Genomic DNA, 57,117 nt, shown 5'->3' with positions numbered 1-57,117 from the left:
ACTGGGGATGCGGGTCGTCAAAGAGTTCTACCCAGGGTTAGGATACAAGGACGAGGGAGACCTGACGTACGGGCACGGCGAGGACAGTGTGGAAGAAGCAGTACGACTCGTCATGAGAGTTGTCACCGAGGGGAAGGTCACGACCACGGGTGGCAAAGAGCTCGCGCTTGATGCAGAAAGCATTGCCATATCGGGCGAGTTGATGCAGGCTCCGAAGATACTGCAGGCACTTCGAGAGGCCCTGACCCGTGAGGGGGTGATGATCCGCAGTGCGCTTCATGCTGCGAACGGCCGGTAATAGGGCTGAGCTATGACGCCCCCCACCGCTGGGCGGGGCGATGACTGGAAGACCTTGTTTATCACCACGTTTGGTGAGATGGGCAGGACGCGGGCGAAGATTCCGGGCATCCCGGTGCATCGGGGAGAGGTGTAAGGGCGGTGGGCGGATGGGCGCGGCGTAATCCGATACTCATGAATACTATACAGATCGTCGAACGAGTATACGCGGAACTATCTGCGAAGATAGTACAAGGAGTTATCCCGATTTCCCTACGGCCCCCTGCATTGGTCGGCACGGTTCAGGACGGCCCATTCGACTCTTGGGTAGGGGAGGCAATCAAGCATACTCTACCAGATATCGAAGTATGTCATGCTGGGAAATTGACAACACCCGATATCGTATTGCGACATAGACCGAGTAGCTCAATTCTGGGACTTGAGGTGAAGAAGCTTATTCAGCAGGTCAATGGGAAGGACCCCAGGGGACTAACAATCGATTACAATAGCTGTCTTCCCTGTGGGAAAGCTCTTGTCAAGGTTGGACGAGATACCGTAGAAGTCCCCTGCTTCTACCTCTTTGCCTTACTGAGCAATGATAGCTCCTCGATAGTCACCTCCATCCTTATGGATGGTGATTTCCTCAATTACGATTTCGATCTGCACAAGGACGCAAAGTACGCAAATCAAAGCGAGTACGACCACGGTCCATACGGAGAAGGTTCCGTCCGGCACCGACGAATGTACACCTATCCGAATCCACTCAATTACAAACTGAACTTCTTTCACCTCCGCCATATACTCGTCGTCAAGCAGTACGATTTGGCTGCTCTCGCTGCACGGGGTGCCCTGTGTACGGACCTCATTGTCAGAGATGATAGATATCAGAATTCTTTCCACTACATCGTGATTGACAACTCTACGAGACGCTCCCTCCCTCTCGATCAACTGCCAGTTCGACGGGATATCTTTCAAGCCTGTAAGTCCCGACGGCCACGAGAGCGCACAGCATCCATGCCCCAACTCCCAGAATAATTTCATGCCAAAACTTATAGAGAACGAATTTCCGTTTGCAGAGCTCTCGCTCGTAGCCGAGCGGGAATCCTGGCGTAAAGAGGTCTATCGCCCTGTCTATTATCTCCATAAGTGGTGGGCTCGAAGGCTAGGCTCAGTCTTTCGTGGAATACTGCTCGGCGCGTGTTTAGAAGATGGTGAGGATTTCTGGGAGTGCTTTTACAAGAAGAATACCTTTGAGAATACCGTCGTCTTCGACCCCTTCATGGGGAGTGGGGTTACCGTCGGCGAAGCCGTCAAACTTGGCTGCAAAGCCGTAGGGCGCGACGTCAACCCGGTGGCATATCTCGCCTGCCGCGCAGCACTTTCCCGATACACCGATGCTGAGGTTCTCTCTACATATCGATGTTTGGAACGGACTCTTGCTCCGAGACTGCTCAGTTACTTCCAAACCAAAACAAAGGCCGGACGAAATGCAACCGTTTTGTACTATTTTCTCGTTAAAGTTGTCCCTTGTCCGAAATGTGAGAAAGAAATCGATCTGTTCAAAACACGAGTTTTCTCCAAAAACGCGACTCCTCAGAAGGATTCTTCGGCGCGTGCGCTCTGTCCAGGCTGTAGCGCTGTGAACTTTACCGTCTACGATGCTGAGCGCGTCAGTTGTGCAGGATGTTCGCTGACGTATAACCCTCAGCAGGGGAATATCAGCGGAGCGGAAGTCCGTTGTGACGACTGTCAACACACTTTCCGCCTGATCAATAGGATGAAGTCCCTTGAGGGGCCTTTACCCTTTCGGCGCTATGCGAAGCTACTTCTGACAGATGACGGAGAGAAGCTGTATGAGCCGATGAACGAATTCGACGGGGAGATTGAGCGCCAAATAGCAGAAGAGTTTGCCCTGATCTCAAGCAATTTTCCTGTTGTGGACATCAAGCCCGGCTATAACACCGACCAAATGCTGAACCACAATTATCGGTATTGGCATGAGCTATTCTCCGATAGACAACTCGTCTGTATCAGGCATCTTATTGAGGCAATTAAAGGTATCGAAGACCCGGACTTGAAGCTCCTTTTTTCCTGTCTCTTTTCCGGAACATTAGAATTCAACAACCTGTTCACATCTTTTAAGGGAGAAGGAACAGGGGCCGTACGGCACATGTTTTCTCACCATATCTTAAAGCCGGAGATGATGCCGCTTGAGGCGAATATCTGGGGAACGACCAAATCTTCCGGCGCATTTTCAGGCTTGTTCCGGTCTCGCGTTGAAAAGGCCCTTGCCTATAAGGCCGACCCGTCTGAACTCAGGCTTCATTCATCAAAGAGTATGAAGGTGGGCAATATCAATCAGCCTATCTCTGTAGAGATAACGGATAGCTTTGCGCGGTTTGCCTCACAGCCGAAAACAGCCTATCTCACCCTGGGAGATTCCAGTTGTATCGATATCCCTGATAAGAGCATTGATATAGTCGTTACGGACCCGCCTTTTTTTGACAATGTTCATTATTCTCAACTTGCCGATTTCTTTTATTATTGGCTCAATCAAGCCCTAGAATTTTCCGCCACGCTGACGACGAGATGCGCGGAGGAAGTCCAAGACACCGACCCTGAACTCTTCACCGGAAAACTCACCTCAGTTTTCGCCGAGTGCCGCCGTGTCCTCAATGATAAGGGCTTGCTTGTTTTTACCTATCATCACGCCCGCCACGAAGGCTGGACCGCCGTCCACCGAGCAATCAGACATGCCGGCCTTGTCTGTACGCGAGGGTATCCGATAAAGGCCGAAATGTCCGTTTCAATGCCACTGCAACAGGCTGCATCGCCAATCCACTTAGACCTCATTCTTGTCTGTCGTAAGGACAAGCAAGCAAGAAGAAACGGCCGAGTTAGTCACCCGCTACGTCCGGCGATCAATGTGGCAAAGGAACAGGTATCCAGACTGAAGTCGGCTGGCATAAAAGTATCGCTCGGCGATGCAAAAGTCATATTGATGGGCTGCATGCTGTGCGAAGCCCACAAGATGAAGAATCTTGACCGAGAAGAGAGATTTCTGGAGGAGCTGGAGCAGAACCTCGACACTTACGTTGCTCAGGTCATCTCTGCAAAAGGGGAAGTACTCTACAAAGCTAAGGAAACCGAACAACTACGGCTGTTCGAGGAAATGGAGAAATACTTGGCGAATAAAGAGAAAAGCGGCATCTTAACCCCGGTTGCTCGTCCCAGTCAGTGTAGGCCGGATTAGCCCAACGTAATCCGACACCTCCTAATGGAAAAAACATGCTTCGTATTCCAACCCATCGCTCTCCAACCCATCCGGGAGAAATGCTCCTAGAGGAATTCCTGCGCCCTATGGGCTTAACCCAGCGTGAGCTTGCAGCAAAGCTCCATGTGCCATACCAGCGGATTAACGAGCTGGTGCGAGGACGACGCGGCGTAAGCCCGGGAACGGCCCTACGCTTAGCGAAGTTCTTCGGCACTTCTGCCGCTTTCTGGCTTAACCTTCAACTCCGCTGGGACCTGTATCATGCCCAGCGCTCAGAGGCCAAGGAACTGAAGAGAATTCGGCAGCACCGTAGTAATCTGACATCTCTGCTATCGGGATCCCCTCACCCTGGCCCTCTCCCCCAAGGGGCGAGGGAAGCAGACGTAGGGCGGATGAGCGCAGCGTAATCCGACGGTGTGCCTTCACCGGCGCACGCCTGGTGTTTCTACCGGCAAGCCACGGCCGCGCCAGGCCATATACAGTTCCAGATTCACGTAGTCGTCAGCCCCGTGAGCCAGAGGTTGGGCACGGATTGCGGTGTTGCACCAGGCAAACATGCGGTGCGTCGATCCCAGCGTTTGCCAGCTCAGCCGATAGACAGGGAAGCCGTTGGTCTGGCCTTGGCTCACGACTTCCCCGCGTAGGCGTTGCCCGGCATACTCGTCGTGACAATGGCTGCACGCCATGTCGAGTTGGCCGCGGCGGCGCATGAAGAACGCTTTGCCCGCCTCGAAAAACGGTGCGGCCGGTCCCTTGATATCTACGCTAAGCGGCATCCCGCGTGACTGAAAACTCACAAAGGTGCTGAGTGCCAACAGGGCTTCGGATTCATACGGGTAGGCTTCGACCCGGAGCTGCTCGGTGCGACAGCGGTTAATCCGTTGCTCCAGATTGATGAGTTTTTTTGTGCGTGGATCAAATTGCGGATAGCGGGTGCGCACCCCGCGCATGCTGGTTGACGCGTCTCCATGACAACTGGCGCACGCCTGTTGGCCGTCGCCCTGGGGCTGGTCCCATAACTCGCGGCCACGTTCGACCCATAACATCCCCGGATTGCCAAACACGTCGTCCTGTAACTGTCTGTGTTCCTCCGACAGATAGGTATAGCCGGAGCGACGGCCTTCGACGCTGTATGGGGAAGTCTCGTGCTGCGGACCGCTCGGAGTTTGGGAAGCCTGTGGAGCGTCCTGACGAAGGGTCAAGAGATAAGCCACAACATCTTCGATTTCCTGCGCGGTGAGGATTGGCTTGCCCCGGTAGGCTTCGAGTACGGAATGCCGACCTTCCACCGTATGATACGCCGGCATGATGGAGTGGGGGTTTAGCGCTTTGGGGTCTACCAGCCGCAGGCGCAACTCCGCGGCGGTATAGCGACTCCCAACGTTGTCCAAGGGCAGCCCCACCGTGCCGTGGAAGCGGCGTTCGGGCAGCGGCAGGGCATGACATACCACACAATCGCCGCGCTGCCGGTTGAGCACGATATGCCGCCCCCGCTCCGTATCACCGGGCTGGTCGGTCAACGGGGTGGGAATCCCTTCATGCCGGGTCTGCAAATCGTCGAGTTGCTGATTCCCCTGGGCGTAGAGATCGCTCAGCACAAGAAGTCCGATCCACACCTGAATGACAAAAGCTTTCCAATAGCTTCCGTGCATCGTAGCGTCGCCTTTACCCAAACGTATCGGCGGTAATATTGTCGTACCACGAGCGCGCATAGGCCGCTTCGAGCGCACGGGTTGCCTCCGGTGCGTCAAACGGACTGGTTCCGCTCGATCCTGGGACGACCTGGATCGTGTCGTTTTCAACGGTATACACAGCACTAATAGAGATGCCGTAGTCGGGCGCAACGAGGCTGTAACAGGTATTCATCAACGCTGGCTGTGCAACCGGCTCGCCCCGGAGCAGTGCCACAATGGCCGCGGCGCAGACCTTGGCCTGAGTATTGGCGCTAAAGGCGGATTTGGGCATGGGGCTGGCGATAGCCGCGTCGCCAATAATGTGAATGTTGGGGTGTAGGTGGGATTCGAATGTGCTGCCGTATACGGGGCACCAGCCCGTGCCGGCGTCGAGGCCGCCCGCCCGTGCAATCGCCGCCGCGCGCTGCGGGGCAATGATATTGGCCACTGCCGGTTTATACTCGTCAAACTCCGTGCGAACGATGCCGGTCCGTGTATCGACCTGGGTGACCCGCCCGCCCTGCGCGCCCGACACCCATTCGAGCAGGCCGGGATACAGCCGCTCCCACGCGGCTAGAAACAGCCTGTCCTTGGTAAAGCTGTCCTTGGCATCGAGCAGCAAGACTTTTGATTTTGGCTTATGGGTTTTGAGATGGTGGGCGATCAAACTGGCCCGCTCATACGGCCCCGGCGGACAGCGGTACGGCGTCTCCGGCGCGCTGATCACCACCAGCCCGCCATCCTGCATGGCTTCCAGTTGGCGACGCAGCAGCAGCGTTTGCGAACCAGCCTGCCAGGCGTGCGGGAACACTGCACTGGCTTCAGCATCGTAGCCCACTATTGCGTCCCAGCGCAGTTCAACACCAGGGGATAAAACAAGTTTGTCATAGGCCAAAGTACGCCCATCACTGAGTGTGATCCTCTGCGTGGTCGGATCGAGTTGGTCTGCCTGCGCCTGGATAATCTGCACGCCATAGCCTTCCCGGAGCCGTTGGTAGGTATAGGTCAACGAGGTGAGCGGACGAAGCCCGACCAGGGCCGCGTTGCTGAATGGACAAGTGACAAACTGACGCTGCGGGGTCACCAGCGTGACCGCAAGGCTCGGGTCAGCCAGGCGTAAATATTTTGCGCAGGTCGCCCCGCCAAAACCACCACCAACGACGATGACCCTGGCGTGAGTGTTCGCTCGCACCCGGCGCGTCAGTACACTGGCAAAAGGGAGACTGCCGGCCAGGCTGAAGAATTGACGGCGGGTTACATACCGAGGCATATATTTTTGCTCCCTCTCCCTGGCTAGGGAGAGGGGCGGGGTGAGGGGCGTTGTTCGATACGAAGATTCCCCCTCACCCTAGCCCTCTCCCCCAAGGGGGCGAGGAGAAAAGGATATGAACACAAGTCCTCATTTCAACGTGCCTGCACCCTTGCAAAATATGCCACCACCGCCTCAATACTCGCCTCACTGAGACCCTTGGCAATGCGATTCATCACAGTCCCCCGACGTTCTTCGGTCCGAAACGCCTGCATGGCTGCCCTGAAATCCTCAGGTGGCAGCCTATCGAGTGACGGAATTGCTCCCTGACTACGCCCGCCGGGACCATGACAGGCCGCACACGCCTGGGCCAATGCCGGGCCGCCTGCCGTAATGGGGGCCGCGCTCGCGAGGGCCGGGACCGCCAGTAGGCTGGCAAGCAGAACAACAAAACGTTTCATTCGCTGACCGTGAGCCCTACGCGCTCGGATGTGGTGACTCCGGTGTCATCCGTCCACACACACACCAACTCGCCCGACGCTTCCGCTGTGGTAAAAAACGAGAAATACGGATTGGCGGCAATACCGGGAAATAACTCCGCATGGAAAACCTCCGCCCCGTTATACACACATCGGACGGTATGCACGATGTTTTTGGGAATCTTCTGTCCCACGTTGTTATACCGGAAGCCGGTTTCCATGGGATGACGGATGAGCAAACGTACCTCAAAGACCGCTCCGCGTTTGACAAGCTCAGGGACTTTGATTCTCGCTTTGGCCATCCCGATTCCAGTCGCGTCAGCTTCCCTCAACACAGGCCGCGGCCGTGACAACGACCTCCGCGCTTGCCATCCAGGTCGTGCCGTCGTTCATGATAGCAACCGCCACAACCTGCTGGGTGCCGGCCAGTCGAATCCGGGTGTGTATTTCGGCCCGTCCGGCGCGCGGCCCCAGCGAGAAGCGGGCAATAACTGGTCTGGGGTTCTTTTCTGAAAAAATATGAATCTGCTTTACATGGGCTTCCGGCGTCATCGGGCTCTCGACCCGGACCTGAAGCCGCACGGAATTGCCGCTCTCGGCCAGGGTTGGCAGCGTGAGCGTGACACGGCCGACCTGGGGCATGACCCCGCCGGTTGCCTGGCGAATGAGCGGCGCGAGTTTCTCGGGAAGTGCGTCTGCCGGGCGCGCCTTCCTGAGCGGCGCAACCATAGAGCCCAGGCCGCCCAGGCAGCCGAGCAGGCCGACGAGCAGGCGCCGCCGTGACAGGCGATTAGGCCGGGCGTAAATCATGGTTCTTTAACGGCAACGAACGAATACGTTTGCCGGTTGCCGCAAAGATGGCATTACACAGCGCCGGCGCAAGCGGGGCCATGCCGGGCTCACCCGCGCCGCCCCAAAAACCGCCAGTCGGCTTGAGGATCACCTCAACCGTGGGCATCTCGGCCAGCCGCATCATCTGGTAGTCATGAAAATTCGACTGTTCAACCCGGCCCGCCTTAATGGTGATCTCCCCGTACAACGCGGCGGTCAGGCCGTAGACGACGCTGCCTTCGAGCTGAGCCCGGACCGAGTCGGGATTGGCCACATAGCCGCAATCAATACCAACAACCACGCGCTGGATGGTTAATTCGCCTTTGCCATTGACCGAGGCCTCAATCACCGCCGCAGTATAGCTCCCGTAGGCGTCCTGCACGGCAATCCCCCGGTGGACGCCTTCCGGCAGCGGGCTGTCCCATCCGGCAGCCTCGGCGACCGCGTCCAGAATGGCCAGGTCCTTCGACGCCTGGGGAGTCTGGAGGAGGGTGCGTCGAAATTGGTACGGGTCCTGCCCGGCCGCATGAGCTAACTCATCAATGAAACTCTCCCGAAAGAACGGATTATGAGTATGCGCCACCGCCCGCCACGGTCCTGGCGGCACGTGGGTGTTGCGCATGGCGTATTCCATATGCATGTTTGGAAAGGCGTACGGCGCGTCGACAAAGGTCCGCACCCCGACGATATCAACCCCGTCCCGAATCAGATGGGGGCGGACTGCACTGAAAATCGACTGCTCGGCTTGGCGCACGGACCAGGCGCTTGGCTCCCCGGAGGCGTTGAGCGCGGCTCTCATGCGGACCAGAGCCACCGGTCGATAGCGGCCGTGCTGAATATCCTCTTCCCTGGACCAGATCAATTGCACCGGCGTGCCGGGCATGGTCTTGGCAATCCTGACGGCCTGGCGCACAAACTCAATGTACAGCCCGCGCCGCCCAAAGCCCCCCCCGAGATGGACCTTGTGGACCTCGACCCGACTCACCGGCACGTCCGCGGTCTCAGCGGTCACGGCCACGGTCGCCTCGCTGTTCTGGGCCGGTGCCCAGACGTCAACCCGTTTCTCCGTATACAGCGCCGTGCAGTTCTGGGGTTCCATGGTGGCGTGCTCAAGATAAGGAGCATAATAGTCGGCTTCGATTGTTGTGGCCGCGCTGGCAAATGCGCTGTCGATATCGCCCTCATGGCGTGAGACCGGTGCCTTTTCGAGTTGTATGCCCTCACGCAGAAACTCCAGGATGCTGTCGCTGCTGACGTTCGCGTGCTCCCCAAAATCCCACTCAATCGGTAATGCGCGGAGCGCCTGCTGCGCGTTCCACCAGCTCTCTTTGGCAACGACGACGACTGCGTCTTCCAGGCGAACAACCTTGACCACCCCACGCATGTCGGAAATTTTTTTGGCGTCTACGCTTTTCAGGCTGCCGCCGAACACCGGGCACTGGGCAATCGCGGCATAGACCATGCCGGGCAGCCGGGTATCAATCGCAAACGCGGTCTTGCCCGTGACCTTATCCGGGATGTCGAACCGCTGGGCCGGTTGACCCAAAATGGTCCAGTCCGCGGGGTCTTTGAGCGGTGGATTTTCGGGGATGTCGAGCGCGGCCGCCTCAGCCGCTACCGCTCCAAAGCCGACTTGTCGTTGGGTCGGGGTATGGGTGATGAGGCTGTTTGCAGCGACACATTCCGCGACCGGCACGCCCCAGCGCCGTGCGGCCGCGCTGGTCAGCATCAGGCGGGCCGCGGCCCCTGCCGTGCGTAAATACTCCTGGCTGTCGCGAATCGACCGGCTGCCACCGGTCAGCATGGTGCGAAAAATTCGGTTACGTTTGAGATGTTCGCTCGTTGACGCATACTCGGCCTGCACCTTGCTCCAGTCACAGCCTAGTTCTTCGGCAACCAGCATGGGCAGACCGGTAAAACTGCCTTGGCCCATTTCCACCCTCGCCACGCGGATGGTGATAGTGTCATCAGGCCGAATCAGTATCCAAGCCGTGACTTCAGGGGTTCTTTCAGCCTCAGCGCGGGTCTGCTCCGCTTCAGCCAAGCCGGACTTCGGGAGCGTCACCTCCAACATCAGTCCGCCCCCAACCGCAGCCGAGCGTAACAAAAACGAACGACGGGACATGTTCGATATCTGTTTCATCGGCGTGTCCTTATCCCTTCGTCCCGTTTTGCGAGCCGGATTTTTGAGCGGCAGTATGAATGGCGGCCCGAATACGCGTATACGTCCCACACCGGCAAATATTCGTCACGGCTTCGTTGATATCCGTGTCACTCGGCTGGGGCTTTTTCTTGAGCAGCGCCGCAGCCGACATAATCATACCTGTCTGACAATACCCGCACTGCGGCACTTGATGTGCAACCCAGGCCTGCTGTAAAGGGTGGCTGCCGTCCGGGGAGAGCCCTTCTATAGTCGTAATGTTCTTGCCCGCGGCAACGGCGACCGGCATAACGCACGAGCGCACCGGTTCGCCATCCAGATGGACGGTGCAGGCCCCACACAGGGACATGCCACAGCCGAATTTTGTCCCGGTCAGCCCCAGGATGTCACGTAACACCCACAGCAGCCGCATGTCCGAGCTGACATCAACGCTGTGTTCCGTTCCGTTCACGGTCAGTGAAATCATGCCGTCTCCTTGTCACCTCAACATTCGTCTCACTTACACGCGTGCGGACTCGGTGGCACGTCCAGGGCGGGGTTGCGTTCAAAAAAGCCGACCGGCATCAGGCTGAAGCCGGCATATTCGACCGGCATCACTGGCCAGTCTTCGGGCCGCGGAATATGGGTGAGGCCAAAGGTATGCCAGACAACGATGTCGGTGTTCTCGATATCGCGTCCGCGTGAATAGCGTAGCAGGCCCTCTCCGCCGGGACTCTGGAGCGTGATGTCGCCAGCCGCGCTGAGTTCGTCCGGCGCAAACGCGGTGACCCATAGATTATGCTGGCCAAACCCGGCCCGTTGCCCCACATAGGAGTCCGCCTGGGCAAACAGGGTCGGCGTTGCGCCGGCAAGCAGCTTATAGCCGACCGGCACCCCCAGCCGGTTTGTCCGCCCTGGGTTGACGATCTTCCAGCTCCGGCCGGCCCGCGGGTTAATGTTCCGCCGGGCGACATCCTCGGATGCTAAGAGCGTGGTCTTGGCCCGGAACTGCGTCCCGTGCGGATTGTCCGGCCCGTGCGGCACGGGTTCGACCTCGACCTCGTAGACCGAGTTGTTCTCACCGTCCACATCAAAGTCGAGCCGGAAACAGAACAGATGCTGGTGAATCGGGGAGGCCAGGTTGGGCGCAATAAGCGGGGCGAACTCGGGCTGCTCGGCCCCGGTTTCAACCGCGCTGACGCCGACGATACCGGTCAGCTTGACCTCCATCTGAATCGTGCCGTCCAGGTATAAATACCAGAAGAAGCCATACTCATAATTCCCGACCGTAAAGAACGAGCTAACCACCAAACGCCGCGAGCGCCGGACCTCCGTGGTCGCGGACAGCAGGTCGTGGTGCTTCCACAGCACGCCGTAATCTTCTTCATGCATGCAGATGGCGTTCTCAATCGTATAGACGGACCCGTCGGCCAGCAGCGTGGGCATATCAAAATAATGGATTTCGCCCAGACAGTCGCAGCCCAGGCTGAGCGAATTGGCCAGATTGCCCACACTCGCCTCGCTGGCATCCAGCACGTGTTTCCAGGTGTGCATGGGGTCGCGGTCGCCGTAGGGCACCACCATGTCCGCCAGCGACGCCCGATACAGGATCGACCGCCGCTGCCCGGCATCGTCATAGCTCAGGGTATGCAGGACCAGGCCGTGCTGGGGGTGCATGCCGACCCGGAACGACCACTTCTGCCATTCCACCGCGTGCCCGTCGACGCGGAAACTCGGCCCCTCGGGCTGGGTAATGGCAATCGGTTTCAGATCGGTCCGCAGCGCAGGCTGATGAGTGGCCTCGTAGCGTCCGCTCTCCGGCGGTATGGCTGTCACGCCATGATCTTCCAGATGAGCCACCCGTCCTTCGGTCAAATCCACATGGGCAATCAGACCCTGGAGCGGGCGGGCATAGCCGTTGTCGGTCTTGTCTTCGCGCACAAAAGCAATCGTCCGGGCCAGACGATGGGTGGCGTCCACGCCGTCGGGCAGGGGACCGCTGCCCGGCCACATATCGATTTGCACCCGGCCCATATCCTCGACGCCGCGCCGTCTCACCGCGGCCTGCCAGGCCGGGTCGGCTTTGGTGAGCTTGATCGATTGCACCAAGTCTCGCCCCCCAAACGGCACCTGTCCGCCGCTGAGGCGCTGCACCTCAAGCAGCTCTCCGGTCGTGATATTGACCCGTGCGTCAAAACTGCCCGCCTGCCTCCCGTTGGCAGATTCGTCCACCCCCAGAAAGCGTAGCACCCGAGTAAACGGCGCGCCGGGGATAAAGGTCTTGACCGTCTCTTTGGGCGGCTCGGCCAGACTGACGCTGGAGAAGGCGAGCTGGCCGCTCAGCTCGCCCGAGCCGCTGAGGATGGCCACGCCGCGCTCAATCTCGCTCCGGCTCAGCGGCTCCAGGGGATGCGTCGGGAGGGTCTGGGCGTGGTCTGCCTGTATGTCCTGTATGGCGCTGGTCATGCTGGTTTCTCCTTTTATTAACGTGACCTGTTCAGCGTCCGCCCGAAATATCGTAGATCGTCGTGGTGACGTACGAGGCCTCATCCGTGCAGATCCAGACCACCAGATTGGCCACCTCTTCGGGTTCGCAGATGCGTCCCAGGACCGTCTGTGCCTTGGCGATGGCTTCGGCGCGTTCAATGCCGATACTCGCCTCAAAAATTTCCGTCCGGGTAATCCCAGGCCGCACGCAACAGACCCGAATCCCCTCAGGCCCGACTTCTCTGGACAGGCCCAGGGTAAAGGAATCGAGCGCGCCCTTGCTTGAGGCGTAGACCACGTCGCCGGGCAGCCCGCCGTACCGCGAGGAAACGGAGCCGACGTTGACGATCACGCCGCCGGTGCCACCGCGTTTGGTGGACATGCGCTTGATGGCCTCGCGGGCGCTCACGAACACGCCAAAGATATTGAGATCAAAAACGCCCCGGACGCGCTCCAACTCGGCGTCGACGACCGCGGTCTCATAATCGATGGCGGCATTATTCACCAGGGCGGTGACCGGGCCGAGCTCGGCATCGGTCCGGTGAAACAGCTCGACGACACCGGCTTCCGTTCCCGCGTCGGCCTGCACGGCAATCGCCCGCTGTCCGGCCTGTATCACGGCGTGGACCACCTCTTCGGCCCGGTCTTTGGCGCGCGCATAATTGACGCACACGTCAAACCCGGCCAGCGCCGCTCGCCTTGAAATAGCGGCTCCAATGCCGCGACTGCCTCCCGTCACGATCATGACACCCGACATGCAGGCTCTCCTTTTGTTAGAGAAAAATTGTTAGAGGGCAATCGTCAGCAGAGAACTGCCGTCGGCCTGGACGGTCAGTCGGTCATCCGGATTGACGACCACCGTGGTTGTGGCGAACTCAACGATAGCCGGGCCGGTCAGCCGGTCACCCGCCGCCAGCGCGTCGCCCTGATAAATCTCGGTTTCCACCTCGGCATTGACCCCGGCCATATAGGCCCTGCGCCGGCTGGTGGGTTTTGACCCACCCCCGGACTGCGTGGCCAGCCGTCCTTCGGGAGCAGGTCGGTTGCCCGTGGCGGCGATGCGCCAGTGCAGGCACTCGATCGGCTGATCGCGCATCGAATAGGTAAAGCGCCGCTCGTGCTCGTCGTGAAAGTCGGCTTCGAGTCGCCGCAAGAGATCGGCGTCAATCGGTCCGTCGGGCAGCGGCACCGTCAGGTTGTGCACCTGACCCGGATAGCGTCCTTCAAGATGCCGGGCGAAACGAATCTCCTCGGGCTTGAAGCCCTCCTCCTTAAGATGGGAGCCACCCTGGGCGATCAACTCGTCAAACACCTGAGCGATGCTCGTGGCCGCGTCCGGCCGATCTGTATAGCAGTGGTGCAGGCGCACGTAGTCGTGCCGCACCGGGGTGACCGCCATACCGAACGCGCACAGCCCGCCCGCGGAACGCGGAATCAGCACCTCGCCGATCTCAAGCATACGGGCCAGCTCGGCCGCGTGCAGGCCACCCGCCCCGCCGCCCGCGACCATGACATAGTCGCGGGGATCGATGCCGCGCTCAATCGAGACCGCCCGGATGGCCGAGGCCATATTCGAGTTTACAATGGTCAGGATACCGGCCGCGGCCTCGCGGACCGACAGCCCCAGCGGCGTGGCAATATGCTCGGCAATGGCTCGCTTCGCCAGGTGCTCGCTGAGGGAGCGCCGTCCGCCCAGAAACGCCCCGGACGACATTCGCCCGACGGCCAGGTTGGCGTCGGTGACTGCGGGCGCACGACCACCCCGGCCGTAACAGGCCGGCCCCGGCTGGGAACCCGCGCTCTGCGGCCCGACCCGCAGCGCCTTGCCGCTGTCGAGCCAGGCAATGGAGCCGCCGCCGGCGCCGATCGACAGCACCTCGACCCCGTTCACCCCGATGGGCTGATGTGCGACCCGAATATCGGTTGACATGACCGGTTCGCTGTCGCGCAGCATGCAAACGTCGAAGCTGGTTCCGCCCATGTCGATAATGATCAGCCGGTCGGGGGCTTTGGTATCCGAGGCGTAGTGCGCCCCCGCCGCCGGGCCAGCCGCGGGGCCCGAGGCCACCGCGTTGACAGGCCGCGCCAAAAGGTCCTCAACCGAGGCACAGCCGCCGTTGACCTGCATGATCTGCGGCGGGTGGGGCAGGCCGCCGGCTGCCATCTCTTTTTCAAAGGCGCGCAGATAGTCGCCGATAATGGGCGCGATATAGGCCGACAGCAGGGTTGACGAGGTGCGCTCCCATTCGCGAATTTCCGGTAACACGTCGGAGGAGCACAGCACATCGACGCCGGGCAGCTCCTCGCGCACGATCTCGGCGGTGCGCTTTTCATGGCTGGCATCGACGATAGACCACAGATAGGCCACCGCTACCGCTTTGACGCCGTGGGCGCCGAAGCGCCGGGCCGCGTTGCGAATGGCCTCTTCGTCGAGCGGCAGGATTTCGGAGCCGTCCGCGCCAATGCGCTCGGGAATGCCCAGGCGCAGATAGCGGGGAACGAAGTCCTCGGGCTTCTGGAGGTGGATATTGAAGCGCTCGGGCTTGCCGCCACGGCCCAGATACATGATGTCGCGAAAGCCCTGGGTGCACAGCAATCCGATGACCGGACCGTTGCGCTGGATCAGGGCATTGGTCGCCATGGTCTGACCATGGACCAGAAATTCCGTCTCACGCAAAAGCTCTGCGACCGTAGTCCCGGCTTCCTCGGCCAGCCCGCCGAGGCCCCGCGTAATCGCCAGCAGCGGCTGGTCGGGAGTCGAGTCTTCTTTATAGACATGGAATGTCCCGTCGTCGCGCAGCAGGACTACATCTGTGAAGGTGCCGCCGATATCGATGCCGACTCGATGCCCCATGTTTACGCCCCCTTCGGCATGTCGCTGAAGTTCCGGGCGATAGTCGGGGCTTCGAGATAGCGGTCGCCGGGGCGCATGTTCTCTTTGGTCCAGGTCCCCGCGGCGGGGATGGTCGGTTCGATCATCGGGCGCTCGGTCTTGCGCAGCTCGGCGCGGAGTTGCTCGGTTGCGGCAACGTCGAGGCTGCGCTCAAGATCGTCCTTGACGACTATGCCGAACACGTTGCGGGCGGCGTCAGCGCTAATCCACTCGTCCCGCAGGTCGCGGCGCACCTGTTCCGGGTCGCGGTCGAGCGGGTTGCCCCAGCCCCCGCCGCCCGCGGACACGCCATTCCAGGTCTCGCCTTCGCGAATCAGCAGTTGTCCCGCGGAAGAGGTAAAGGTCCGCCGGCCGTCCGCGTGCTCGATATAAATGCCGCCGCCTGGGCTCATGGTGCCGCCGTTCACCCCGTGCGGCGGGTTCTTCAAGCCCTCGCCAAAGCCGACGCATTCCATATCTCCGGCGATCGGGCGATAGCAGGTGCGCAGTCCGGGGCCGCCGATCCATTTCCCCATGCCCAGGGCGTCGGTCTCGATTTCATTCTGATCGACGCGGAGCGGATACAGCAGCTCCAACTGCTCGACCGAAGCCGAGGTGAGCCCGCCCATGCCGGCAATGGTACACAGGACCGGCCAGCCGTCGGCGTCCTTTGCCGCGCCCTGGCCGCCGCCGCTGTTGAACAGCATGCAGCCCCACTCCTTGCCGGTTCTCGAATCGACGCCGTTGAAGTTCGGGATGTGGGCGGTATGCGCCCCGCCGGCGGGAACACGGTCTGGAATGGCCTCGGCCATGGCGATGTTGATGACATCGTGCATGGGGTCGGCCGGATTCTGGGTTGCGCCTGCAACCGCGGCCGGCCACTTGGCCAGGCAGATGGTGTTGTCGTCGGCGTCGGCGCTGATGTGTTGCAGCACGCCGTGATTATGCGGAATGTCCGAGTCGATATAGTACAGGAAGGGGATAGTCGAGGTCGCCATCATGACCGCATAGGTGCCGTTGAACGAGCCGGTGGACGGCGGCCCGCCGCTGTAGTGCACGTGGATATCCGCGCCCTTCTTGGTGATCGTGGCTCGAATCGGAATGTCCGTGGCACCGTTGCCGTCGGTGTCCGTCCAGGTTTCGCCGTGGTAGACGCCGTCGGGAATTTTCAGAAACTCCTCTGTCGCGCGCTGGTCGGCGTAGTCCATGAGACCGTCGCTATAGCGCACCACCTCGTCGCGGCCATACTGCCGGCATAGCTCGATCAGGCCCTTGCGGGCCACGCCGCAGGCGCCGAGCTGGGCGCGCAGGTCGCCGTGCAGGGCGTCACGATAACGCACGTTGGAGAGGTAGAGTTCGACGATATCGTGGCGTTCGACGCCGCGGTCGATCAGCTTGGTCGGCGGAATGACGATGCCTTCCTGGAAGATGGTCTTTGCCGCAGGAACGATGCTCGACGCTTCGATGGCGCCGGTATCGAGCTGATGGCCGCGTGCCACCGTCCAGAACACCTGCTCGCCGTCAACGAAGACCGGCTGGGCCGTTACCAGGTCCGGGATGTGGGTGTTGCCCCGGTAGGGGTCGTTCGACATATACACGTCGCCGTCGTGGATGTCGTCTTTGAATACGGCGACGATTTCCATCAGCAGGGTCCGAATGCTGTTGCAGTGGATGGGCAGGCAATCGGCCATGGTGACCTGCCGCGGCCCGCTCGAATGGGCGTCGTAGATCATGCACGAGTAGTCGCGCGCCAGGGCGATGACCGAGGTCCAGGCCGTCTGCTCCATGGCGAGGGTCATCTCCTGACCGATGGCTTCAAAGCGATTGCGGATCACACTGAAAGTGATGGGATCGAAAGATGCCTCCAGCGGTGGCAGTGGGATGGAATCAATGCGGCTGGCGGTCGCCATGAGTTCACTCCTTTGCGAAATGGTTATGCAGGGCTACAGCGGAAAAAATGTGTCCGAATCGTAAACGCTGAGGCGGGAAGAATCAATACGTTGCGTCGGATGAGCGGGGCCTGCCTGGTAGCGCGGTGACACGCGGAGCGTCTCCCCGCGCACGTGCCCGCCGCGCCACGGGACTCCCCTCCCGCGGAACCTGCCGCCTATATGCAAATTTCCTCCCATTTTGGAGGTATATGACGCGACGCAATGGTGTATGGTCCCAGGCGGCGAGGGAAGTAATGTATAGGATTGATGACACTCTGGGAGCCCACTGGGCCGCTGCCCCCTGGTGGCGCCCCACCGTCACGCTGCGTCTGAGCCTGCCGGCGAACATCGTTATACCACCACGACCGCCGCCGTCACCACCGCCACCGCCGCCGGGCGACGTGGTGGGGTATCTGGAGAATCCGGAGGCCCACTCGTTCCAGAGTGGCATTGGGGTGATCTCGGGCTGGGTGTGCGAAGCCGAGGAGATTGTAATTGAGCTCACGTCCGAGGCGGGGGAGGTCGGTCGGTTCGAGGCGGGCTATGGCACCGAGCGGCTGGACACCCAAGGAGAGTGTGGGGACACCGACAACGGCTTTGGGTTGTTATTCAACTGGAACCTGCTGGGCGACGGGACGCATAGCGTCGTGGCGCGGGTGGACGGGATGGAGTGGAGCCGGACCACGGTGACGGTAACGACGCTGGGGGAAGAGTTTGTACGGGGAGCCGAGGGCGAGTGTCTGGCGCCGGACTTTCCGCTGGCCGGGGAGACGGCCCTGCTCACCTGGCAGCAGAATAGTCAGAACTTTGTGATCGCCGAGGGCGCGGCCCCTGCTGGCACCACCAACCGGGCGGGGTTGATAGACATTGGGTATCTGGAGAATCCGGGGCCCAATTCGTTTCAGAGTGGGATTGGGGTGTTGTCGGGCTGGGTGTGCGAAGCCGAGACGGTGGAGATTGAGATCACGACCGAGGGGGGGGAGGTCGGACGGCATGTGACCGGGTATGGCACGGAGCGGTTGGACACGCTGGAGGCGTGTGGGGACACGGCCAACGGGTTTGGGTTGTTGTTCAACTGGAACCTGTTGGGCGAGGGCGAGCATGAGGTGGTGGCGTTCGTCGATGGCGAAGAGTTAGGCCGGGCCACGGTGCGGGTGACGACCGTGGGGGAAGGGATCGAGGCGGAGTTTCTGCGGGGGGCGGAGGGGGAATGTGTAGTCGAGGACTTCCCCATGCTGGGCGAGACGGTCACACTGGAGTGGCAGCAGAACAGCCAGAATTTTGTCATCACGGACGTGGAGTAGGGACCGCTTCCCAAATCGATCTCGGACGGGCATACTCGACCTGGTCGGGCAAAAGGCGGCTCTGGACTCAACCAGGAAGGGCCGCGCATTCTTCAGGAGGGCAATCCCATGCACACCCTCACCCTGTCTCCATTGCACCCCGTGTTCGCTGCTGAAGTCCAAGGGATTGATCTGCGGCAACCAACTGATGCAGATTTAGCAGCCGAGATAGAGGCTGCCATGGATGAGTTCGCTGTTCTGGTCTTCCGCGATCAAGTCCTGGATGAATCCCAGCAGATGGCGTTTACCCGCGCGCTCGGTCCCGTTGATATGGGGCTGCTCAAGGTGTTGCAGCGGCGGAGTCGATTCAAAGAGGCCGGAATGATCGACATCTCCAACGTTGATCTCGAAAGCCAAATCCTCGCGCGGGACGATCCTCGCCTGATTACTATGCTTGCCAATCAGCTCTGGCACAGCGACAGCTCGTTCAAGCAACCATCCGCTAAGTATTCGCTCTTGTTGGCTTGTATCCTCCCCGAACAAGGAGGCGAAACCGAGTTCGCTGATATGCGCGCGGCCTACGCTGCGCTGCCGGACGATGTCACGGCTGAGATCGAGGGGCTTATAGCCGAACACTCCGCCTTTCATTCGCGTGTCCGGCTCGGTGATCAGCAATACACGCCGGAAGATCTGGCCAAGTATCCGAGCGTGGAATGGCCTGTCGTCCGGCTCCATCCGGGCTCCCGGCGGAAGACGCTCTTTATCGGGGCGCATGCCGCTCGCATTCTGGAACGGCCCGTCCCGGAAGGGCGGCTCTTACTCGCCGATCTTTTAGAGCATGCGACGCAACGTCAATTTGTGTATCGCCATACCTGGCGTCCGGGCGATTTGGTGATCTGGGACAACCGGGCTGTGCTGCATCGCGGCCGCCGTTACGATCTTTCCCAGCGGCGTGAGTTGCGCCGCAGCACGGTCGAAGACGTACGGGTGTGAACGCTATAGTCCGAACCCACAGTAGGTAGTGCGATGCGACTCGGATTAGTCACCGGATACTCAGGCCCGAAGATGCAACACACCATGGAGGTGATCCTTGAAGCCGAACGCCTCGGGTTCGACTCGGTCTGGACCGGTGAGGCCTGGGGATCGGATGTCGTTTCTTTTCTGGCCTTTGTTGGCGCGCAGCAAGAATTTCTATAACAGCTATATACGGAACTTTGGGTATGCGGATCTGGCGACATCACTACAAGATTTGTATCTCTCGGGCCGGAAGGCAGAAGCGCAAGAGGCCGTGCCCGATGAGCTGGTTGATGCCGTCGCCCTGGTCGGTCCCAAAGAACGCATTGCCGAGCAACTCACGCGCTGGAAGGCGTCGCCCGTTACGACCATGATTATTGGCACGAATCAGGTTGAAGCCCTGCGCGTCCTGGCGGAGTTGTGTCTATAAGTGTTGAATGCGTAGGAGAGAAGCTATGCGGATTGGGATTTCACTGCCGGTAAGAGAACTTCAGGGAGATTTAGGAGCGATCAAGGCATTTGCCCAGACTGCCGACGAGTTGGGCTACACCCATTTGCGCGTCCCGGATCAGGTTCTCCGGCCCGATAGCGGCTATGTGCATGAGCCGCTGACGCTGCTGGTCTATGTTGCGGCCATCACGCAGAAGATCGAGTTGGTGCCTTCGGTTATAGTTCTGCCTTCGCGCCAGACCGTGCTGGTCGCCAAGCAGGCCGCGGAGCTGGACGTGCTGTCCGGCGGCCGCTTGCGTCTCGGGATAGGCGTCGGTCCCAGCGCTGAGGAATACCGCGCATTAGGTGCGGACTTTCATACGCGGGGGGCTCGCTGCGAAGAGCAGATGGCCCTCCTCAAGCAGCTTTGGACGCAGCCCACGGTGGACTTTGACGGACGTTGGGACACGGTGTCCGGGGCCGGTCTGAATCCGCTGCCGGTCCAAAGGCCGATCCCGCTCTGGATAGGCGCGCAGAGTGTGCCCATCCCGCGCATTCGGCGTCGGGTCGGACGCCTGGCCGATGGTTGGTTTGTGCTGTGTACACCGGAAGAGTTCCCGGCCATACAGGCCGATATTCTGCGCGCCGCCGAAACGGTCGGACGCCGTCCGCAGGATATCGGTACCGAAGCCGGCGTGGCTGTGGTCGGCCCCCGAGAAGCGGAATGGCGCGACCGCGTGTCCGGGTGGCGACGGGCCGGCCTGAGCCACCTGTGCTTACGCACACTCGGGGGCGGTCTGGATGCGCAGGGTCATCTGGACACCATGCAGCGCGTGTACGCTGAGGTGCCCAGAGACTGAGCTGTCGATTCCGCTAGGCTGCGTCCTTGGGTCCAAAGGAATCGGTCGTGATCCGGCGCGACTTGAACTTCCACTCGCCGTCAACCTTGGCGTACTCGTCGTTATACCAGCCCTTCATTTCCCACTTTTTGCCCTCTCGGTTCATGTGGACTTCCACATAACACGTCCCCGTGGCCTGATCCGGTCCACCCAGTTCGATGACGTGGTTATGGATGAAGGGCCGAGGCTGCATCGCCAGGCCACCCTGGATCATGGTGCGCAGGCCGGCGCGGCCCTGTGCGCCCGGCAGGCTGGGGTCGTCGGTCGAGAACGAGCCGTCTGCGGTAAAGAGATTGACGTATCCGTCCAAGTCCTGTTGCCACACACAGTGACAATACTGCAAAGGCAGGTTGCGAATCGCCTCGCGGTCTATCATGTCCTGCATCTGCGCCTCAATACTCTTGTCTGCCATGTTGTCCTCCTTTTTTATTCCTTCCTTTTTTGGGAGAGGGGCAGGGCTTTTTCATCCCTCCGGCAGAAACGATGGACTGCCCGTCTTTGCCGTCTGCCCTCCATCGGCCACAAACGCCGCGCCCGTCACAAACGAGGCCAAGTCGGAGGCCAGGAACAAAATAACGTTGGCCATTTCTTCCGGCGTACCAAGTCGGCCCAGCGGAATAGCCGCCTTGAATCGCGCCGCAAATCCCGGCTGTTCCAACATAGACGCATTCAGCGGAGTATCGATGACGCCTGGGCAAATGCAATTCGCCCGAATGCCGTGGCGGGCATACTCAACGGCAACCACCCGGGTGAGATTGATCACGCCGGCCTTGGCGGCATTATACGCGGCAATGCCGTAATCGGCCCGCAGACCCGAAATGGAGGCGGTGTTGACGATGGCCCCACCGCCGTTCTGGCGCATGACCGGAATCGCCTTCTTCATGGCGTGAAAGACCGACGACAGACCCAGGTCTATCGTATTGTCCCAGACGCGATCTTCCAGGTCGGCTGTGCGGGCCATGACCGTACTGTCAGGCCGGGCCGCGGGCAGTCCAAAGGCATTATTATGCAGAAAATCGAGTCGGCCAAAGGCATCCGTCGTGGTCGCAATCATCCGGTCGAGGTCGGCCTGTTGGGTCACATCGGCGATAACCGCAGTGGCCCTTCCGCCCGCTGCCGTGATCTCGGCAACCACCGCGTTGGCGTTCTCGGCGTTGATGTCCGCGACCGCAACCGCACCGCCACGCTGGGCAAATCCCAGTGCGGTGGCGCGGCCAATGCCCGAGGCCGCACCCGTCACCAAGCCGACTTTACCGCTAAAATCCATGTGTGTTTCTCCTCAGCAGCCGCTACGCTAAATTAAAAATGCGCGCCCCATTATCCCAGAACATCTTGCGCTTTGACTCTTCGGGAATGGGCTGGTCGAGCATGGCTTGCACGCCCCAGGGATAGGTGCCGTCCGGGTGTGGATAGTCAGAGTCCCAGGTGAAATTATCGTCGCCGACCAGCTCGACCGCGGCTTTCATGGTGGGCTCGTCACCCCGAAAACCCACGCACACATTGCTGCGAAAATACTCCGTCGGCGGCCGGGTGAGATATTCATGTTCAGCGTTGCCGCTGAATTCCCAGTGCTGCTCCATGCGTTGCAGCCAGTACGGGGTCCAGCCGCCGTCGCCCTCAACGTGGATGACTTTGAGTTGGGGGAATTTTTCAAAGATACCGAACCAGATCAGACCGGCCATGGCCGCCATGGCCTCAAACGGATGGGATAAAATATGGCCGCTGGTATGCGTGTCCATGCGATCGCCAAACGAGGGCACCGAGGCCGAAGCCGAGTCATGGGTTGAGAGCGGGCGGCCCAGCCTTTCGATGGTTGCCCACAGCGGATGATAGTCCTCATGCCACAGGGTGCGGCCGCCGACCGGGTTGGGCCGCATATAATAACTGACGCAACCGTTTGCCGCGGCGCGTTCGGCCTCTTTGATCGCCTCCTCCGGCTCCTGCATGGGCAGGGCCGCGGCCCAGCGCAGGCGCTCGGGCGCTTCGGAGGTGTAGTCGGCGGCCCAGTTATTATAGGCCCGACAGCAGGCCGCCAGCAGTTTGGTGTCGCGGAACTCGCGGCCGAGCATCTGGCCGGTATAGGTCGGGTAGAGAATCTGGACATCCACGCCTTGCTCGTCCATGTCCATGATCCGGCTTTTGGCACTAAAGCCGGTGTCTTTGGCGCGCTCAAAGCGGTCCATGGCCTTATACGCCGCCTTCAGAAACGCCTTGGCGGCCATCGGGTATTTGCCCTTTTCGCGCGTAAACGACTCGCCTTCAACCAGAAAGGTGCGGCGTCCCGACCCTGGCGCATCACCCATCCGGGGCGCCTCGGACTTATACGCGTCTTCCATATGCCGCTCCCACAGCCAGTCCGGCTCCATCATATGAGAATCGGTATCAACAATTTTATATCCGTCACGCATGGTCAGCTCCCTCCGATTTGTGCTGCTTTTTCATCGCTGCTCAGGCTGTTGTGTGGTATCACCTCTGTCATCACGGGAGTAGGGGGCAAGTCAGCCCTTTGGGAGCCCGAGTACCCGCTCGCCGATGATGTTGTGCTGAATTTCGTTGGTCCCGGCGGCGATGGTGCCGCGCCGCGCCGCCAGCATACGATGCGACCATTTGCCGCGGTCAATCGCCCCGCTGGCCTGATATTCGAGCTGGCTATAGGGGCCCAGCAGCTCCATGGCAAAGTCCTGCATGCGCAGGTTCAGGCCGCTCGTGCCGAGCTTCATCATCGAGCCTTCCGGCCCGGGCGGCAGCCCTTTGAGCTGGCTGGTGAGCTGCCGGAAACTGGTATACTTGAGCGCGGCGGCCTCGCACGCAAAGCCGGCCAGCCTTTGCCGCACATAACTATCCTGCCAGGCCGGATGACCGCCCCGGTCGACTTTTTTTGCCAGTTCGGTGAGCTGTCTGACCTCGACCATCATGTCGGTGCGCCCGCCGTGAATCGTGCGCTCGAACATCATATTGGTCATGGCGACCATCCAGCCCCGGTTCTTCTCTCCGACGAGATTAGCCAGCGGGACCTGGACATCATCAAAAAACACCTGATTGAAGCCGCTCTCGCCGGTCATCTGGACCAGCGGCCGTACGGTGATGCCGGGGCTTTTCATATCGACCAGCAGATAGCTGAGGCCCTTATGCTTGGGCGCGTCGGGATCGGTCCGACACAGCAGGGTGGTGAAGTCGGCGCGGTGAGCGTTGGAGGTCCAGACCTTGGAACCGTTGACCAGGAAGTGGTCGCCCCGGTCAACCGCCCGCGTCTCCACCGCGGCCAGGTCAGAGCCGTGGTCGGGCTCTGATAGGCCCTGACACCAGATTTCTTCAGCCGGCGGAATCCTGGGGATATAGCGCTGCTTCTGTTCCGGCGTGCCCCACTGCATCAGCGTCGGTCCCACCCGCGCGATGCCCTGAAAATTGACCGTGGGCGGAGCCTTGGCGCGGTCGAGTTCCTGATTGTAAATGACTTGCTGGATGAGGCTGGCGCCACGTCCGCCATACTCTTGGGGCCAGTGAATACACATCCAGCCGTCGTCATATAACTGACGATGCCAGGCACGGCGACGCTCGAATTCTTCCCTGGTGTCGGGGTCGTGTAATTCCTCGTCGTCCCGCCAGTCGTGGGGGATGTTGTGTTCCAGCCAGCTTCTGCATTCCTGCCGAAAGGCTTCGTCTTCCGGGCTGAATTTGAAATCCATGCCTAGGCCCTTTCGTCCAGTTCGGCCAGTAACGCGTCCAAGTCCACCCTCCCGCGACCGGCCTGAATATTGCCCTGCGTGTCGCGGGGCCAGGTCTCGGGCGGCCGGTCAACCGACAGTTCCACCCCATTGCCGTCCGGGTCAGCCAGGTAGACGGACTCGGACACGCCGTGGTCGGAGGTATTTTGCAGGGGGTAGTCAGCCTGTTGCAGCGCCTTTACCGCCCGGGCCAGTTCCCGACGGCTGGGATAGAGAATGGCAAAGTGGTACAGCCCGGTATGTCCGGGCGGGGGCGGGCTGGCATCCGGTCCGGCCCAGGTATTCAGCGCCAGGTGGTGATGATAGCCGCCCGCGGACAGAAACACGGCCGAATCCTTGTAACGCATGGTCACCTCAAAGCCCAACAGATCGCGGTAAAAGGCCAGCGAGCGTTCCAGGTCGGTCACCGTCAGATGAATATGGCCGATGCGGGTCTGGGGGTGGACCGGCTCGGACGGCGTTGTCACTGCTTGTGCCATAGGACTCCCTCCTTACCTAGCCGTTGATAAAAGCGCCTTCGCTATCGAGTTGGGTGAGGATTTGCATCCACAGGCCCAGGGTGATGCCGCCGCCGGGAATGGCGGCAGATTGGCCGGCCTCGAACAGCTCACGCTTTGTGGCTCCATGTTCGATCGCCCGTTTGAGATGGGCCACGGCTCCTTCCTTGCGTCCCGCGAACACCAGAATACCAGTCATGACCATTTCACGGTATTTGACCGCAAGGGCCTGGCCCTCGCCGGTGCCCTTCTCGCCATAGGCTCGGAACGCCTTGGCATAGTCGGGGTCTTGCTGCTCCATCCAATCGAGAAAGGCGTACAGTTGCGGGTCGGCTTCGGCGTACGAACTCGTAGCCACTCGTGCCGCTGAGGCCGCGTCAGATGCGCTCATAAAGTATCCTCCTTTTTCTTGGGCCATAGCATCTTGAGTCGTTGGGGCCAAGAGAGAATCTTGCTTTGTACGCTCGATAGATTGAAACTAGGCTCCTATCCCCTCTCCCTCTGGGAGAGGGCTAGGGTGAGGGTCTTCCTTAGAGAGAGGGAAACACGCAAACTATACCGTGGAGACACCACCATGAAGTTCATATTCAAAAACCTCGGCCCCATACACGAAGCCGAACTGGAATTGGGCGACCTGACGATCATTGCCGGTCGGAATAACACGGGCAAGACGTATGTAGCGTATACGTTGTATGGGTTTCTGAAAATGTGGGAATTGCTATCCATCCCGCCCTCACCAGAGGTGGAAGATGGTATTGTGGAAATTGATAAAGCAGTCGTGTCGGCAGTGTTTAATTCTTCGTTAGAGGACTTTGAAGACGTGTCTGTTCAAGTCGAGGTCGTAGGGGATGACTTTACGCCTTCCCCTCTCAGGCCATTTATTCTTTCTGCTGAGCGTTTCGGTATTTCGCTCTTTTACAAGGAACTCGACTTTACAAAGAGCCGCCTAGTGGAGATTGTTCAGGAATTCGTAAAGGAAGCCGACTTTACAAAGAACCGATTGGTGCAGGCTCTTCAGGAAGTTGGAAAGGACAGAGAGAAGGACAGAGAGAAGGAGATGCAAAGCTTCTTTCCATTCCTGTTTATCGACAAAATGGCTAGTCGGTATGCGATTCCCATCAGAGACAACATTGACTACACCAGAAGCATTCCCGATTTGCAGAAGCGCCGAAGCGAAATATACGACTCTAAATTGTTTAACGATATCAGAGATATAATGGGCGGCTCTTATACGGCTTCCGGTGACGATATCCGCTTCAAGTCAAAGGCACGAAAAGACCGCAGCTTTGATATCCCTCTCCACATCGCTTCCTCTTCGGTCCGTGGATTGTCTGACTTGTATTTCTTCCTGCGCCACGTCGCTGAAAAGAATCAGCTTCTCATAATTGACGAGCCTGAAAGCCATCTTGATACGGCCAATCAGATTCAACTCGCACGCTTGTTAGCGCGAGCCGTTCACGCTGGTCTGAAGGTCCTGATTACGACCCACAGCGACTACATCGTCAAGGAAATCAACAACCTGCTCATGCTGAGCGGGTCTTTCAAGGACAAACCCAGGGTGCTGAGAAAACTCGGATACTCAGAACACGACTTCCTGAAACCCGACTCTGTTCGGGCCTATGTGGCGGAAAGCAACAGCCTAACCCGATGTACGATTAAAAAATACGGCATCGATATGCCGATCTTTGACACAACCATCGACACCATCAATCGGGTTTCCAGTGAACTTGAGTCTCGATTGACATACGAAGGGGAAGAATGAGGTGGAGCTGATTTCTCAATTGGAGACTGTTTTGAGGCCAGAATTGCTTCAAGGGTTGGGAACGGGTAATTCTCTCATCCTTGAGGAGCGTCAAAGAAACCAGGACGACACGAAAGTTAAGCTTATCGGTGTTTCATCGCCTTTTCTGGCTGTACGCATGGACAAGCTCAATCATCTGTCAGCCTTGAAGCCCGAGAGGGAGAGATGGAACCAAATTTGTGACTATTTGTTGATTGGTCAATCGAACGGCAGCGATTACGCTATTCTTGTCGAGTTAAAGACGACATTAGGGGAAAGAACTAAGGCCAAGGGTAAAGAGCAGTTACTACGCTCACTGCCTATTCTGGAATACCTGCTTTCTGTCTGTGCGGCTGAATATGGCAGCAGTGAGAAATCCAACCTGACGATACGCTATGTCCTGATTGCCGAGAAAGAACACTCCAAGATTTACAAGCGAGGGTCTCAACGTGGCCGACAAGGACAACTGCGGCAACGGCAAGAACCGTACAAGTCAATAAAGGTAGCGACCTTCGTAGAGCCAACAGTACACTTTGCTGCTTTGGCCCAGGGATGAAACCCGAGGAAGCAGTCTCTCTTCACCGCTCGTCATGCCGCTTTCCCGCCACTCCAACCAACGCCCGTGAGCATGGGCAGCGGCCACGTGTCGTTTGGTATAGCGACCGTTTTTGAAGTCCCTGATGAGGAGCTGTGCCCAGCCTTCGGGGACGCCGTCCAGAATGATGACGGAGACTGGTCGGGTTTGTGAGAATTCCGCCAGCATCCTCCACAAATCTTTGCGGGCTTCGGGCGAGAATTGGTAGAGTACCATAGATGCGTACAGACACAGGCGTGAATCCTGGGGGGCTTGGGACAACAGGTCTGGCAAGTGCGTCAGGGCGTCGCCTGTCACAACAGGGACTGGATTATCACGTGCGATGCGGGCCGCGGCTTCAATTTCCTGGTGACGCTCCAGATGTTCGGGAAAGATGAGCGCCCGCAGCCAGCGCATGGCATCCGCGTCAGTCACGTCGATAGGGTTGAGGTCGATCCCCGCGCGCCAGGCGATTCTGAGATATTCAGGCAGGGTAGGGAGGGGGACTGTTCCTCTGACCTGTGTTGAGAGCTGAACGGCTGAGTCCTTGACTCCCCACGCTATGCTTGTACCGGACGGATACTCATAGCGATGGTGATAACGGTCCCAATGCAGGTTCAGGCCGGCACTGCTGCCGATTTCAATAATCGAGAGTGGCTGATTACCTACCTCCCGCGTAAGCTGAGCAAAGACAGGCAGAAGACAGGTCGTGCGGCGGACGACGTTGGTTTGGACCAAACGGCTTGTGATGAGCCGTCCGATTGTCTGGATGTGACGCCGGACAAAGTCTTGAAACAGTGGATAGGTCTCCTGGGCGGGCGGGTGCGGCGCTTTTTCCGAAGCGACCACGTCCGGGTAGAAGTCGCGCAAGGGATGCTGGACTCCACCCAGGAGGAGATAATGCACCGCGCCGAACAGCAGGTTGGCCGACGGTTGCGAGGGCGGACAGCTTGCGGCAAGGCGCAGCATGTCGGGGTCATCCAGCACGCCCAAGGACAAGGCGTGATAGAGGGGAGAGCCGTTTTCCGGTGCCTGTTTCAGGCCGAAGTTGCGGAAGTAGGTGCGGACTTGGTCGAGGTCGCTAGCTGGCTGGGAAGACATGGCTGAGGGCTACTCTTCGGGCCTGTCGTATCGAACGGCGGGCTGAGCGGTTGCGCTGTCCGAGGCAACCGCTCAGAGCGAGACTTACCCGCCAAAATAGCTCTTGGGATTTTCGACCATCAGGGTGTGAATGGTGCCTTCGCTCACACCGGCTTTGGCCAGGGTAGGAATGATGTTTTTCAGAATATGCGAGTAATTGTTGTTTGGACAAGCTGCAACAAACTGTTCCCAGGCCTTGCTGGGTCGGCCCATCAGGCAATGGACGGCATCGTGCGAGAGCATAATCCGATCATAACCCACGGCCAGTAAACCAATCAGCGAGGCCAGGCGCATTTTATCCGGGGCAATCACATCAATGCCAAAACGGTCAAAACCAATCCACGCGCCGCGCTCCAGAACGTCAAAGTAATAGCGCATATCTCCCACACCACAGGCGTGGCCGATGAGTACGCGATTGAAATCCACGCCTTCCTCTTCAAACACGTCCAGGGTCTCGCGCCCGAACGGACCAAGCTCATCATTGTGGCATAAGATGGGCATCCCCGTAGCTTTGTGGGCTCGAGCCGCAGCACGCAGACAGGTTTCTTCGTGCGGGCCGATCGCTGTAGCGGTCTCGGTCATACCTGGAATACCGCCGGTAGCCGTTTTGATGATACCGGCTTTGATGCCCGTTTTATCAATCCCGTCCGTAATCTCCCGCACATAAATCTCGGCGATATCGTCTGCGGGCAGACTCCGGAAATGGGGCGGAATGCCGAGCGCTTCGTTGTATAAGCCGGTGGCGACTACGACGTTCAAGCCGGATTTGTCCGCGCATTCCGCGGCAAATTCCGGGTCGCGACCCAATTCCATCGGGCAGGGGTCAACAAACGAGGTGACGCCGAGCTCTTTGATCTCTTTGAGCTTTTCCACGGCGCCGGCGATTTCCTTTTTGCGGTCAAAACTGGTGTTATCCCATTCATAGCCGGGGAAGCCGACGGTTAAATGTTCGTGGATCAGGGTGAATCCCAAATCGTCAGTGGAACGGTCGCCGAGTACGGTCTGGACATTGGCCATAGGTGAATCTCCTTTCCTCTCTCCTTGTGTGTTGCTTAGTGATGGGCCGCTCCAGCCTGCTCGATAGCGTGGTCGACGTCAAGCGTCGTCACCCGCCGCAGCTCGCGGCGGTATTGCGTGTCTGCATACGGCCGGGCCCGGTGCATGGTCGCCCGGTTGTCATAGGTCACCAGGTCTCCGACGCGCCAGGAGTGGCGGTAGACAAACTCCGGTTGGGTGGCGTGTTCAATCAGGTCGAGCAGCAGCAGCCGCCCTTCGGGGATTGGCCAGTCGATGATTTTGGAGGCATGCGCCGCGATGTACAGCGACTTGCGGCCCGTGCGTGGCAGGGTGCGGACCAGCGGCTGAATCGCGCCCTTGAGGATGTCCTGTTCTTCTTCGGAAAATTCAAAACCAAGAATTTCGCGCGAGTGGGCAATCGAGTGATGCACGCGCAACCCCTCAAGCCGGGCTTTCATCTCGTCCGATAAGCGGTCATAGGCCGCTCGCATGTCAGCGTATTCCGTGTCCGCGCTGACCGGCGGGACGACTCGGGCAAACAGCATGGAGTAGCGGCCGGGCGGGTCCTGGAATGAGGCATCCGTGTGCCACAGCCGATTGCCCAGGCCGTACATGCGCTTGCGGTCGTCGGCCTGATAGACTTCCCCGCTCGCGTTGAGGTTGGAGACATCGGCCAATGCCTCGTTGCCCAGGCGGCTTTTCTGGAACGCGCTGATACCGGTCTTGGTGTGCAAGCGGCCGTCCAGGCGCTGGGCAAAGGCCAGCTGCTCCTCGTCCGTGAAGTGCTGATTGCGGAAGACGAGCAGGGCGTGCTCGTCCATGCCGGCGCGGATCTCTAGCAGCGTCTCAGGGTCAGTCGCCTGGCGCAGGTCAATGGGGCCGACCTCGGCCACGAAATGGGGATGCAATGTGCGGAACGTCAGGGTCATATGAACCGGTCTTCCCTTAAAGAAGCCTAGGACATAAATGCGTTCGCAGCTTCTTCCATCTGTGCCAGCGTCTTATCCGTGTCCAGGGTTGCCATAAATAACACCATCTCTTGGACGCCGAGTTCACCGAGTGCGGCCAGCGTATCGGGATTTTCCTGAAGGTCTTTTACATCGCCCAGCATGGAGATTGACAACTGCGAAAAATCCCGGCCACGTTCGGCCATAAGCTCTCTCAGTTGTCCCATACGTTCTCTCAAGGTTTCGAGCGGGACCGGACCGGGCTGCCAGCCGTCGCCCAGGTCGGCTACGCGCTTGAGGGCCGGCATACTCTCGCCACCAAAGATGATGGGCGGGTGAGGCTTTTGGACCGGCAGCGGCAGGGCGTACAGGGCGGGAAAGGAAAAATATTTGCCCTCAAAGCTGGCGGCCTCTTCCTGCCAGACGGCTTTCATGACCTGAAGATACTCTCTGGTGCGGCTGCCCCGTTCAGAGAACTTCTCTCCCAACGCCTCAAACTCCTCCGCCAGCCAGCCCACCCCAACGCCAAAAATATAGCGGCCATTGGTCGCCATATCGACCGTCGCCACCGCCTTGGCCACCGGGAGCGGATTGCGGTACGGGACGACGATTACGCTGGTGCCGAGTTTGATGGTTTTGGTATGAGCGCCTAGGGCTGCCAGGACGACAAAGGTATCCGGAAAGGGCAAGCGCCGAGGAAAGCTGGCTGAGCCATCGGGCGTATACGGATAGGTAGATTCAATTTTTTCCGGGATGACAACGTGGTCGCCCAACCAGGCTGAGTGATAACCGAGTTCTTCCGCCTTTACCGCCACGCGCACATAATCGTCCATGCTTGGATTCATGCCAACACCCAGAGAATAATGGATACCGAATTTCATAGCTGCCTCCTTCTTTGTCTCGCGAGATTTCTCCTGCCTGCTGCTATACCACATCCGAGCGAGTCTTGACGAGGGAGAGCGGCTCTCAAGCAGCTCCAAGATTGACAGCCCAATAACGCCCGGCATATGGTGCGGTTCGTTGCAAATACAAGATTTTTGCGAGACTTTGTCTGAGGAGGTTTGTATGGATATCGGAAAAGTAGGGGTATGGTTCTTTCTGGACGGTATGACGGCTCCGCAGAGCGCCCAATTTGCCCAGACGGTTGAGCAGGCCGGCTATAAGACGCTGTGGATACCCGAAGCGGTCGGGCGTGAGCCGTTTGCGCATGCTGCGTATCTGCTGAACAATACCGAGAAGTTGTCTATCGCGACCGGGATTGCCAATATCTGGGCGCGTGACGCCTATACCATGGCCGCGGCAACGAATACGGTGGCCGAGCTGTCCGGCGGTCGGTTCGTGCTCGGCATTGGTGTCAGTCACAAGCCGATTGTGTCCAACCTGCGTGGTCACGACTACAACAAGCCGTATAGCTATATGAAGGAATACCTGCCGAAACTGAAAGATGTCTTTTACCAGGCGCCGAAACCCAAAGAGCCGGCCCCCATCGTGATTGCGGCTCTGCATCCCAAGATGCTTGCGTTGTCCGCAGAACAGGCCCAAGGAACGCACACCTATTTCGTGCCGCCGGAACATACAGCCAAGGTGCGCGAGCAGATCGGCCCCGACGCCTGGATCTGCGCCGCCCAAGCCGTAATCCTTGAAAAAGACGCGACCAAGGCCCGCGCCGCCGCACGGCAGTATATGAAGACCTATGTCCCCCGCCTGCCCAATTACACCAACAACCTGAAAAACCTGGGCTGGCAGGACGCGGACTTTGAGGACGGTTGCAGCGATGCCCTGGTGGACGCCATCGTTGCCTGGGGCAGCGAAGAGCAGATTCAGGACCGTATCGACGCCCATCTCAAAGCCGGCGCCACGCATGTCTGCTTTCTGCCGGTCAAGGCAGACGACGAATCCTTACCCGATATGCGCGCGGTTGAGGCGTTTGCGCCCGGTGTGTAGGTCGAACAGGAAGCGCAGGAGCGGCCGGTCGCAACGTGGCGCCGGTCGCTCTTTCATAGACTCGTCATGACCCGTTCAGTCAGTGTTGCCTTTCAGACGGATAAGCCCCTCTCGGCCTACGGGCCGCTGGCTCAAATCGTTGAAGACTTCGGTTTTGCCGGCGTGAGTGTCTATAATGACATGCTGTATCAGCCGGTCTGGCTGCCGCTGCTGGAAATCGCGCGACACACGAGCCGCGTCCGTATCGGCCCCGCGGCAGTCAATCCGTTTACCTGTCACCCGCTCAATATTGTGGGCAATATCGCTCTTATTGATGAAGCCTCACAGGGGCGGGCCTATTTGGGCTTGGCACGCGGGGCCTGGCTGGATTTTGTGGGCCTGCACCCCCAGCGACCCATCACCGCACTCCGGGAGGCGTTTGGTTGCATTCGGCATCTGCTTAGCCAATCGACCCAACCCTATCGGGGAGAGGTGTTTTCCTTAGCCGGCGGCGAGGCTCTGCGCTGGAAGATACACCGGTCAGAGCTTCCTTTTCTGTTGGGAACGTGGGGGCAGAAGACGCTTGCGGCGTGTATTGAAGAGATTGCGGAGGTTAAACTCGGCGGGACAACGAACCCGACCGCAGTGTCTCAGATGCGCGCTGCCATAGCCAAGGGTGCTGGGCAGGCCCGCCGGCAGGCTGACGAAATTGGCTTAGTGGTTGGAGCGGTCACAGTGGTTGATACGGACGGCAAAGCCGCCCGCGCTCTCGCCCGGCGAGAAGCCGCGCTCTATCTGCCGGTTATCGCCGCGCTGGACCACAGCTTAGCCATTGAGCCCGAGTTATTGGCCCGACTTAAGGAAGCGACCGACGCCTACGATTTTGAGCAAGCCGGAAGCTATATCTCTGACGATTTACTCCAGCGTCTGGCTTTTGCCGGAACACCGGACCAAGTAGCCAATCAAGCCACGGCGCTGTTTGAAGCCGGCGCCCGACGGGTCGAGTTCGGCACCCCCCACGGCCTCACAACCGCAGAGGGTCTACGTTTATTGGGCGAGCGAGTGCTACCGGCGCTGCGAGAGTATGTTGATGAAAGCTGACGACACTTATAGAGGGCATCAGATTTACTTTTCTTAGCATCCAGAGTGGCTTTCTGGGCATTGTAAATAAGAATTCTTTGCTGAATAATTGAGCCGAAATGAGAACTTGCTCTGATAAGTACCTGACAATTGTTTATCCTCCATGATCTATATTCTGAGCTACTTTGTAGAATTTTAGCTTATGGCCGCGAGTAATGAAAAAATAAGTGCTCCCCGCAGCTTAACGCCACTGTGGGTGATTTCATTATTTGTATCGCTCTCAGAAGCAACACTTGGCGTGGCTGCGACTCAAACGGCTGGGGCCATTCAGATAACACTTACGATTTTTGTCGTCCTTTTCCCCGTTCTGATCGCTGCAGGGTTTTTCGCGGTGCTTTGGTGGAAGCCGTATGCCTTCTACCCTCCGAGTGAATACGGTAGACATGTGGGTGTGGACCAGTACATTCAAGCAATGAGCGGGGCTTCTCATCCGATCGTGAAGGAAACGAAGGACATGCAGGCTGAAGACGTGGAAACCTTTGGTAACCCAGATCGCCTCACACTTTTGTTCAAGGCCAAAGGTCCGACGTGGATTCGGAGCACAAAGGCGATGGAAGTACAGGGAGGCTGCGTCGTTCAATTTTCAACGAAATCTCTTATGTCAGATGGCTCATGGAATCTCGCCGAAGCCGCAACCTATGTACCGGGTATTGCTATCCAAAACGAGACTGAAGGCGAAGGGAGATTCCTAGCGCCACTCAACAATGATGCACAATAAGCAAACGATATTCATATCTTATTCTTGGGCTGACGCGACCTTCGCTCAGTGTGTCCGAAACATGGTACAGGCTGCTGGTCTCCGGCCTTGGATAGATTTTGAAAGACTGGACTTGGAACAACCCCTTGAGCCACAGTTGAGCCGAGCGATTTCGTCCACTGATTGGATGATCTTGTTAGATTCGTCTAGCGCAAGATCGTCTCAGTGGGTGCAACTAGAATTGGAGTTGGCAAACCAAATGAAGAAACCGATAGTACAGTTGCCGATAGAGCCATCAAATTGCTCGCTTCACCTCTGCAAAATTGCCAAACTCCCGTCTCCAAAATCATCCCAGCCGGTTACGAGTCCGAGCTGAGTATTTTTGATCCGACACTCTACCCACCACCGTAACGTCAGGTAGGCAGGCAGGTGGCTGTCGTTCTTGACGCACGATATTATGTCAATTAAATGTCGTGCATGAAGACAATCGCCTCACGAATGTTAACCGCAGCGCCAGGGAAGGTGTGGGCGGAACTTGAACGGGAAGGGGCGCTGGTGGTCACCAAAGACGGGGTCCCCTGCAGCATCATGATTCCCACCAGTGACGCCACACTATTTGAGGATATCGGCGAAATCGTGTTTGCCCGTGCCCGCCGGGCAGTGCGCGCGATGCGGACACGATCCTCCCAAAACGACGCGGAGGCCGTCACGCCCGCAGACCTAGAGCGAGAGATCAGAGCCGCACGACGGGCACGGAAAAAAAGAGTACGGCGTGGCTGAGGCTCCTGTCTGGGTGCTGGATACAAACGTCCTTGTGTCGGGCCTCCTCTCGCCTCTTGGGCCACCGGGTCGCCTCGTTGATATGCTCTTGGCGCGTCGGTTGCGGCTTGCGTTTGACGACCGTATTGAGTTGGAATACCGGGAGGTCTTAGCCCGACCACGGCTTGGCATAGCACGAGCTTGGCAGGATGCCTTTTTTGCTATCTTGCAATTCCAGGAACATGTCACCGCGCTGCCCTGGCCGCACCGGGCCCCGCCTGACGCGGATGACTCGGTATTCCTGGAGGTTGCCCTCCGGGCACCCCTGCGAACGCTGGTGAGCGGCAACCTGAAACATTTCCCGCCGAACTGCCGCGGGCCGGTGACTGTCCGGTCGCCACGTATCGCCTGGGAGCATTTCCGGCGTCTACCCTCCGCATAACGAAACAACGGGGCGGCTCAGCCCGCGCGCTGGAACACCAGTTCCGGCACCACCACCTCCCACTCCTCTAGTGGGCGGGCAGGTGCTGCTGGCGCTACGCGGGTATGTTGATGAAGGCTGAAGATCGATTCTTCATATTACAAAGTGCCAGAAAGGAGTCTTTCCACTAACTGGTAGAAATCTGTACTCGAATTGCGATCGGCAATATCGGGCTTTTCCTTGTGATCAATTTCAACAACCATTTTTGCATTCGTTACCGCAGCTTGAGTGCGGGTTGCCAACCTCTGATACACCTTGTCATCACTCTTATCATAAGGCTGTCTGAAAGCTGCACTCCACTCCTTATCCAACTCTACAATTACCGCGTTACAATTTCTGAATGACCGTGATGTTCTTCTGAAGTGGGCCAAGAGCCAAACTTCGAAAGCCGGATTAGACAGATAGAGGGTGATATCGTTATGGGCCGCTTCTTGGCGAGATGTTGCAAGGTCTTCTTTTGCCTCAATAGTTTCCAGCGATTCGGTGTCAAGCACACAGAGGACGACATCCATTTCTCTGCGTTGCGCCTTCTGATTGATTGCCCGTTCGATAATTTGGCTCCGCGACCCACCCCTCCCAGGGACTACGGTAATTGCGAATGCCTTACTGATAGTCTCTTCGCGTTTAAGACCGTCAAGATAATTTCTTTCAGTTTCTTGGCCCTCGCAGACGATCAAAATAGTCTTCTTAAGTTTTCTCTTTTGAGCTGTACGCCTTATCCTGTTTCGCATCATTCTGCATTAGGAAATATTGATTCGTTTAGAGATCCTCAAAGAAGGGACCAAAGTTTGGAACAGCTCCGTATCTCCCGGCTAAATAATTCTTTTCAAAAGCCGTGTCTTTTCGTGGTCGAGAGTCAGCGCCAAAATCGTATAAGGAAAATAACTCAGTAGACCCATTTGCGCGTTTTTCTGTCAGCCAAATCTGGTCTCTCCGCAATAGTGTCTGGTCCATGACGGAACTGTCATGAGTTGTAAAAATCAACTGAGCACCATTCGTATTTTCTTCTGGACTTTGAAACAACTCGACAACTTTTCGTGTCAGTAGTGGGTGCATGCTACAGTCGATCTCGTCGATCACAAGCAGATCCCCATCTGATAAAGCCGATAAAATAGGTCCCGCTAAGGCAAAGAAACGCTGAGTTCCATTCGATTCATCTTCCTCTAAGCTGAAAGGTATTTGGGTCTCTCCGTCATTGAGTGAGTGTTCTGTAGTAATCGAGAAGCGTACCACCTTTTCACTACTTACTAGCTTCTGAAGATTGACAAACACCTCACGCAATTCATGCAATTCTTTAGGAGCATCGTCGGGAACGCTTTGCATCCACTCTCCTTCCTTTACTGACAGGCTATCTATTCCGAAGTCGGCCTCTCGTATGAACCGAATGACCCGATTTAGGAACTCTTCATCCTCATTCATTCTCTCTGCGGTGAGCTGCCTAAGGCCCGTCGGTGGATCTGAAAGGTCAAAACTCCAAAACATTTTGCGAAACCAGAGATATAGGGGGGTCACCGCCTCAATGTTCAGCTCTGCCGCTCGCGACAGTACGAGACCGTTGTCACGCGTTTTCTCTTTAAGCAGGCATGCCTCCCTCTTAAGTGGCCCTCGAAAAGCCCATGATGTGACTCCACTGGCCTTATCACGTGACCTTTGTAACCATTTTGAGCTTCGTTTCCCTTGTGGTTGAACAAAGAGCCATTCATCATGCACCTGTTCCTTTGTCGCGGAGAATCCGTAGACAAAAATATCGCCTTCTATGAGTAGGGTAATCTCGAATCGGGAGGGCTCCTGTACGGTTGAGGTGTCTAGCCGGAACGGAGAAACGAATTTAATCCTATCGCCTAGGTTCATCTGAGTAGCCGAAACCAAGATAAGGTCTCTCATCGCCTTCATTGCCTTCACGAGGTTGCTTTTCCCAGAAGCATTTGCCCCGTAGATTGATGCGACTTTGGACAATCGGAATTTTCCCCCACAGTTAATGAGCGAATCGAGGTGGGCACCGTCCTTGCCTGCTACGAGTGAAAGCGTTTGTTCCTCGCGGAATGATCGATAATTCTGAACACTGAATTGAATTAACATTGTAGACCACCCCTACTCGTGCAGGATCATTGAACTGCATGATTTAATATAAGCGTAATTCATACAGTTTTTCTGCATGAAAGCCCATATTACAGTATTTGAAGGCTGGCGAAAGGGTATTTTCTACAAAATTGAAGACAAGAAGTCTTCTTCGAAGTGCTGCTGGAGGGGATTCCCCCTTAGAAGCCGGCGACGCCGTCGTCCAGTTGCACCCCAAAGGAATTCAGCGCCATGGACACCATATTGTACTGTCCGACGGTGGAGACGACGTCCATGAGTTGCTGGGTCGTATAGCGCTCACTCAGGGCCGCCCAAGTGGCGTCGCAAACAAAGAGTGCGGCGTGGCTGAGGTCCCTGTCTGGGTGCTGGATGCCAACGCCTTCTCCCCTCCGCATAACGAAACACGGGGGTGGATCAGCCCGCGCGCTGGAACACCAGTTCCGGCACGACCACCTCCCACTCCTCGCATTTGAGAGCGCCCTGGTATTGTGGTTCAGAGTCGGTACGGCTGCGCGTCACAACGGCCAGGGCCGTTGCCGACCGCAAGCGCATTGCGTCCGGCGGCGTATACCCTTTGGCGAGGCGGCCCACCACGTTACCAGCGCGATCCAGCAGCAGCCACGGTTGCTGCGTAGTGCGGACTCGAAGCGGGTCGCCAGGCGAAAGAGCGGTAATGGCGCGCTGCACCGAGTTGCTGGCCGGCTGGCGTCCCGCGAAGCTCAGATCAACATCACGCAGGCTGAGCCGCTGGTAGCGGGTTGTCATCTCCGGGGGGTAGGGTGGCAGTGCAACCGGGGGCCGGTGCAGGACCGAAGGGTGAGCGTGCAACATTGTCTGTAACGAATGGGGTCTTTCAAAGCAGGTCAGCGTCAGGGTCTGCCGGGCACGGGTCATGGCCACGTAGTAGAGCCGGCGTAGTGCGTCTGCGTCTTCGCCGCGGCCGACGCTGTTCCAGCCGCCGTCCAGAACGACCACGTGGTCGAACTCCAGCCCTTTGGCGCGATGCGCGCTCAACAGTAACAGGCCGCGCTGCCGTCGGCGCACGTCTCGGCCCCACTCTGCCAGCCACTCGATGAAGTGATCCAGCGGAGTTTCCGTCCCGCCGGTTTCCAGGGCGTATTCGTCTATGGCTTCTCGCAGCAGTTGGGTCCAGCGGCCCGAGACTTGGGCGTCCAGCCAAGCGCTGAGGACGCTCCTGTCCACGAGGTCGGTTTCGTCTCGGCGCAGCCAGGCAAGCAATGCCTGGGTCTCTCGGAATCGCCAAAACCCGGGGATTTCCTCGTTGCCCATCTGGACCGGAATGCCGTAGACTTCGCAGCCGGCCCGTACCGGCTCCAGGGATCGCCACTCGCGGGCAATGACCGCGCAGCCGGACCAGTCCCAGTCCGCTGACAGGGCGGACAGACGCTGCAATTCCGCTATGGCCGCCTGGGCCTGTGCGATCGGGTCACGCCGTATGGGGATAATCTGCACCCGTCCGCGCGACACGAGGTCCAACTCTTCCCAGACTCCGCCGAGCGGCTGCTGGGCGCGTGCCCGGTCAATATGGATGGGATGGTCGGATTTCATGCGCCGTGCGGCCGGTTCAATAACCGTGTTGGCCGCGGCAATAATATGGGCCGTGGAGCGGTAATTGTCCGTCAGGAAGGCCGGTCTGGCCCGATAGTCCGCCTCGAAACGCTTGATAAACTCGACCGACGCCCCGTCGAAAGCGTAGATGTTCTGGTCGTCGTCACCCACGGCAAACAGGCTGAGTTTGTCGTCCTCGTCGGCCAGGGTGCGGCCGGCCAGGGCCGAGATCAACTCGTACTGCTCCGGGCCGATGTCCTGGTATTCGTCTACGAGTATCCAGCGGAAACCGGCCAGCAGCCGCGCCCGCTGCTCATCGGCGTCGTCCGCTGGCAGCCCGGCGCCCCGCAGCAGGTCCACCGCCTGCCGGAGTATCTCTCGGAAGGCGTCGTTGTCCAGGCGTTCCGCGCGCCCGCTGAAGCTGGCGCCCACCAGCCGCATGGCAAAGCCGTGACAGGTGAGTACGGTCACGCCTCGGGCGTCGTCGCCGAGCAGTTCGGCCAGACGACGACGAATTTCTACCGCGGCATGGCGATTATAGGCGAGTGCCAGAATGCCGCGCGGGTTTTCACGTCGCACGCGCAATAAATAGGCGATTCGATGGACCAGGACCCGCGTCTTGCCAGAGCCGGGGCCGGCCAGTACCAGGACGCTGGTCTGTTCTCGGTCGTCGGCGACAATGCGCTGCTGGACGGGATTCTTCAGGTCTTCCACAATGGACCGCCACGACTCCGGCGTGGTCTGGCGCGTAATCTCCTTGTCGCGGGTGGGCAGCCAGCGGCGCAAAAAATCCTGCTGCTTCAGGCTGAAATAGTCCATGACGAGAGCCAGTGCGTCGGCCATGGCCTGCAAGCCGCGCTGGACATACTCCGCCATGACGTGAATCTGGAGCACTTGGTCCTGGTAATGGAGCTTGAGCGGTGTGAAGTCGGCGTTAGTGAAGCGGCGCTGTTCCTGACTCAGACGGATGGACATGGCGGGGCGGAATATGGCCAGTCCCTTATTGAGGCGGATGATCTCCTGTTCGTGCAGCCACAGCAGGGCACGGTCCAGCAGCCGTTCGGGGTTCCTGACCGAGGTCTTTAACTCCAGGTCAGACCGGATCGCGTTTAACAGCTTGCCGAGGGTTGTTTCGACCAACAGGTCCGTACCCCGACTCCCCGAGGGCAGGCTGTCGAGCAGGTGATCCAACAGCACCCGGGCCGCGGCCCGGCGCCGCTCCGCAGTCTCTATCAGCGCGGCCCACTCGCGCTGAAGCGTGATCTGTACGGCCTCGCGGCCCAGGCCGCGTAAGCCCAGGCTGCCCTTGCCACCCTCCTCGCCGCGTCCGTCCAGGGCAAGACCGCGCAGAATGCGCACTACGCGTTCCGGCAGGGCGGATGTATGGCCGGTGTCCTTGAGCCGTTGGGTGACGAGGCGCACGTGTAGCGTTGAGGTTTCATCTTTCCCCATGTACGGGGCCGCCTCTTGCAGGGCGACGATGAGGGCGTGCTCCAGGTCTGCGGCCTCGTCCAAGCGTTTTGGCGAGGCGTGCTGGACCCCGGCGTGGACAAAGGCGGTCAGCGCGGTGTCGTTGTTGGCGATCCCCAGCCGCTCCAGGTCGTGCAGGGCGCGGCGCACCTGTTCCGCGGGCAACCCGGAGGCTGTCATCAACTCGTCGGTGGAGATGCCCTCGTCGGGGTCGGCGTCGATCACGCTCTCGGTAATAGCTAGCAACCGCCGGCGATAGTCGGCTGTAACGGTGGTCTTGGCCAGCTTGGCGCGGGCTTCTTCCAGTGAGCCGACCCGCAGGGAGGACGGGAACACCTGCACGCGGTCCTCCTCGCGGGTCAATAATTTTGCTTCCTCCAGCCAGGATATGGCGGTGCGCACGCGCGTATCGTCGGTCGCGGAGTCGCGCTCGAACGCGGCGTCTTCGTCCTCGCCAAGTATCTCTCCCACGGTGGCAACGACTTGGCCGTCCATGCGCTTCTTGCGATCCAGGTTGCGCAGCGCCTTGAGGATGGCGTGGATTTCTGGCCGAGTTAGCCGCGAGCGGGCCGACATACCGAACTGTCGCTCGATATCGTCGGTCGTGTAGAGCAGCACACAGCGCGCCGTTTCCCGGTCGCGTCCGGCCCGGCCCGCTTCCTGCACATAGTTTTCCAGCGAGCCGGGGATATCGGCGTGAATGACCAAGCGCACATCCGGTTTGTCTATGCCCATGCCGAAGGCGTTGGTGGCGACGATCACCCGGATGTCGCCGTAGACGAACCGCCGCTGCACGTTCTTCTTGGTCTCCGGTGACAGGCCGGCGTGGAAGTGAGCCGCGTCGATATGCTTGGCGCACAGATACCGGGCAATGTCTTCGGTTTGGGCGCGTGTCGCGCAGTACACGATGGCGCCGCCGGGCGTGTCCGGTGGCAGGTCCGCGGTCAGGATTTGATGGATATGAGCGAACTTCTCACCGCCCGTCGTCGGCACGACCACGAATTCCAGGTTGGTGCGTTGAGCGCCGCCGTCAAAGACGCTGAGGTCAACGCCGAGCTTGTCACGAAAGTGGGTGAGTATGTCTTCCCGCACCTCGGGCTTGGCCGTTGCCGTCAGGCAGACTATTTGTCCGTCGGGTGCCTTCTCGCGGATGAAGCGTGCCACGTAGCGGTAGTCGGGCCGGAAGTCGTGGCCCCAGCGTGACAGGCAATGCGCCTCGTCCAGCACCCAGAGGCCGATCTCACGCTGTTCCAGGACCCGGCGCACGGTACGGCTGCGCAGTTGCTCGGGTGAGACAATGAGGATGCTGGCATCGCCCAGGCGCACCCGCTCCAGGGCCGCGGAGCGCTCGGGCATGGACAGCATGCCGTTGATGGTCACGCCGGACACGACGCCGTGGGATTCCAGGCCGGAGACTTGGTCGGCCATGAGCGCCACCAGCGGTGAGATGACCACGGTCAGCGCGCCGGTCTTGTCGTACCGGGACAGGGCCGGGATTTGATAGCACAGTGATTTGCCGGTGCCGGTCGGCAAAATGCCCAGCACGTGCTGTCCGGCCATGATCGCCTCGACAATGGCCTGCTGCATGGGCCGACCGTCCTTGTCGTGGGGCTCCGGACGAAAGTCGGCAAACCCGAACCAGCGGGTCAGTTCCCTGCGGGCGTCGTGCCGTTCCCGACACCACTCGCAGGCGGGACTGGTACAGGCCGTGTCGCGCAACCGGCGTACCAGCACCCCGGCTTCGGGGAACTGATGCCGCACCCAGGGCGGCATGACCGAGTTCCCGCCGGCCACCGACAGCCAGGCCAGCGCATAGGCCAGCCCCCAGCCGTTGCCGGCCGTATCCGCCAGGACTTCTTGCAGCACCGCGCGGCTCTGGGTGAGACAGGTCGTGTCCGCGAGCCGGTCGCGGATCGCCCCATAGGCATCCACGTGGGACGGTCGGGCCGCCCCTCGCAGGGCCGCAAAGAAAGCGTCGAAGCCGGCCCCGGCGTCGTCCGCGCCGGTCAGCCAGTGCCAGGCGGTCAGCAAGTCGGGGTCCGTTTCACTCAGCGCTTTTTGCTGGTCGCCGAAAACGTCCAGGCAGAGCCGGGCGTCCAACTCCGGGTCGTTGATACGTCCGCGTTTGAGTTGTCCGTCCTGATAGTGCTTGACCAGATGGTGGTAGGGATGGCGGGGGAAGGCCAGGGGATTGAGCCGCAAGGTATCCACTGCGGGTAGGCGCAACAGCCGCAGGCCGGGTTTTGCCGCGGTCAGATGAGGCAGGTCGAACGCGATCAGATTATGGCCCAGCAGGTAATCCGCGCCCTTGGCAAACGTGTCCAGGTTTTCCAGGGCCGCGTTTAGGTCGCCCCCCTGAAATGTTTGGGCCTTGCCGCTCCACGACCGCACTGCGCCAAAGGCATGGAGACGGTTGTCGTGCCGTCCGACTTCGAGGTCTAGTGCGAGAAAATCCACGGCAAGGCGACCGGTGTCTGGGTGAGAGTCTTGTTACTTGGCCTATTCTTCCCAGGGCAGGGCACTGTCAGAAGCCGGCGACGCCGTCGTCCAGTTGCACCCCAAAGGAATTCAGCGCCATGGACACCATATTGTACTGGCCGACGGTGAAGACCACGTCCATGAATTGTTGGGTGTTATACCGCTCGCTCAGGGCCGCCCAGGTGGCGTCGCTGATAAACGCGTCTGCGTGCAGTTCGTCTGCGGCACGTAGGAGGGTGGCATCAAATGGGTCCCAGCCGTCTGCCTCCGGGCCGGCTTTAATCCGTGCGATTTCTTCATCGGTCAGGCCGGCTTCTTTACCGAAAATCACATGCTGACCCCATTCATATTCGGCCTGACACTGCCAGCCGATGCGCAGGATTAACAGCTCCCGCTCTCTCGGGACCAAGGTCGAGGTGTCACCCATGACGTGGTAAGCCCAGACCTGAAACTTTTTTGAGGCTTCCCAATGGCGAGCCATAGTGCCAATGACATTATAGACGTGTCCCGCCCGGGAGCGGGCTTCTAGTGACTCGCGTTGTTCGTCCGTCCATTCATCTTCTCCGATTGGTGTGATGCGGGGCTGTGAGAGTTTCATAGACTCCTCTTTATGAACAAATGTATGAACGAGGGCCGAGGATTTTCCTCGGCCCTGTCTTGTTTATACGGCGTCGTCAACAGGACTGGGGACGATATGTTTTACTCCAAGCCGTATACGCGTGCGGCCGTCCCATACACGATCTTGTGCAAATCTTCTTCGGGAAGTGCGCCCAGCCGTTTTTTCACGATCTCCTGCGAACGCGGGAAGGTTGCGGCCGTATGCGGATAGTCGGACGACCACATGGTGTTGTCCGGGCCGTAGCGATGGAGAGAATCCACAAACACCGGGTCGGCGATAAAGGTCGCGTAGACTTGCCGCTTGACATAATCACTGGCACGTAGCGGTAGGTCCATGTTTCCCAGCGCACCGAGCCGCCGCTGCACGATATCAAGGCGGTACATCAGATAAGCCATCCAGCCGACATCGTTTTCAGCCGAGACGATCTTGAGGCTGGGAAACTTCTCAAGCACACCGCCATAGACCATCTCGGAAATCGAGCGTTCAATCTGGTGATGCAGGGTCGCCAGGGAAAGCAGAAAACCCTTGCCGCTCGCCTGGTTTGCGCCCGTGCCGCTCCGGGCGGTGAGAATGTGGAGCGAGAGCGGCATATTGAGGTCCTGGGCGGCGGCCCAAAAGGGCTCATAGTCGGGATGGCTATAGGGCCGGTCGTCCGGCGGCTCGGCCCAGATCATGGCGCCCCGCATGCCCTGTTTGGCGATGCGTTGAAGTTCGTCCACGGCCAGTGGAATGTCTTCCAGCGTGATAAGGCCGAGTGGGACGAGACGTTTCGGGTCGTAGCTGCAATACTCGGTCGCCCAGCCGTTAAAGGCCCGAAAGCAGGAATAGCGGAGTTCCGCGTCGTCCAACCCGAACAGCGGCATCCCCATGGAGGTATAAATTACCTCTGCCCGGACGCCGTCCCGATCCTGATCCGCGATCCGATAGGCGGCGTCCCAGACACTCTTGGGCGCTTCATCAAAGCCCTTTTTGCTGTGCTCAGGAAGGTCTGGCGAGGGCACGCCGGCACCAAAGAAGCCGGCGACTGACATCGGGGTGATATTCTCACACACGAACCACTCCCCGTCGCGGCCGTTCAGTCCTTTGACGGTGCGGGGGGCGCGGTCGCGAAACTTTTTATCCATACGTTCGGCCCACATGCTGGGTGGCTCAACGAAATGTGAGTCTGCTGAAATGAGTTTATACTCTGACATGGGATTTCCCTCCTTATGGTTACCATTTGTCATGCATACTCTACGTCAGATTCGGCCGGTTTTCCATGCCTTGCTTTCGAGCTTCCGCCTCGTTTATAGAAGGAGAATGCAATACGATCTGCTTATCAAAAACGGTACGCTTATTGACGGTTCGGGACTGCCCCGCTTTCAGGCTGACGTCGGTATCAGCCACGGAAAAATCGCGGCCATCGGCAGAATCCGCGACAGTGCGCACGAGGTGATTGACGCCGAGGGGCATGTGGTTGCTCCGGGCTTTGTCGATGCGCACACCCATATGGATGCCCAGGTGTTCTGGGACCCGCTGGGGACGTGTTCCTGTTGGCACGGTGTCACCAGTGTGGTGATGGGGAATTGTGGTTTTTCTCTCGCCCCGTGTGCCGAGCAGGACAAACTGCTGGTGATGCGCAATCTTGAACGGGCAGAAGATATTGCCCCGGAAGCAATGGAAGCGGGTATTGCGTGGAGTTGGACCACCTACCCGGAATATCTGGATGCGGTTGAGGCGCTGCCGAAGGGCATTAACTATGCCGCTTATATCGGTCACTCCGCGCTGCGTACCTATGTCATGGGTGAGCGCGCATTTACCCAAGCAGCGAGTGCGACAGACCTGGAAGCCATGCAGCGCGAAGTGCGGGCCGCTATTCAGGCTGGCGCTATCGGACTGAGCACTTCACGTACCCACAACCATCAGACGCCGGACGGTCAACCGGTTGCCAGCCGGCTGGCGACCTGGGACGAGGTGCGCCAACTGGTCGGCGTCATGGGTGAGCTGAACGCCGGTGTGTTTGAAATTGCCAACGAAGACGCCCGGTTCGATCCTGAACGGATTGATGAATATCTCGGTCGGCTCAAAGCGCTGGCCGTTGACACCGGCGTGCCGGTCACGTTTGGTATGTTCAGCAGCCGCCAAGCGCCCAATATGTGGCAGCCGTTTTTTAGCCTGGCCGACGAAACAGCCGCGGCGGGTGGGCGGATGTTCATCCAGGTGCATAGTCGTCCGCTGAATGTTGTGCTGTCATTCGAGACGGCCACGCCGTTCGATACCTTGCCGGTGTGGTGCGATATCAGAAAACTCCCATTGGCCGCCCAGGAAGCCGCGCTGCGTAATCCGCAAACACGCCAGAAGCTTGTTGAAGCCGCCCACCACAAGCCGCGCAATCCGAACAGTGGGGTTGGCGCGGAGCCGCGCGCGGCGAATTTTAAGTGGCTGTTTGTCATGGACTCCGCCACTCCACCGTATCGTTCAATCGCCGAGATTGCTGAGGAGCGTCAGCAAGGTCCGGTCGAGGTGTTTATTGATCTGGCGTTGGAGAAGGGCTTGAAACAATTTTTCCTCCAACCGCTCGTCAACCAGAATCAAGATCACGTGCTGGAAATGATGCGCCACCCGCGCTCGGTCATCACGTTTTCAGACTCCGGTGCGCATGTCTCACAGATCATGGACTCATCGCTCCAAACCCATGTCCTGGGCCATTGGGTTCGGGAGAAGCAGGCGCTGACGCTGGAAGAGACGGTGCGCCAGTTGAGTTTCATTCCTGCCTCTCACTGGGGTCTGAGCGGACGCGGGTTGTTGCGTGAGGGCTGGAACGCCGATGTGGTGATCTTTGATCCCCAGACCGTCGCACCGCAATTACCGGAAGTCGTCTACGATCTGCCGGCTGGCGCGAGGCGACTCAAGCAACAGGCGACGGGCTTTCTCGCCACCGTCGTGAACGGCGAGGTTGTGTTGCGTCACAACGAACACACCGGCGCGTTGCCCGGTCAGCTGCTGCGGGGTCCGCGGGCTTCCGGCTAGAGCGTTTTACGCTAGGCTCTAGCCATGCAGCTTCCGTCATGCCGGACGTGATCCGGCATCCAGCGGGCGGCGGGGGCTGGGGGCCTGGATTCCTGCTTCCGCAGGAATGACGGGCGGCTCCACAGCATCGTAATTTGCTCTAAGCCAGGTTGCCCTACACAGCCCGCGGCTCCGGAGCCATGACCGCGGCCCCTGCGCCCACGAAAAACACGCCCACGCAAGACACAAACGCCCAGTCATAACTGCCGGTGTTATCATAAAACGCACCGGCAACGATGGGTCCCAGCGCGCCTCCAAGGCTCAGCCCCAACGTACCTAGTACACCGGCGATTGCCCCAAAAGACTGCCGCCCAAAATCATGTCCGACGGTCAAAGGCCACAGCACAATCATGCCGCCATACCCCAGTCCAAAGAGCGGCACGAACAGCGCCAGCGCCCAGAACCCGAGGCTCTCCAGATAGAGTAAGGCCCCGATGCCGACCGCCTGCATGCACAGACACTCGGCGAGGAGGGCGTGCGGGTGGCGGACGTGTTCGCTGATCCAGCCGGCCAGAAACCGCCCGGCCATACTCATGCCTAAAGAGATGCCGGTAATCGTTGAAGCCAACTCGAGGCTGTAACCGGCATCCTGAAAAAATGCGACCTGGTGGGCATGCACAGCCCCAGCCGCCATCAGCCCCAGACAGAATGCGACCCCTAAGAGCCAAAAGGTTGGCGTGGACAGCGCTTGTCTGAGTGTCCAGTCCCGAGCGTCCTGTTTTGGTTCTTGCTCAGTCGTTACCGGCGTGTGATTCTTTGTCGGACTATTTTGCGGACTATTTTGCCCCAACGGCTTGAGTCCCTTTTCCTCTGGGGTATTGATGACAAAGAACCAGACCAGGGGCAGCATTCCGAACAGGGACAAGGCGGCCAGGACCTGGTAGCCCAGCCGCCAACTAAATTCAGCGATCAAAAAACCGCACAGCGGTACCAGCACCAGCCCGCCACCACTCGCGCCGACCAGGGCGATGCCCATGGCCAGGCCCCGCTTGGCCACAAACCATTGGGTAATGACCTTACCCACGGGCATGGGGCCGATTCCTGCCAGTCCGACACCTAAAAACAGGTATAAGGCATAGAAGCCGGTAAGGCTGTGAACTGTGCTGAGCAAGAGCAGGGCGACGCCGTCAATGAGTGCGCTCAGCAGAAAGACCCAGCGGGCACCAACATGGTCGATGAGCCATCCCCACACGGGCAGGACGAGGCCGGCAACGAATAAATACAGGGAGAAAGCCGTGGCTGTCTCGGCGCGTGACCAGCCGAACTCCTGGGTGAGCGGCTTCAGAAAGGTCGAGAAGGTATAGGTGAACCCCCCGTCGATAATGGAGATAAAGAACAGGACGCCGACAATCAGCCAGCCATAGAAGACCCGTTCGCCGCGGTCTGCTCGCCCGCCCTCGCTCTTGAGGTCGTCCAAGGAATCTGGCTCTCTCATCAGCCGCGATTAGATAGAGGATGTTCTGGTCTGTCAATCTGAAATGAGGTGATGTATCCGAGCTGTCACACGCCGGCGCGACAGAGCAAAATATTATTGATATAGGATCAGAGTGAATGCGCCGGATACACTAGAGGACACAAAAAGGAGGAGGGTCGAATGAGTGCGCTAACGTTGCCAAAAGAGAAAACCGCCATTCTGGTGATGGACTGCCAGAACGATATTGTGCATGAAGACGGTAAATTTGGCGGGCACCTGACTGGCGGGGCCATGCCCAGGCTTATTAAGGAAAAGAACATCTTGGGAAATATCAGCGCCCTGGCTGCCGCGGGGAGGACGGCGCACGTACCGATCATCCATGTTCGACATGCCTACCGGTCGGATTACTCCGACTTACTGGAGCACGTAAAGGTCTTTCAGGTGATCAAGCAAATGGAAGCCTTACAGGACGGGACGTGGGGAGCTGAGATCCATGCCGACCTCACCCCCGAGCCGGAAGACTTGGTGATTACCAAAACGCGGGTGAGTTCCTTTTACGCCAGTCCTTTGGAAGCCATTCTCAATTCCCAAGGGCGCACCCACCTGGTGCTGACCGGCATCGCCACAGATGGCGTTGTCGAAGGCACAGCCCGGGACGGCACAGACCGCGGCTATCACATCTTCATTCCCGAAGACTGCTGTGCGGCGACGACCGAAGAAGCCCATGGGGTAATTTTAGGCGCAGCCCTGGGAGGGCTGACAACGGTATGTACGTCGGATGAGGTGATCCGGGCGTTAGCGTAGGGGACGCAGCAGGCTGCGCCCCCCGGTATTGCCGAAGAGGTCGTCCGAGAGTGGCTACAGTTCCGGCGGCGCCAGGATGGTAAAGCCAAAGAACGATTCGTTCCCGGTTCGAAGAGTATGGGGAGCGCCGGCCGGAATCATGAGCACATCGCCGGCTTTGATGTCTTGCTCTGTGCCGGACACTTTGGCTGTCGCGCAGCCTTCGATGGCATAAATAATCTGGTCGCCCTTGTGGGTATTCTCCGTGTCGTTGCCATAGCCGGCCGGCAGGGTGAATGCGACGGTTTGACTCATAGGGGTTTCCTGCAGCTTCGCGAATAGGCTCCCCCGGTGGTCAAAGACGTTGGCAACATCAAGCCCGCCTGTCGCGCCGTTTCCCCCAAGTTCTTGCATCTGTTCTGCGAACAGTTCGTCTGAGATCAGCCCCTGCCGATATGCCTTGAGGATTTGTTTCACTTCAAAATCTTTGTTCGCCATGGTGTGACTCCCTCCTTTTATGAGTGTGTACCAATCTTCTCTCTGGCCATAGCGCCGGACCGTACGAAAAGCAAGGCGCTCTTTTCTCTCAATAAGACATCTTGATTAGACATCTCGATTGAACATCTTGCAGAAAAGAGGGGAAGGGGCATATGGTCTGGGGATTCCAGACTCCAGGCTGCGCGGCTTCACTGCTTAACTGGGCGGGGAATATATACATATGCAATACACCATCCTCGGACGAACTGGTCTCAAGGTCAGCGTGGCCGGCTTGGGTTGTGGCGGCCACAGCCGACTGGGGCAGAAAACCGGCAGAACCGAGCAAGAATCTATTGAGGTCGTTCGCCAAGCATTGGATTTGGGAATCAACCTGATCGATACTGCCGAAGCCTATGGGACTGAGAGCATTGTGGGTAAGGCGATACAGGATGTCGCTCGGGACCAACTCGTCATTTCCACAAAAAAGCTCTGTCCGGCCCGTGAGAGTGACGACCCAAGCGCTGAACTCCGGCGCGGGGTTGAACACAGCCTCAAGCACTTACAGACAGACTATGTGGATGTCTTTTATCTGCACGGCGTCCGGGTCGAGCAGTATGAATACGCCCGCGACACGCTCTGCCCGGTACTGCTGCGGCTGCAAGAGCAGGGCAAGATACGCTTTGTCGGTGTGACCGAAGCCTTTATTCCTGACCCTCAGCACGCGATGGCGGAGCAGGCGCTTCAGGACGACTGCTGGGATGTGATGATGATCGGGTTTAATTTTTTGAACCAATCCGCCCGCCAGCGGGTGTTCCCAAAAACGCAGGCCAAGCACATTGGGACCATGGGCATGTTTGCCGTGCGGAACGCGCTCAGCCGCCCGGATTACCTGAAAAAGATTCTGGCTGAACTCAAAGACAAAAACCAAATCGATCCAGCCCTGTGTGAGACCCAGAACCTGCTTGGCTTTTTGACTGAAAATGGGAAAGCGGGGACTATTCCCGAGGCGGCCTACCGCTACTGTCGGCACGAGCCTGGGATGGACAGCGTCCTGACCGGAACCGGCAATGTCGAGCATCTCAAAGAGAATGTTGCCTCTTTGCTCGAAGAGCCGCTGGCCGCGGCAGACTGCGAGCGGCTGGCAGGGCTGTTCGGGCGGGTCGATTGTGTGTCTGGAAATTAAGGAGGCGAGTATGAGCGAGTCCACACTGATTGTTGAAAAAGATGTGGCCATCCCCATGCGGGACGGCACGCTGCTGCGCGCCGATGTCTATCGCCCGGCTACGGGAACGCATCCGGTTATTCTGCAGCGGACCCCGTACGACAAAGGGCTGACGACTATTTCCATGCTCATGCTCGATGTCATACGGACAGCCAGTGAGGGCTATGCCGTTGTCATCCAGGACTCGCGTGGACGCTACGCCTCGGACGGAGAGTTCTACACCTTTCGGGATGACATAGCCGATGGCTACGACACCGTTGAGTGGTGTGCCGTACAGCCCTGGTCGGACGGGAACGTGGGTATGTATGGCGCGTCCTACGTTGGTGCCACCCAATGGCTGGCCGCCTTGAGTAAGCCGCCCCATTTGAAAGCGATCTTCCCGCTGATTACGGCGTCCGATTATCACGAAGGCTGGACCTATCAGGGCGGAGCCTTTGCGCTTGGCTTTAATGCGAGCTGGACCATGACCGGCCTGGCTCCCGATACGGCCATGCGTCTTGCCAAAGAACAGCCCGAACTGCGGGACGAAGTGGGACACTTGCTGTCCGGGATTGATGATATGTGTGAGGCTTTTCGTCATCTCCCGCTTAAGGATTTTCCGTTCTTGAGCAAGTCGGCGCCGTACTTTTACGACTGGCTGGCGCATCCGGACGATGACGACTACTGGGCACAGCTCAATATCGAAAATCGGCATGACACGATTCCCATTCCGGCGTGTAATGTTGGCGGCTGGTATGACATCTTCCTGGGCGGCACGATTCGGAACTATCTGGGTATGCGTGAGCGGGGCGCTACGGCAGAGGCTCGAAACGGTCAGAAACTCGTTATCGGTCCGTGGCACCATACGTTGCCGCTGAGCAACATTGTCGGCGAAGCGAATTTCGGGTTATCGAGTACTTCATTAGCCGCCGACCTGGACGGCCTGCACCTCAAATGGTTTGACTACTGGCTCAAGGGCAAACAGAACGGCCTGTTGGAAGAGCCGCCGGTGCGTATTTTCGTCATGGGGCATAATACCTGGCGGAATGAAAACGAATGGCCTCTCGCCCGGACGCAGTACACAAAGTACTACCTGCATAGCAACGGTAAAGGGAACAGCCTCCGTGGTGATGGAACATTAAGTCCCGAGGCTCCGCGGAGCGAACCGGCTGACGTGTTTGTGTCTGATCCGCGCCACCCCGTTCCGACCAAAGGCGGCGGGCTATGCTGCTGGCCGGCGGCCGTACCCGGCGGTGCGTTCGATCAACGTTCGGTGGAAGAGCGGGAAGACGTCCTGGTGTACACCACCCCCGTACTTGAGCAGGATGTCGAGGTCACCGGGCCTGTTACGCTGACGCTGTATGCGGCCACCAGCGCGGTGGATACGGATTTTACGGCCAAGCTGGTGGATGTGCATCCCGAAGGATACGCCCAGAATCTGACTGACGGGATCATGCGTGGCCGCTACCGTGCATCAAAGGTACAGGCAACGCTCCTCAAGCCAGATGAAGTATACGAGTTCACCCTAGACCTATGGGCGACCAGCAATGTTTTCAAGGCTGGGCACTGTATTCGGCTTGACATCGCCAGCTCAAACTTCCCGCGTTTTGATCGGAACCCGCAAACCGGCGAGGCCGGTGGCGAGGCCAGTCGCCTGGAGCCGGCCCTGCAGCACGTCTTTCATGATGACGCGCATCCCTCGCATGTGGTGCTGCCGATTATTCCTCGATGAGTGGGTGAACTGGCTGAAGGAAGGCGGGCAGTGAAAAGGCGGGTTATAGAAATAAGGTCTTACCGTCTTTTCACATAAGAGGCTTCACTCGCTCCCCCCGCGACCGGCGGGAAGATGCTGACCTGGTCGCCGTCCGTAAGCGCCTGATCGAACTCCCGGGTTTGCTCGCCGTTGACCAGAACCATCTGGGCCAGGTCGAGGGGAACGTCGAGTTGTTGAATCAGGTCGTTGATGGTTGCCTGATCTACGAGGTCAAGCGTGGCTTTCCCCATAGAGCCTTTGGGGAGTTTTTTCCGAAGAGTGGCAAAGAGTTTGATACTGACCTGCATCGATTATTCACCCTTTCCAATGCCTGGGGTCGGTGTTCGCGGGAGCGTATCCAGCGTGCCTGGCCGTGAACCGATGAGGGGTGCGTGCGAGTCTTTTTGCCAGGCTTGGGGCGTTTTACCGTCTACCCGGTAGGCACGCGCTGTGGCGGGTGCGCCTAAGAGTGTTTGACCGACCAGTTTCTGTGCTGCGCCGGTCGCGACATAGGCTCGACGCACATCGGTCGGGTTCTCTTTGACGTAGTCCGCCCAGTTTCCCAGGGCTAGCTTCGTCTGAATGAGTCCTTTGACCATACCAACGTCGTTCAGCATGGTGACGTCGTCAATCGGTCCGACAAACAGCGCCCCGATCATGCGGTCCCCGTGCCAGACGTATTTGCGATAAATCGGTCGTGTCGGGTTCCAGATTGTTGTGATCGAGTCATTCCCATCTGTCGCATCTGTCGCATCTGTGCGCCACTGGCCAAAGCTGGCGCAGTGCAGATTGATGACATCCAATACGTTGAGCAGCAGGCTGCCCGGATAGTGCGTCTCTTTGCCCGCCATATTGGCGCCGGCAATCCGGCCGTGGTCCACGGCGGTTGGTTGAATCGCATGCACCGCGGCCGAGCCGTTCAGCAGTTCCGGTCCGGCCGCGACATCACCTGCCGCGTAGATGCCGGGGATATTGGTTTGCATGCGGTCATCAACAACAATGCCGCCGTCAATGTGAATGCCGGAGCCGTTGAGAAATCCCAGGTTGGGCTGAATGCCTGTGGCCAAAATGACAATATCCGCACTCAGGCTTGCACCGCTGCTCAGTGAGAGGCTGAGTGCCTCGCCCGCACGGCTAATGCTCCGGACTTGGGCGCCGGTATGAACGGCCACATCCCGGTCCGCCAGCCAGCCTTCGACCGCTTCCGCGCCTGTGGCGTCGAGCATGCGCGGGAGGACCTGCGGCTCGGTTTCGACCACTGAGAGATTCCAGCCCAGCTTGGCCATCGCGTTCAGGACAATGAAGCCAATAAAGCCGGCACCTACGAGTACCGCCCTGGGCGTGCCCTGCGCTTTCGACATCACCTGTTTTGCGTCTTCGAGCGTCCAGAAGGTGTACACGCCTTCCTGATCAATGCCGGAAATGGGAGGACGTTGGGCCGAAGAGCCGGTGGCGATGAGTAAGGTGTCAAACGCGTGGCTTGAGCCGTCACCAAGTGTGACTGTGCGGGCTTGGGCATCGAGGTGCTCAACCTGACCGGACACGGATGCAATGCCATGCTTTTCAAAATAGGCCGCGTCTCCGGTCAGCACATGCCGCTCCGGAATGTCGTTCGCCAGATAGTAGGGTAAGACCATGCGCGAGTAGGCCGGCTCGTTGGAGATGAGCGTAATCTGTGCCTCAGGGCCTGCGGTTGCCCGGATCGTTTCCGCCGCGGCTACGCCGGCCGGTCCCCCTCCGATAATGATGTGGTGTGCCATATGCGGGCGCCTCTTCGCGTTTTATCCCCTCTCCACTGGTGGGAGAGGGTTAGGGTGAGGGCTTACTCCAGCCCCAACTCTTTCTTCTTTGCTTCGGAGATGATGCCGTCCTTATCCCAGCCTCGCAGTTCGTAGTACTCGGGCAGCATTTCACCCAGGCGGTTGACCTCGCCCTTGGCCGGGCCGGACGGGATGGGCTCTTCCAGAATCCGCTTGGGCAGGGTATCGTCCTTGCCGGTGAAGCCCGCCCGCTCGTTCCACAGCCGCTCCAGGTTCCAGATGCGTTCGCCGATTTGCATGAGTCCTTCCAGCGTATACGGCACGCCGGTGGCGGCCGACAGTTGGGGCAACATTTCTTCCAGGCCAACCCCAAAGGTGAGAAACTGGCACAGGCCGGTGGCGTCAACGGTTGAGGTCGCGTCCTGGAAGACTTTTGTAATCTCGGCTTTCTCTTCTGTGGCGCGCGGGTCCATCTGACGGGGCAGGCCGAGAATTTCGGCAGCAACGGTATACGCCTTTAAGTGACACGCGCCGCGGTTTGAGGTCGCGTAGCCGAGTCCCATGCCTTGGATGGCGCGGGCTTCATACGCGGCAAACTCCTGCCCGCGAACGCCCATAAAGAACTCCGGCCGACCCAGCGTCTCGGTCATGCGTTTGGAGCCTTCGGCAATCGCATCGCCAAAGCCCTGGCGGTAGGCCGTTTTTTCGGCCATGACGATCAAGGCTTCCGCACTGCCGAACTCAATCGGAATCTCGGTTTCACTCTGTGTGATCACGCCCTTCTCGAACAACTCCATGGCCGCGGCCACGCTGGCTCCAAAGCTGATTGAGTCCATACCCAGATCGTTACACAGCCAGTTGGCTTTAATAAGCGCGTCCAGGTCGCCGATTCCACATTCGGAGCCCATGGCCCAGGCGGCTTCATATTCAGGGCCTTCCCCGGCGATTTTCCAGTTCTGCGGATTGGTGGTGACCGAGTATTTGGAGGAGGCTTCGCCCGGCAGAGTACTGACCCGACCGCAGGCGATGGTGCAGGCAAAACAGGCTTTATTGGCAACCAGGCGGGTCTCGGTCAGGGTTTCGCCGCTGATGTTTTCGGCCTCTGCAAAGACAGTTTCCTGGTGATTGCGAGTCGGCAGGGCGCCGTGTTCGTTAATCACATTCACCAGCACTTCCGTACCGTACATGGGCAGGCCCTCGGCGGTCACGGGCGACTGCCGCAGCTTCTCCTTCATGGCCCACTGGCCTTCCATATAGGCTTGCGGGTCGGCCAAGGACACCCCGCCGGTTCCGCGCAGAGCAATGGCCTTGAGATTCTTGGAGCCCATGACCGCGCCCACGCCGGACCGGCCCGCGGCCCGGTGCAGGTCGTTCATAATGCAGGCAAAGCGGACTAGATTTTCTCCTGCCGGGCCGATGCTGGCGATGATGGAATCCGGCACGCCGAGTTCGACGCGCAACTTTTCTTCAGTTTGCCAGACCGTCTTGCCCCACAGGTGGGTCGCGTCACGCAGTTCAACCCGGTCGTCATATATCCATAGATAAGACGGCTTCTCGGCCTTGCCCTCCAGAATGATCATGTCATAGCCGGCGAATTTCATTTCCGGTCCCCAGAAGCCGCCCGAATTCGAGGTGGTAATGGCATTGGTCAGCGCGCCCTTGGTGACGACCATATAGCGTGCACCACACGAGGCGTTGGTGCCTGTCAGCGGACCGGTGGCAAAGATCATTTTGTTATCCGGGCTGAACGGATCGACACTGGGGTCCATCTCTTCGTAGAGATATTTGACGCCGAGCCCGCGGCCGCCGACATAGTCTCTGGCCCATTCGGCATTCAGCGGCTCTTTGCTGATGGCGCCGGTGGTCAGATTAACGCGCAGGACAGTGCCGATCCAACCGTTCATTATGTTCGTCGCGCTCATGCCTTGCCTCCTTCTTCGCCCTGCATATGTTGAAAGCCTTGGTTGACCTTGTCCGCCCAACTGGCCAGCCAGTCCGGCTGATCCATATCCACGTATTCGAGTGCACCGGTTGGGCAGGACTTGACGCAAGCCGGGTCGCCGCCACACAGGTCACACTTGAAGGCTTTGTGGGTATCCGGGTTGTAGAACATGGTGCCGTAGGGGCAGGCAACCGTGCAGACCGCACAGCCGACACACACGTCGTCCATGACGACTTTCGCCGCTGTGTCCGGGTCAATGGCAATCGCATTCACCGGACAGGCCGTCAGACACCAAGCCTCATCGCACTGGAAGCAGGTATAGGGCGCGTAGACGGCTTGCTCGTCGAAGATGTGGACGCGAATGACAGACCGGGACGGCTGAAAGGTCCCGGTTTGAACAAAGGCACAAGCCAACTCGCACTGCATGCAGCTTGTGCATTTATCGGTAATCACGCGGAGCTGTTTCATACGGTGCTGGCCCTCCTGTCCCTCCTCTAACAGATTCGTCCGAGGAATGCCACAAAAGTCAATTTCCGGTAGTGTCTCACTTTGAATTCCCCCTCCCTGGCCCTCCCCTCTAGGGGGAGGGAAGGTCTGCTCCCTCTCCCCTGGAGGGAGAGGGCTGGGGTGAGGGGGATTCATCACGTCCCCTATGAAGCCGCCTTGCCGACCACCCAGGGAAAGCGCTAGGCTACGGGAATCAACACCATATGGGAGGGCGTAGTATGAAAGTGAATTGGGATGAGGAAGTCTGCACGCATTCGGCAAATTGTGTGAAGAGCCTGCCGCAGGTTTTTAAGGTCGAAGGCGGGAAGTTCGTGATCGATCCGAGCGCGGCGTCAGAGGACGAAGTCCGGGCAGTCGTTGCCAAATGTCCGTCAGGGGCACTGACCGTTCAGGAAGATTAAATCGAGAGAGTGCCCTTACTTGAGGCCGCTCGTATGTCGCAGGCTTCGGTACTGTCCACATTTCTCAACGGTCGTGTTACCGTCCGTGTTGGGGACATT

52 protein-coding genes (1 of these 52 only partly in view) are annotated in these 57,117 nt (G+C 58.9%); 20 read left to right on the top strand and 32 right to left on the bottom strand.

The genetic code is table 11. From position 1 onward, the window contains the following. The 3 genes from pxpA to ACOOHB_RS10220 all read left to right on the top strand — a co-directional run. A protein-coding gene (pxpA, locus tag ACOOHB_RS10230) for a 5-oxoprolinase subunit PxpA (protein ID WP_420444746.1) crosses the window boundary here: on the top strand, positions 1-298 show its 3' portion. The gene continues 494 nt to the left of window position 1, outside the view; only the last 298 of its 792 coding nucleotides appear in the window; its start codon lies off the left edge, out of view; it ends in the stop codon at positions 296-298. 1,017 nt (positions 299-1,315) lie between these two features. Next, positions 1,316-3,529 carry a DUF1156 domain-containing protein gene (locus tag ACOOHB_RS10225; RefSeq protein ID WP_420444745.1) on the top strand — a complete coding sequence of 738 codons (2,214 nt, stop codon included), beginning with the start codon at positions 1,316-1,318 and terminating at the stop codon, positions 3,527-3,529. Between the two features lie 35 nt (positions 3,530-3,564). Continuing rightward, positions 3,565-3,957, top strand: coding sequence for a HigA family addiction module antitoxin (locus ACOOHB_RS10220; protein ID WP_420444744.1), 393 nt, complete (start codon positions 3,565-3,567; stop codon positions 3,955-3,957). Between the two features lie 15 nt (positions 3,958-3,972). Here the strand turns inward: ACOOHB_RS10220 and soxA are convergent, their stop codons facing one another. The 11 genes from soxA to ACOOHB_RS10165 all read right to left on the bottom strand — a co-directional run bounded on the left by soxA (position 3,973) and on the right by ACOOHB_RS10165 (position 17,191). After that, positions 3,973-5,202 carry a sulfur oxidation c-type cytochrome SoxA gene (gene soxA / locus ACOOHB_RS10215; protein ID WP_420444743.1) on the bottom strand — a complete coding sequence of 410 codons (1,230 nt, stop codon included), beginning with the start codon at positions 5,200-5,202 and terminating at the stop codon, positions 3,973-3,975. A 13-nt stretch (positions 5,203-5,215) separates the two neighbouring features. Then, complete coding sequence (locus ACOOHB_RS10210) at positions 5,216-6,493, bottom strand: FCSD flavin-binding domain-containing protein (protein ID WP_420444742.1); 1,278 nt, start codon at positions 6,491-6,493, stop codon at positions 5,216-5,218. Between the two features lie 134 nt (positions 6,494-6,627). Then, the gene (locus ACOOHB_RS10205) at positions 6,628-6,933 is read right to left on the bottom strand and encodes a c-type cytochrome (protein ID WP_420444741.1); all 306 of its coding nucleotides are present in this window, start codon (positions 6,931-6,933) and stop codon (positions 6,628-6,630) included. Continuing rightward, complete coding sequence (gene soxZ / locus ACOOHB_RS10200; RefSeq protein WP_420444740.1) at positions 6,930-7,253, bottom strand: thiosulfate oxidation carrier complex protein SoxZ; 324 nt, start codon at positions 7,251-7,253, stop codon at positions 6,930-6,932. Before soxZ ends, ACOOHB_RS10205 begins: the two co-directional genes overlap by 4 nt. 16 nt (positions 7,254-7,269) lie before the next feature. Beyond that, positions 7,270-7,761: a thiosulfate oxidation carrier protein SoxY gene (locus ACOOHB_RS10195; RefSeq protein ID WP_420444739.1), complete on the bottom strand. Its 492-nt coding sequence runs from the start codon at positions 7,759-7,761 to the stop codon at positions 7,270-7,272. Beyond that, on the bottom strand, positions 7,742-9,925 hold the full coding sequence (locus ACOOHB_RS10190) for a molybdopterin cofactor-binding domain-containing protein (protein WP_420444738.1): 2,184 nt from the start codon (positions 9,923-9,925) through the stop codon (positions 7,742-7,744). Before ACOOHB_RS10190 ends, ACOOHB_RS10195 begins: the two co-directional genes overlap by 20 nt. 10 nt (positions 9,926-9,935) lie before the next feature. Next, the gene (locus ACOOHB_RS10185; protein WP_420444737.1) at positions 9,936-10,409 is read right to left on the bottom strand and encodes a (2Fe-2S)-binding protein; all 474 of its coding nucleotides are present in this window, start codon (positions 10,407-10,409) and stop codon (positions 9,936-9,938) included. 29 nt (positions 10,410-10,438) lie between these two features. After that, positions 10,439-12,388 (bottom strand): primary-amine oxidase, encoded by a 1,950-nt coding sequence (locus ACOOHB_RS10180; RefSeq protein ID WP_420444736.1) that lies wholly within the window; start codon positions 12,386-12,388, stop codon positions 10,439-10,441. A 31-nt stretch (positions 12,389-12,419) separates the two neighbouring features. Next, on the bottom strand, positions 12,420-13,166 hold the full coding sequence (locus ACOOHB_RS10175; RefSeq protein ID WP_420444735.1) for an SDR family oxidoreductase: 747 nt from the start codon (positions 13,164-13,166) through the stop codon (positions 12,420-12,422). A gap of 30 nt (positions 13,167-13,196) precedes the next feature. Next, on the bottom strand, positions 13,197-15,263 hold the full coding sequence (locus ACOOHB_RS10170) for a hydantoinase/oxoprolinase family protein (RefSeq protein WP_420444734.1): 2,067 nt from the start codon (positions 15,261-15,263) through the stop codon (positions 13,197-13,199). 2 nt (positions 15,264-15,265) lie between these two features. After that, positions 15,266-17,191, bottom strand: coding sequence for a hydantoinase B/oxoprolinase family protein (locus ACOOHB_RS10165; protein WP_420444733.1), 1,926 nt, complete (start codon positions 17,189-17,191; stop codon positions 15,266-15,268). 422 nt (positions 17,192-17,613) lie between these two features. Here ACOOHB_RS10165 and ACOOHB_RS10160 point away from each other — a divergent pair, with 422 nt between their 5' ends. The 5 genes from ACOOHB_RS10160 to ACOOHB_RS10140 all read left to right on the top strand — a co-directional run bounded on the left by ACOOHB_RS10160 (position 17,614) and on the right by ACOOHB_RS10140 (position 20,798). Beyond that, the gene (locus tag ACOOHB_RS10160; protein ID WP_420444732.1) at positions 17,614-18,516 is read left to right on the top strand and encodes a hypothetical protein; all 903 of its coding nucleotides are present in this window, start codon (positions 17,614-17,616) and stop codon (positions 18,514-18,516) included. 108 nt (positions 18,517-18,624) lie between these two features. After that, positions 18,625-19,488, top strand: coding sequence for a TauD/TfdA dioxygenase family protein (locus ACOOHB_RS10155; RefSeq protein WP_420444731.1), 864 nt, complete (start codon positions 18,625-18,627; stop codon positions 19,486-19,488). A gap of 33 nt (positions 19,489-19,521) precedes the next feature. Next, positions 19,522-19,692, top strand: a complete 171-nt coding sequence (locus ACOOHB_RS10150; protein ID WP_420444730.1) for an LLM class flavin-dependent oxidoreductase — start codon at positions 19,522-19,524, stop codon at positions 19,690-19,692. Continuing rightward, positions 19,643-19,939, top strand: coding sequence for an LLM class flavin-dependent oxidoreductase (locus tag ACOOHB_RS10145; RefSeq protein ID WP_420444729.1), 297 nt, complete (start codon positions 19,643-19,645; stop codon positions 19,937-19,939). The genes ACOOHB_RS10150 and ACOOHB_RS10145 overlap by 50 nt, the downstream gene beginning before the upstream one ends. A 25-nt stretch (positions 19,940-19,964) precedes the next feature. Next, positions 19,965-20,798 carry an LLM class F420-dependent oxidoreductase gene (locus ACOOHB_RS10140; RefSeq protein WP_420444728.1) on the top strand — a complete coding sequence of 278 codons (834 nt, stop codon included), beginning with the start codon at positions 19,965-19,967 and terminating at the stop codon, positions 20,796-20,798. Between the two features lie 13 nt (positions 20,799-20,811). Here the strand turns inward: ACOOHB_RS10140 and ACOOHB_RS10135 are convergent, their stop codons facing one another. From ACOOHB_RS10135 to ACOOHB_RS10110, 6 genes are all read right to left on the bottom strand, one after another. Continuing rightward, positions 20,812-21,249, bottom strand: coding sequence for a nuclear transport factor 2 family protein (locus tag ACOOHB_RS10135; RefSeq protein ID WP_420444727.1), 438 nt, complete (start codon positions 21,247-21,249; stop codon positions 20,812-20,814). A 51-nt stretch (positions 21,250-21,300) separates the two neighbouring features. Next, complete coding sequence (locus ACOOHB_RS10130) at positions 21,301-22,104, bottom strand: SDR family NAD(P)-dependent oxidoreductase (RefSeq protein WP_420444726.1); 804 nt, start codon at positions 22,102-22,104, stop codon at positions 21,301-21,303. 22 nt (positions 22,105-22,126) lie between these two features. Next, positions 22,127-23,245 carry an amidohydrolase family protein gene (locus tag ACOOHB_RS10125; RefSeq protein WP_420444725.1) on the bottom strand — a complete coding sequence of 373 codons (1,119 nt, stop codon included), beginning with the start codon at positions 23,243-23,245 and terminating at the stop codon, positions 22,127-22,129. 90 nt (positions 23,246-23,335) lie between these two features. Continuing rightward, on the bottom strand, positions 23,336-24,523 hold the full coding sequence (locus ACOOHB_RS10120; protein ID WP_420444724.1) for an acyl-CoA dehydrogenase family protein: 1,188 nt from the start codon (positions 24,521-24,523) through the stop codon (positions 23,336-23,338). Positions 24,524-24,525: 2 nt separating this feature from the next. Continuing rightward, entirely contained in the window at positions 24,526-25,041 is a 516-nt protein-coding gene (locus tag ACOOHB_RS10115) for a VOC family protein (protein ID WP_420444723.1), read from the bottom strand. Positions 25,042-25,057: 16 nt separating this feature from the next. Then, positions 25,058-25,450: a carboxymuconolactone decarboxylase family protein gene (locus tag ACOOHB_RS10110; RefSeq protein WP_420444722.1), complete on the bottom strand. Its 393-nt coding sequence runs from the start codon at positions 25,448-25,450 to the stop codon at positions 25,058-25,060. A gap of 81 nt (positions 25,451-25,531) precedes the next feature. Between ACOOHB_RS10110 and ACOOHB_RS10105 the strand changes: the two genes are divergently transcribed. Both ACOOHB_RS10105 and ACOOHB_RS10100 read left to right on the top strand, forming a co-directional pair. Continuing rightward, a complete protein-coding gene (locus tag ACOOHB_RS10105; RefSeq protein ID WP_420444721.1) occupies positions 25,532-26,821 on the top strand; it encodes an AAA family ATPase in 1,290 nt (429 codons plus the stop codon). 1 nt (position 26,822) lies between these two features. Beyond that, the gene (locus ACOOHB_RS10100; RefSeq protein ID WP_420444720.1) at positions 26,823-27,395 is read left to right on the top strand and encodes a hypothetical protein; all 573 of its coding nucleotides are present in this window, start codon (positions 26,823-26,825) and stop codon (positions 27,393-27,395) included. Here ACOOHB_RS10100 and ACOOHB_RS10095 read toward each other — a convergent pair. The 4 genes from ACOOHB_RS10095 to ACOOHB_RS10080 all read right to left on the bottom strand — a co-directional run bounded on the left by ACOOHB_RS10095 (position 27,333) and on the right by ACOOHB_RS10080 (position 31,398). Next, complete coding sequence (locus tag ACOOHB_RS10095; RefSeq protein WP_420444719.1) at positions 27,333-28,514, bottom strand: DUF2332 domain-containing protein; 1,182 nt, start codon at positions 28,512-28,514, stop codon at positions 27,333-27,335. The two genes, ACOOHB_RS10100 and ACOOHB_RS10095, sit on opposite strands and share 63 nt — an antisense overlap. A gap of 84 nt (positions 28,515-28,598) precedes the next feature. Beyond that, positions 28,599-29,570 (bottom strand): phosphotriesterase family protein, encoded by a 972-nt coding sequence (locus ACOOHB_RS10090; protein ID WP_420444718.1) that lies wholly within the window; start codon positions 29,568-29,570, stop codon positions 28,599-28,601. 35 nt (positions 29,571-29,605) lie between these two features. Continuing rightward, positions 29,606-30,499, bottom strand: a complete 894-nt coding sequence (locus ACOOHB_RS10085) for a TauD/TfdA dioxygenase family protein (protein ID WP_420444717.1) — start codon at positions 30,497-30,499, stop codon at positions 29,606-29,608. Between the two features lie 26 nt (positions 30,500-30,525). Beyond that, a complete protein-coding gene (locus ACOOHB_RS10080; protein ID WP_420444716.1) occupies positions 30,526-31,398 on the bottom strand; it encodes an LLM class F420-dependent oxidoreductase in 873 nt (290 codons plus the stop codon). A gap of 184 nt (positions 31,399-31,582) precedes the next feature. Between ACOOHB_RS10080 and ACOOHB_RS10075 the strand changes: the two genes are divergently transcribed. The 5 genes from ACOOHB_RS10075 to ACOOHB_RS10055 all read left to right on the top strand — a co-directional run bounded on the left by ACOOHB_RS10075 (position 31,583) and on the right by ACOOHB_RS10055 (position 35,478). Next, complete coding sequence (locus ACOOHB_RS10075; protein WP_420444715.1) at positions 31,583-32,461, top strand: TIGR03620 family F420-dependent LLM class oxidoreductase; 879 nt, start codon at positions 31,583-31,585, stop codon at positions 32,459-32,461. A 66-nt stretch (positions 32,462-32,527) separates the two neighbouring features. Beyond that, positions 32,528-33,541, top strand: coding sequence for an LLM class flavin-dependent oxidoreductase (locus ACOOHB_RS10070; RefSeq protein ID WP_420444714.1), 1,014 nt, complete (start codon positions 32,528-32,530; stop codon positions 33,539-33,541). A 181-nt stretch (positions 33,542-33,722) separates the two neighbouring features. After that, positions 33,723-34,298, top strand: coding sequence for a hypothetical protein (locus ACOOHB_RS10065; protein WP_420444713.1), 576 nt, complete (start codon positions 33,723-33,725; stop codon positions 34,296-34,298). Further along, a complete protein-coding gene (locus tag ACOOHB_RS10060; RefSeq protein ID WP_420444712.1) occupies positions 34,285-34,653 on the top strand; it encodes a toll/interleukin-1 receptor domain-containing protein in 369 nt (122 codons plus the stop codon). Before ACOOHB_RS10065 ends, ACOOHB_RS10060 begins: the two co-directional genes overlap by 14 nt. A 396-nt stretch (positions 34,654-35,049) precedes the next feature. Further along, positions 35,050-35,478 carry a putative toxin-antitoxin system toxin component, PIN family gene (locus ACOOHB_RS10055; protein ID WP_420444711.1) on the top strand — a complete coding sequence of 143 codons (429 nt, stop codon included), beginning with the start codon at positions 35,050-35,052 and terminating at the stop codon, positions 35,476-35,478. A gap of 137 nt (positions 35,479-35,615) precedes the next feature. Here ACOOHB_RS10055 and ACOOHB_RS10050 read toward each other — a convergent pair whose 3' ends face one another. From ACOOHB_RS10050 to ACOOHB_RS10030, 5 genes are all read right to left on the bottom strand, one after another. Beyond that, positions 35,616-36,248, bottom strand: a complete 633-nt coding sequence (locus tag ACOOHB_RS10050) for an RloB family protein (RefSeq protein WP_420444710.1) — start codon at positions 36,246-36,248, stop codon at positions 35,616-35,618. 28 nt (positions 36,249-36,276) lie between these two features. Then, positions 36,277-37,596, bottom strand: coding sequence for an AAA family ATPase (locus tag ACOOHB_RS10045; protein ID WP_420444709.1), 1,320 nt, complete (start codon positions 37,594-37,596; stop codon positions 36,277-36,279). A gap of 414 nt (positions 37,597-38,010) precedes the next feature. Next, positions 38,011-42,408 carry a RecQ family ATP-dependent DNA helicase gene (locus ACOOHB_RS10040; protein ID WP_420446893.1) on the bottom strand — a complete coding sequence of 1,466 codons (4,398 nt, stop codon included), beginning with the start codon at positions 42,406-42,408 and terminating at the stop codon, positions 38,011-38,013. A 751-nt stretch (positions 42,409-43,159) separates the two neighbouring features. After that, on the bottom strand, positions 43,160-43,711 hold the full coding sequence (locus ACOOHB_RS10035) for a carboxymuconolactone decarboxylase family protein (RefSeq protein ID WP_420444708.1): 552 nt from the start codon (positions 43,709-43,711) through the stop codon (positions 43,160-43,162). A gap of 101 nt (positions 43,712-43,812) precedes the next feature. Further along, positions 43,813-44,925: an amidohydrolase family protein gene (locus ACOOHB_RS10030; protein ID WP_420444707.1), complete on the bottom strand. Its 1,113-nt coding sequence runs from the start codon at positions 44,923-44,925 to the stop codon at positions 43,813-43,815. 106 nt (positions 44,926-45,031) lie between these two features. Between ACOOHB_RS10030 and ACOOHB_RS10025 the strand changes: the two genes are divergently transcribed. Next, positions 45,032-46,741: an N-acyl-D-amino-acid deacylase family protein gene (locus tag ACOOHB_RS10025; protein WP_420444706.1), complete on the top strand. Its 1,710-nt coding sequence runs from the start codon at positions 45,032-45,034 to the stop codon at positions 46,739-46,741. 154 nt (positions 46,742-46,895) lie between these two features. On the opposite strand, the gene ACOOHB_RS10020 is transcribed toward ACOOHB_RS10025, so the two are convergent. Further along, positions 46,896-48,197 carry an MFS transporter gene (locus ACOOHB_RS10020; protein WP_420444705.1) on the bottom strand — a complete coding sequence of 434 codons (1,302 nt, stop codon included), beginning with the start codon at positions 48,195-48,197 and terminating at the stop codon, positions 46,896-46,898. A gap of 177 nt (positions 48,198-48,374) precedes the next feature. On the opposite strand from ACOOHB_RS10020, the gene ACOOHB_RS10015 reads away from it, so the two are divergent. Further along, the gene (locus ACOOHB_RS10015) at positions 48,375-48,998 is read left to right on the top strand and encodes a cysteine hydrolase family protein (RefSeq protein ID WP_420444704.1); all 624 of its coding nucleotides are present in this window, start codon (positions 48,375-48,377) and stop codon (positions 48,996-48,998) included. Between the two features lie 54 nt (positions 48,999-49,052). Here ACOOHB_RS10015 and ACOOHB_RS10010 read toward each other — a convergent pair whose 3' ends face one another. Continuing rightward, positions 49,053-49,475, bottom strand: a complete 423-nt coding sequence (locus ACOOHB_RS10010) for a cupin domain-containing protein (RefSeq protein ID WP_420444703.1) — start codon at positions 49,473-49,475, stop codon at positions 49,053-49,055. A 220-nt stretch (positions 49,476-49,695) separates the two neighbouring features. Between ACOOHB_RS10010 and ACOOHB_RS10005 the strand changes: the two genes are divergently transcribed. Continuing rightward, a complete protein-coding gene (locus ACOOHB_RS10005; RefSeq protein WP_420444702.1) occupies positions 49,696-50,637 on the top strand; it encodes an aldo/keto reductase in 942 nt (313 codons plus the stop codon). A gap of 10 nt (positions 50,638-50,647) precedes the next feature. Further along, positions 50,648-52,387, top strand: a complete 1,740-nt coding sequence (locus ACOOHB_RS10000) for a CocE/NonD family hydrolase (protein ID WP_420444701.1) — start codon at positions 50,648-50,650, stop codon at positions 52,385-52,387. Positions 52,388-52,446: 59 nt separating this feature from the next. On the opposite strand, the gene ACOOHB_RS09995 is transcribed toward ACOOHB_RS10000, so the two are convergent. From ACOOHB_RS09995 to ACOOHB_RS09980, 4 genes are all read right to left on the bottom strand, one after another. Beyond that, positions 52,447-52,716, bottom strand: coding sequence for a MoaD/ThiS family protein (locus tag ACOOHB_RS09995; RefSeq protein WP_420444700.1), 270 nt, complete (start codon positions 52,714-52,716; stop codon positions 52,447-52,449). Between the two features lie 3 nt (positions 52,717-52,719). Next, positions 52,720-54,168 carry an NAD(P)/FAD-dependent oxidoreductase gene (locus ACOOHB_RS09990; RefSeq protein ID WP_420444699.1) on the bottom strand — a complete coding sequence of 483 codons (1,449 nt, stop codon included), beginning with the start codon at positions 54,166-54,168 and terminating at the stop codon, positions 52,720-52,722. A 62-nt stretch (positions 54,169-54,230) separates the two neighbouring features. Beyond that, a complete protein-coding gene (locus tag ACOOHB_RS09985) occupies positions 54,231-56,090 on the bottom strand; it encodes an aldehyde ferredoxin oxidoreductase family protein (RefSeq protein ID WP_420444698.1) in 1,860 nt (619 codons plus the stop codon). Further along, positions 56,087-56,578 (bottom strand): 4Fe-4S dicluster domain-containing protein, encoded by a 492-nt coding sequence (locus ACOOHB_RS09980; RefSeq protein ID WP_420444697.1) that lies wholly within the window; start codon positions 56,576-56,578, stop codon positions 56,087-56,089. Before ACOOHB_RS09980 ends, ACOOHB_RS09985 begins: the two co-directional genes overlap by 4 nt. Positions 56,579-56,820: 242 nt before the next feature. Here ACOOHB_RS09980 and ACOOHB_RS09975 point away from each other — a divergent pair, with 242 nt between their 5' ends. Beyond that, positions 56,821-57,018, top strand: a complete 198-nt coding sequence (locus ACOOHB_RS09975; RefSeq protein WP_420444696.1) for a (4Fe-4S)-binding protein — start codon at positions 56,821-56,823, stop codon at positions 57,016-57,018. Positions 57,019-57,117 lie beyond the last annotated feature (99 nt).

The organism is Candidatus Poriferisodalis sp. (genome assembly GCF_965215815.1).
GTDB lineage: Bacteria > Actinomycetota > Acidimicrobiia > Acidimicrobiales > Poriferisodalaceae > Poriferisodalis.
Note: the sequence above shows the minus strand (reverse complement) of the source record. Positions and strands in the feature narration are given on the sequence as shown.

Coding starts and splice junctions, on each gene's coding strand:
- ACOOHB_RS10225 (WP_420444745.1), top strand. CDS start 1,316: ATGCCAAAACTTATAGAGAACGAATTTCCGTTTGCAGAGCTCTCGCTC.
- ACOOHB_RS10220 (WP_420444744.1), top strand. CDS start 3,565: ATGCTTCGTATTCCAACCCATCGCTCTCCAACCCATCCGGGAGAAATG.
- soxA (WP_420444743.1), bottom strand. CDS start 5,202: ATGCACGGAAGCTATTGGAAAGCTTTTGTCATTCAGGTGTGGATCGGA.
- ACOOHB_RS10210 (WP_420444742.1), bottom strand. CDS start 6,493: ATGCCTCGGTATGTAACCCGCCGTCAATTCTTCAGCCTGGCCGGCAGT.
- ACOOHB_RS10205 (WP_420444741.1), bottom strand. CDS start 6,933: ATGAAACGTTTTGTTGTTCTGCTTGCCAGCCTACTGGCGGTCCCGGCC.
- soxZ (WP_420444740.1), bottom strand. CDS start 7,253: ATGGCCAAAGCGAGAATCAAAGTCCCTGAGCTTGTCAAACGCGGAGCG.
- ACOOHB_RS10195 (WP_420444739.1), bottom strand. CDS start 7,761: ATGATTTACGCCCGGCCTAATCGCCTGTCACGGCGGCGCCTGCTCGTC.
- ACOOHB_RS10190 (WP_420444738.1), bottom strand. CDS start 9,925: ATGAAACAGATATCGAACATGTCCCGTCGTTCGTTTTTGTTACGCTCG.
- ACOOHB_RS10185 (WP_420444737.1), bottom strand. CDS start 10,409: ATGATTTCACTGACCGTGAACGGAACGGAACACAGCGTTGATGTCAGC.
- ACOOHB_RS10180 (WP_420444736.1), bottom strand. CDS start 12,388: ATGACCAGCGCCATACAGGACATACAGGCAGACCACGCCCAGACCCTC.
- ACOOHB_RS10175 (WP_420444735.1), bottom strand. CDS start 13,166: ATGTCGGGTGTCATGATCGTGACGGGAGGCAGTCGCGGCATTGGAGCC.
- ACOOHB_RS10170 (WP_420444734.1), bottom strand. CDS start 15,263: ATGGGGCATCGAGTCGGCATCGATATCGGCGGCACCTTCACAGATGTA.
- ACOOHB_RS10165 (WP_420444733.1), bottom strand. CDS start 17,191: ATGGCGACCGCCAGCCGCATTGATTCCATCCCACTGCCACCGCTGGAG.
- ACOOHB_RS10155 (WP_420444731.1), top strand. CDS start 18,625: ATGCACACCCTCACCCTGTCTCCATTGCACCCCGTGTTCGCTGCTGAA.
- ACOOHB_RS10150 (WP_420444730.1), top strand. CDS start 19,522: ATGCGACTCGGATTAGTCACCGGATACTCAGGCCCGAAGATGCAACAC.
- ACOOHB_RS10145 (WP_420444729.1), top strand. CDS start 19,643: ATGTCGTTTCTTTTCTGGCCTTTGTTGGCGCGCAGCAAGAATTTCTAT.
- ACOOHB_RS10140 (WP_420444728.1), top strand. CDS start 19,965: ATGCGGATTGGGATTTCACTGCCGGTAAGAGAACTTCAGGGAGATTTA.
- ACOOHB_RS10135 (WP_420444727.1), bottom strand. CDS start 21,249: ATGGCAGACAAGAGTATTGAGGCGCAGATGCAGGACATGATAGACCGC.
- ACOOHB_RS10130 (WP_420444726.1), bottom strand. CDS start 22,104: ATGGATTTTAGCGGTAAAGTCGGCTTGGTGACGGGTGCGGCCTCGGGC.
- ACOOHB_RS10125 (WP_420444725.1), bottom strand. CDS start 23,245: ATGCGTGACGGATATAAAATTGTTGATACCGATTCTCATATGATGGAG.
- ACOOHB_RS10120 (WP_420444724.1), bottom strand. CDS start 24,523: ATGGATTTCAAATTCAGCCCGGAAGACGAAGCCTTTCGGCAGGAATGC.
- ACOOHB_RS10115 (WP_420444723.1), bottom strand. CDS start 25,041: ATGGCACAAGCAGTGACAACGCCGTCCGAGCCGGTCCACCCCCAGACC.
- ACOOHB_RS10110 (WP_420444722.1), bottom strand. CDS start 25,450: ATGAGCGCATCTGACGCGGCCTCAGCGGCACGAGTGGCTACGAGTTCG.
- ACOOHB_RS10095 (WP_420444719.1), bottom strand. CDS start 28,514: ATGTCTTCCCAGCCAGCTAGCGACCTCGACCAAGTCCGCACCTACTTC.
- ACOOHB_RS10090 (WP_420444718.1), bottom strand. CDS start 29,570: ATGGCCAATGTCCAGACCGTACTCGGCGACCGTTCCACTGACGATTTG.
- ACOOHB_RS10085 (WP_420444717.1), bottom strand. CDS start 30,499: ATGACCCTGACGTTCCGCACATTGCATCCCCATTTCGTGGCCGAGGTC.
- ACOOHB_RS10080 (WP_420444716.1), bottom strand. CDS start 31,398: ATGAAATTCGGTATCCATTATTCTCTGGGTGTTGGCATGAATCCAAGC.
- ACOOHB_RS10075 (WP_420444715.1), top strand. CDS start 31,583: ATGGATATCGGAAAAGTAGGGGTATGGTTCTTTCTGGACGGTATGACG.
- ACOOHB_RS10070 (WP_420444714.1), top strand. CDS start 32,528: ATGACCCGTTCAGTCAGTGTTGCCTTTCAGACGGATAAGCCCCTCTCG.
- ACOOHB_RS10065 (WP_420444713.1), top strand. CDS start 33,723: ATGGCCGCGAGTAATGAAAAAATAAGTGCTCCCCGCAGCTTAACGCCA.
- ACOOHB_RS10060 (WP_420444712.1), top strand. CDS start 34,285: ATGATGCACAATAAGCAAACGATATTCATATCTTATTCTTGGGCTGAC.
- ACOOHB_RS10050 (WP_420444710.1), bottom strand. CDS start 36,248: ATGCGAAACAGGATAAGGCGTACAGCTCAAAAGAGAAAACTTAAGAAG.
- ACOOHB_RS10045 (WP_420444709.1), bottom strand. CDS start 37,596: ATGTTAATTCAATTCAGTGTTCAGAATTATCGATCATTCCGCGAGGAA.
- ACOOHB_RS10040 (WP_420446893.1), bottom strand. CDS start 42,408: ATGCCGCCCTGGGTGCGGCATCAGTTCCCCGAAGCCGGGGTGCTGGTA.
- ACOOHB_RS10035 (WP_420444708.1), bottom strand. CDS start 43,711: ATGAAACTCTCACAGCCCCGCATCACACCAATCGGAGAAGATGAATGG.
- ACOOHB_RS10030 (WP_420444707.1), bottom strand. CDS start 44,925: ATGTCAGAGTATAAACTCATTTCAGCAGACTCACATTTCGTTGAGCCA.
- ACOOHB_RS10025 (WP_420444706.1), top strand. CDS start 45,032: ATGCAATACGATCTGCTTATCAAAAACGGTACGCTTATTGACGGTTCG.
- ACOOHB_RS10015 (WP_420444704.1), top strand. CDS start 48,375: ATGAGTGCGCTAACGTTGCCAAAAGAGAAAACCGCCATTCTGGTGATG.
- ACOOHB_RS10010 (WP_420444703.1), bottom strand. CDS start 49,475: ATGGCGAACAAAGATTTTGAAGTGAAACAAATCCTCAAGGCATATCGG.
- ACOOHB_RS10005 (WP_420444702.1), top strand. CDS start 49,696: ATGCAATACACCATCCTCGGACGAACTGGTCTCAAGGTCAGCGTGGCC.
- ACOOHB_RS10000 (WP_420444701.1), top strand. CDS start 50,648: ATGAGCGAGTCCACACTGATTGTTGAAAAAGATGTGGCCATCCCCATG.
- ACOOHB_RS09995 (WP_420444700.1), bottom strand. CDS start 52,716: ATGCAGGTCAGTATCAAACTCTTTGCCACTCTTCGGAAAAAACTCCCC.
- ACOOHB_RS09990 (WP_420444699.1), bottom strand. CDS start 54,168: ATGGCACACCACATCATTATCGGAGGGGGACCGGCCGGCGTAGCCGCG.
- ACOOHB_RS09985 (WP_420444698.1), bottom strand. CDS start 56,090: ATGAGCGCGACGAACATAATGAACGGTTGGATCGGCACTGTCCTGCGC.
- ACOOHB_RS09980 (WP_420444697.1), bottom strand. CDS start 56,578: ATGAAACAGCTCCGCGTGATTACCGATAAATGCACAAGCTGCATGCAG.
- ACOOHB_RS09975 (WP_420444696.1), top strand. CDS start 56,821: ATGGGAGGGCGTAGTATGAAAGTGAATTGGGATGAGGAAGTCTGCACG.